This window comes from Erwinia typographi, from assembly GCF_000773975.1.
Classification (GTDB): domain Bacteria; phylum Pseudomonadota; class Gammaproteobacteria; order Enterobacterales; family Enterobacteriaceae; genus Erwinia; species Erwinia typographi.
The window spans coordinates 1-57,671 of the sequence record NZ_JRUQ01000030.1 but is presented as its reverse complement, the minus strand read 5'-3'; the positions used below and the strand labels follow the sequence as shown (position 1 = coordinate 57,671).

Annotated in this window: 49 protein-coding genes and 4 pseudogenes (1 of these 53 running past the window's edge); 17 read left to right on the top strand and 36 right to left on the bottom strand. The window is 56.0% G+C overall.

Annotated elements, in window-relative coordinates; genetic code table 11:
* On the bottom strand, positions 1-709 hold the 5' portion of the coding sequence (locus NG99_RS10795) for an AraC family transcriptional regulator (RefSeq protein ID WP_034892081.1). 233 nt of this gene lie to the left of the window's left edge; only the first 709 of its 942 coding nucleotides appear in the window; the start codon lies at positions 707-709; its stop codon lies off the left edge, out of view.
* A 174-nt stretch (positions 710-883) separates the two neighbouring features.
* Here NG99_RS10795 and NG99_RS10790 point away from each other — a divergent pair, with 174 nt between their 5' ends.
* Positions 884-1,741, top strand: a complete 858-nt coding sequence (locus NG99_RS10790) for an SDR family oxidoreductase (protein WP_034892078.1) — start codon at positions 884-886, stop codon at positions 1,739-1,741.
* Positions 1,742-1,860: 119 nt separating this feature from the next.
* On the opposite strand, the gene NG99_RS10785 is transcribed toward NG99_RS10790, so the two are convergent.
* The 7 genes from NG99_RS10785 to NG99_RS10755 all read right to left on the bottom strand — a co-directional run bounded on the left by NG99_RS10785 (position 1,861) and on the right by NG99_RS10755 (position 9,209).
* Entirely contained in the window at positions 1,861-3,396 is a 1,536-nt protein-coding gene (locus NG99_RS10785; RefSeq protein WP_034892075.1) for a sodium:solute symporter family protein, read from the bottom strand.
* Positions 3,393-3,698, bottom strand: coding sequence for a hypothetical protein (locus tag NG99_RS10780; protein ID WP_232298260.1), 306 nt, complete (start codon positions 3,696-3,698; stop codon positions 3,393-3,395). Before NG99_RS10780 ends, NG99_RS10785 begins: the two co-directional genes overlap by 4 nt.
* Positions 3,699-3,834: 136 nt before the next feature.
* On the bottom strand, positions 3,835-4,773 hold the full coding sequence (locus NG99_RS10775; protein ID WP_034892073.1) for a choline kinase family protein: 939 nt from the start codon (positions 4,771-4,773) through the stop codon (positions 3,835-3,837).
* The gene (locus NG99_RS10770; protein ID WP_034892071.1) at positions 4,770-5,699 is read right to left on the bottom strand and encodes a phosphotransferase family protein; all 930 of its coding nucleotides are present in this window, start codon (positions 5,697-5,699) and stop codon (positions 4,770-4,772) included. Before NG99_RS10770 ends, NG99_RS10775 begins: the two co-directional genes overlap by 4 nt.
* Positions 5,693-6,988: a M20 family metallo-hydrolase gene (locus NG99_RS10765; RefSeq protein WP_034892068.1), complete on the bottom strand. Its 1,296-nt coding sequence runs from the start codon at positions 6,986-6,988 to the stop codon at positions 5,693-5,695. The genes NG99_RS10770 and NG99_RS10765 overlap by 7 nt, the downstream gene beginning before the upstream one ends.
* The gene (locus NG99_RS10760; RefSeq protein ID WP_034892065.1) at positions 6,927-7,724 is read right to left on the bottom strand and encodes a DeoR/GlpR family DNA-binding transcription regulator; all 798 of its coding nucleotides are present in this window, start codon (positions 7,722-7,724) and stop codon (positions 6,927-6,929) included. The genes NG99_RS10765 and NG99_RS10760 overlap by 62 nt, the downstream gene beginning before the upstream one ends.
* Before the next feature lie 51 nt (positions 7,725-7,775).
* Complete coding sequence (locus NG99_RS10755) at positions 7,776-9,209, bottom strand: amidase (RefSeq protein WP_232298258.1); 1,434 nt, start codon at positions 9,207-9,209, stop codon at positions 7,776-7,778.
* Positions 9,210-9,661: 452 nt separating this feature from the next.
* Here NG99_RS10755 and NG99_RS10750 point away from each other — a divergent pair, with 452 nt between their 5' ends.
* On the top strand, positions 9,662-10,663 hold the full coding sequence (locus NG99_RS10750; protein WP_034892062.1) for a fatty acid desaturase: 1,002 nt from the start codon (positions 9,662-9,664) through the stop codon (positions 10,661-10,663).
* Positions 10,656-11,444, top strand: a complete 789-nt coding sequence (locus NG99_RS10745; protein ID WP_052130651.1) for a phosphate/phosphite/phosphonate ABC transporter substrate-binding protein — start codon at positions 10,656-10,658, stop codon at positions 11,442-11,444. Before NG99_RS10750 ends, NG99_RS10745 begins: the two co-directional genes overlap by 8 nt.
* A gap of 22 nt (positions 11,445-11,466) precedes the next feature.
* Here the strand turns inward: NG99_RS10745 and NG99_RS10740 are convergent, their stop codons facing one another.
* On the bottom strand, positions 11,467-12,297 hold the full coding sequence (locus tag NG99_RS10740) for an SDR family NAD(P)-dependent oxidoreductase (RefSeq protein ID WP_034892060.1): 831 nt from the start codon (positions 12,295-12,297) through the stop codon (positions 11,467-11,469).
* Positions 12,298-12,380: 83 nt separating this feature from the next.
* Here NG99_RS10740 and NG99_RS10735 point away from each other — a divergent pair, with 83 nt between their 5' ends.
* Complete coding sequence (locus tag NG99_RS10735; protein ID WP_052130650.1) at positions 12,381-13,025, top strand: TetR/AcrR family transcriptional regulator; 645 nt, start codon at positions 12,381-12,383, stop codon at positions 13,023-13,025.
* A 258-nt stretch (positions 13,026-13,283) separates the two neighbouring features.
* On the top strand, positions 13,284-14,093 hold the full coding sequence (locus tag NG99_RS10730; protein ID WP_052130649.1) for a PadR family transcriptional regulator: 810 nt from the start codon (positions 13,284-13,286) through the stop codon (positions 14,091-14,093).
* A gap of 17 nt (positions 14,094-14,110) precedes the next feature.
* Here NG99_RS10730 and NG99_RS10725 read toward each other — a convergent pair whose 3' ends face one another.
* The 6 genes from NG99_RS10725 to exaC all read right to left on the bottom strand — a co-directional run bounded on the left by NG99_RS10725 (position 14,111) and on the right by exaC (position 22,318).
* Positions 14,111-14,890 (bottom strand): MipA/OmpV family protein, encoded by a 780-nt coding sequence (locus NG99_RS10725; RefSeq protein ID WP_034892058.1) that lies wholly within the window; start codon positions 14,888-14,890, stop codon positions 14,111-14,113.
* A 121-nt stretch (positions 14,891-15,011) separates the two neighbouring features.
* Complete coding sequence (locus tag NG99_RS10720; RefSeq protein WP_052130648.1) at positions 15,012-16,283, bottom strand: sensor histidine kinase; 1,272 nt, start codon at positions 16,281-16,283, stop codon at positions 15,012-15,014.
* Positions 16,280-17,005, bottom strand: coding sequence for a response regulator transcription factor (locus NG99_RS10715; protein WP_034892053.1), 726 nt, complete (start codon positions 17,003-17,005; stop codon positions 16,280-16,282). Before NG99_RS10715 ends, NG99_RS10720 begins: the two co-directional genes overlap by 4 nt.
* A 198-nt stretch (positions 17,006-17,203) precedes the next feature.
* Complete coding sequence (gene fhuE / locus NG99_RS10710) at positions 17,204-19,447, bottom strand: ferric-rhodotorulic acid/ferric-coprogen receptor FhuE (protein WP_034892052.1); 2,244 nt, start codon at positions 19,445-19,447, stop codon at positions 17,204-17,206.
* Positions 19,448-19,745: 298 nt separating this feature from the next.
* Positions 19,746-20,771 (bottom strand): alcohol dehydrogenase AdhP, encoded by a 1,026-nt coding sequence (adhP, locus tag NG99_RS10705; protein ID WP_034892051.1) that lies wholly within the window; start codon positions 20,769-20,771, stop codon positions 19,746-19,748.
* Between the two features lie 26 nt (positions 20,772-20,797).
* The gene (gene exaC / locus NG99_RS10700) at positions 20,798-22,318 is read right to left on the bottom strand and encodes an acetaldehyde dehydrogenase ExaC (protein WP_034892050.1); all 1,521 of its coding nucleotides are present in this window, start codon (positions 22,316-22,318) and stop codon (positions 20,798-20,800) included.
* Between the two features lie 277 nt (positions 22,319-22,595).
* On the opposite strand from exaC, the gene NG99_RS10695 reads away from it, so the two are divergent.
* On the top strand, positions 22,596-24,377 hold the full coding sequence (locus NG99_RS10695) for a sigma-54-dependent Fis family transcriptional regulator (RefSeq protein ID WP_034892049.1): 1,782 nt from the start codon (positions 22,596-22,598) through the stop codon (positions 24,375-24,377).
* Between the two features lie 108 nt (positions 24,378-24,485).
* Here NG99_RS10695 and NG99_RS10690 read toward each other — a convergent pair whose 3' ends face one another.
* Positions 24,486-24,773, bottom strand: coding sequence for a VF530 family protein (locus NG99_RS10690; RefSeq protein WP_034892047.1), 288 nt, complete (start codon positions 24,771-24,773; stop codon positions 24,486-24,488).
* A gap of 293 nt (positions 24,774-25,066) precedes the next feature.
* On the opposite strand from NG99_RS10690, the gene NG99_RS10685 reads away from it, so the two are divergent.
* The 3 genes from NG99_RS10685 to NG99_RS10675 are packed head-to-tail and all read left to right on the top strand — an operon-like array spanning position 25,067 to position 31,862.
* Complete coding sequence (locus NG99_RS10685; RefSeq protein WP_034892045.1) at positions 25,067-26,491, top strand: SrfA family protein; 1,425 nt, start codon at positions 25,067-25,069, stop codon at positions 26,489-26,491.
* Positions 26,491-29,475 carry a virulence factor SrfB gene (locus tag NG99_RS10680; RefSeq protein ID WP_034892115.1) on the top strand — a complete coding sequence of 995 codons (2,985 nt, stop codon included), beginning with the start codon at positions 26,491-26,493 and terminating at the stop codon, positions 29,473-29,475. Before NG99_RS10685 ends, NG99_RS10680 begins: the two co-directional genes overlap by 1 nt.
* Positions 29,472-31,862, top strand: coding sequence for a virulence factor SrfC family protein (locus NG99_RS10675; protein WP_034892043.1), 2,391 nt, complete (start codon positions 29,472-29,474; stop codon positions 31,860-31,862). Before NG99_RS10680 ends, NG99_RS10675 begins: the two co-directional genes overlap by 4 nt.
* A 67-nt stretch (positions 31,863-31,929) precedes the next feature.
* On the opposite strand, the gene NG99_RS10670 is transcribed toward NG99_RS10675, so the two are convergent.
* From NG99_RS10670 to NG99_RS10625, 11 genes and pseudogenes are all read right to left on the bottom strand, one after another.
* Positions 31,930-32,445 (bottom strand): hypothetical protein, encoded by a 516-nt coding sequence (locus NG99_RS10670; protein ID WP_034892040.1) that lies wholly within the window; start codon positions 32,443-32,445, stop codon positions 31,930-31,932.
* A pseudogene (locus tag NG99_RS28200) lies at positions 32,442-32,802 on the bottom strand (tlde1 domain-containing protein). The gene NG99_RS10670 and the pseudogene NG99_RS28200 overlap by 4 nt, the downstream one beginning before the upstream one ends.
* A gap of 30 nt (positions 32,803-32,832) precedes the next feature.
* Positions 32,833-33,312: a type VI secretion system tube protein TssD gene (gene tssD, locus NG99_RS10665; protein ID WP_034892036.1), complete on the bottom strand. Its 480-nt coding sequence runs from the start codon at positions 33,310-33,312 to the stop codon at positions 32,833-32,835.
* Positions 33,313-33,525: 213 nt separating this feature from the next.
* The gene (locus NG99_RS10660) at positions 33,526-34,458 is read right to left on the bottom strand and encodes an ABC transporter substrate-binding protein (RefSeq protein WP_052130647.1); all 933 of its coding nucleotides are present in this window, start codon (positions 34,456-34,458) and stop codon (positions 33,526-33,528) included.
* A gap of 11 nt (positions 34,459-34,469) precedes the next feature.
* A complete protein-coding gene (locus tag NG99_RS10655) occupies positions 34,470-35,264 on the bottom strand; it encodes an amino acid ABC transporter ATP-binding protein (protein ID WP_034892033.1) in 795 nt (264 codons plus the stop codon).
* The gene (locus NG99_RS10650) at positions 35,248-36,174 is read right to left on the bottom strand and encodes an amino acid ABC transporter permease (RefSeq protein WP_034892030.1); all 927 of its coding nucleotides are present in this window, start codon (positions 36,172-36,174) and stop codon (positions 35,248-35,250) included. Before NG99_RS10650 ends, NG99_RS10655 begins: the two co-directional genes overlap by 17 nt.
* Before the next feature lie 9 nt (positions 36,175-36,183).
* Entirely contained in the window at positions 36,184-36,696 is a 513-nt protein-coding gene (locus NG99_RS10645) for a GNAT family N-acetyltransferase (protein ID WP_034892028.1), read from the bottom strand.
* A gap of 12 nt (positions 36,697-36,708) precedes the next feature.
* The gene (locus NG99_RS10640) at positions 36,709-37,650 is read right to left on the bottom strand and encodes an ABC transporter substrate-binding protein (protein ID WP_034892025.1); all 942 of its coding nucleotides are present in this window, start codon (positions 37,648-37,650) and stop codon (positions 36,709-36,711) included.
* 14 nt (positions 37,651-37,664) lie between these two features.
* Entirely contained in the window at positions 37,665-38,975 is a 1,311-nt protein-coding gene (locus NG99_RS10635) for an LLM class flavin-dependent oxidoreductase (protein WP_034892023.1), read from the bottom strand.
* Between the two features lie 77 nt (positions 38,976-39,052).
* Positions 39,053-40,216, bottom strand: a complete 1,164-nt coding sequence (locus NG99_RS10630) for an amidohydrolase (RefSeq protein ID WP_034892021.1) — start codon at positions 40,214-40,216, stop codon at positions 39,053-39,055.
* Between the two features lie 25 nt (positions 40,217-40,241).
* Positions 40,242-41,237, bottom strand: coding sequence for an MsnO8 family LLM class oxidoreductase (locus NG99_RS10625; RefSeq protein ID WP_034892018.1), 996 nt, complete (start codon positions 41,235-41,237; stop codon positions 40,242-40,244).
* Between the two features lie 285 nt (positions 41,238-41,522).
* Here NG99_RS10625 and NG99_RS10620 point away from each other — a divergent pair, with 285 nt between their 5' ends.
* From NG99_RS10620 to NG99_RS10585, 8 genes are read left to right on the top strand one after another with little or no spacing between them, the layout of a single operon-like run.
* Positions 41,523-43,157 (top strand): TIGR04028 family ABC transporter substrate-binding protein, encoded by a 1,635-nt coding sequence (locus NG99_RS10620; RefSeq protein ID WP_052130646.1) that lies wholly within the window; start codon positions 41,523-41,525, stop codon positions 43,155-43,157.
* A 10-nt stretch (positions 43,158-43,167) separates the two neighbouring features.
* The gene (locus NG99_RS10615) at positions 43,168-44,112 is read left to right on the top strand and encodes an ABC transporter permease (protein ID WP_034892016.1); all 945 of its coding nucleotides are present in this window, start codon (positions 43,168-43,170) and stop codon (positions 44,110-44,112) included.
* Entirely contained in the window at positions 44,109-44,963 is an 855-nt protein-coding gene (locus tag NG99_RS10610) for an ABC transporter permease (protein ID WP_034892014.1), read from the top strand. The genes NG99_RS10615 and NG99_RS10610 overlap by 4 nt, the downstream gene beginning before the upstream one ends.
* Positions 44,960-46,582, top strand: coding sequence for a dipeptide ABC transporter ATP-binding protein (locus tag NG99_RS10605; RefSeq protein WP_034892013.1), 1,623 nt, complete (start codon positions 44,960-44,962; stop codon positions 46,580-46,582). The genes NG99_RS10610 and NG99_RS10605 overlap by 4 nt, the downstream gene beginning before the upstream one ends.
* A complete protein-coding gene (locus NG99_RS10600; protein ID WP_034892011.1) occupies positions 46,582-47,574 on the top strand; it encodes a putative FMN-dependent luciferase-like monooxygenase in 993 nt (330 codons plus the stop codon). Before NG99_RS10605 ends, NG99_RS10600 begins: the two co-directional genes overlap by 1 nt.
* 24 nt (positions 47,575-47,598) lie before the next feature.
* Positions 47,599-48,705 carry an alkylhydroperoxidase domain protein gene (locus NG99_RS10595; RefSeq protein ID WP_034892009.1) on the top strand — a complete coding sequence of 369 codons (1,107 nt, stop codon included), beginning with the start codon at positions 47,599-47,601 and terminating at the stop codon, positions 48,703-48,705.
* A 2-nt stretch (positions 48,706-48,707) separates the two neighbouring features.
* Complete coding sequence (locus tag NG99_RS10590; RefSeq protein ID WP_034892007.1) at positions 48,708-49,883, top strand: amidohydrolase; 1,176 nt, start codon at positions 48,708-48,710, stop codon at positions 49,881-49,883.
* On the top strand, positions 49,864-50,712 hold the full coding sequence (locus NG99_RS10585) for a VOC family protein (RefSeq protein ID WP_034892006.1): 849 nt from the start codon (positions 49,864-49,866) through the stop codon (positions 50,710-50,712). Before NG99_RS10590 ends, NG99_RS10585 begins: the two co-directional genes overlap by 20 nt.
* A 155-nt stretch (positions 50,713-50,867) precedes the next feature.
* Here the strand turns inward: NG99_RS10585 and NG99_RS10580 are convergent, their stop codons facing one another.
* The 9 genes and pseudogenes from NG99_RS10580 to NG99_RS29680 form a co-directional block, all read right to left on the bottom strand.
* Positions 50,868-51,746 carry a formylglycine-generating enzyme family protein gene (locus tag NG99_RS10580; RefSeq protein WP_034892005.1) on the bottom strand — a complete coding sequence of 293 codons (879 nt, stop codon included), beginning with the start codon at positions 51,744-51,746 and terminating at the stop codon, positions 50,868-50,870.
* A gap of 48 nt (positions 51,747-51,794) precedes the next feature.
* Positions 51,795-51,959 (bottom strand): annotated as a pseudogene (locus NG99_RS28195) (type VI secretion system tube protein Hcp); the annotation flags it as partial.
* Between the two features lie 237 nt (positions 51,960-52,196).
* The gene (locus tag NG99_RS10570; protein WP_034892001.1) at positions 52,197-52,886 is read right to left on the bottom strand and encodes a hypothetical protein; all 690 of its coding nucleotides are present in this window, start codon (positions 52,884-52,886) and stop codon (positions 52,197-52,199) included.
* Between the two features lie 32 nt (positions 52,887-52,918).
* Positions 52,919-53,803, bottom strand: coding sequence for a formylglycine-generating enzyme family protein (locus NG99_RS10565; RefSeq protein ID WP_034891999.1), 885 nt, complete (start codon positions 53,801-53,803; stop codon positions 52,919-52,921).
* A gap of 133 nt (positions 53,804-53,936) precedes the next feature.
* Positions 53,937-54,416: an Hcp family type VI secretion system effector gene (locus NG99_RS10560; protein WP_034891997.1), complete on the bottom strand. Its 480-nt coding sequence runs from the start codon at positions 54,414-54,416 to the stop codon at positions 53,937-53,939.
* A gap of 235 nt (positions 54,417-54,651) precedes the next feature.
* Positions 54,652-55,343, bottom strand: a pseudogene (locus NG99_RS10550) (hypothetical protein).
* Between the two features lie 32 nt (positions 55,344-55,375).
* Complete coding sequence (locus NG99_RS10545) at positions 55,376-56,263, bottom strand: formylglycine-generating enzyme family protein (protein WP_034891991.1); 888 nt, start codon at positions 56,261-56,263, stop codon at positions 55,376-55,378.
* 46 nt (positions 56,264-56,309) lie between these two features.
* Complete coding sequence (locus NG99_RS10540) at positions 56,310-57,191, bottom strand: formylglycine-generating enzyme family protein (protein WP_034891988.1); 882 nt, start codon at positions 57,189-57,191, stop codon at positions 56,310-56,312.
* Positions 57,188-57,671: pseudogene (locus NG99_RS29680) on the bottom strand (hypothetical protein); the annotation flags it as partial. The gene NG99_RS10540 and the pseudogene NG99_RS29680, both read right to left, overlap by 4 nt.

Genomic DNA, 57,671 nt, shown 5'->3' with positions numbered 1-57,671 from the left:
GAGAGGTCCCGGTGACGGTTTTAAAGTGAGCATGAAACGTAGGGATGGCCATTCCCGTTTCCCGGGCCAGCAGGCTCACGTCCAGAGGCTGTGAGTAATCGTCGTGAATGTGCTTCAGCGCGCGTGCTATCCGGCCAAAGCTGCCGTGGCTGGCTAATGCCGCCCGTATCGCCCCACCTTGTTCTCCTCTCAATACGCGAAAGCAAAGTTCTCTGATCGTGCCAGGCCCCAGAATCTTTGCCTCAAGAGGATTGGTTAGCACTCTCAGGAGGCGTAAGGCCGTATCAGCAAGAGCGCTATCGAGTGGCGTTGAGATAATTCCAGCGGGTTCCGCTACTGAACCACTGACTTTCCGGTCAATTTCCAGCACCAGATCGGCGATAACCGGCATATCCAGTCGTACCGACATAGCCAGCAATGGCTCTTCCTTGCTGGCATGGGTTTCAGTGGTAAAGGGCAAGGGAACCGAGAGCACCAGATAATGCCGGGCGTCATAATGGTAAATCTTGTCGGCCAGATAACCGCGTTTACTCCCCTGAAAAACGATCACAATGCCTGGCTCATACAGCACCGGGGTGCGCCCAAGGGGGCCGTCGGCTCGCATCAGGCGAACGCCCTCCAGCAGCGTGCGCGTATAGCCTTCATGGGGCGCCAGTCTTTCGATCAGACTTATTATTTCTGTTTGCTGGGCTACGGCCGGAACGGTCATGGTTAACGGGGTCCATTATCCAGATAAACAAGCAATCATTATGGCATATTGCGCTTTATAAATAACTATTTTGATAGAAACAGGCAATAATGCGATAGGTCTCGGCCTGTTGCATTTAGTCCCACCAGCCTAAGCTGTTCCTCCGTTCAATCCGTTATAAAAGAGTCTTACTCCATGGCACAACGAGCAAAAACTGAAAACGTCTGGTTTATCACCGGAGCCGCACGCGGGATTGGCCTGTCTCTGGCTCGCCAGGCACTGGCCCAGGGCGACAGGGTCGCCGCTACCTCTCGCACGCTCGCCAGCCTCGATCGGGCGTTTGGTGGCGACAATCCCAAACTGCTGAAGCTGGAAGTTGATTTAACTGCGGAGACCAGCGTGCAGACTGCGATCGAAAAGACCATCACGGTATATGGTCGTATCGACCGGGTGGTAAATAATGCGGGTTATGGTCAGCAGGGAACGGTTGAAGCATTAACCGATGCCGAGTTGCGGCGTAACTTCGAGGTCAATGTGTTCGCGCCACTGCATGTGTTGCGCTATGCCCTGCCACACCTGCGCCAGCAGCGCAGTGGACATATTTTCAACGTGGCTTCCATCGTTGGTTTCCAGGGAGGCTATGCCGGTTGGGGAAGTTACGTCAGCAGTAAGTTCGCTCTGGCAGGATTAACTGAAAGCCTGGCCGCCGAAGTGGCTGAACTGGGCATTAACGCCACGGTAGTCTACCCAGGACCGGTACGTACGGGGTTTCTGTCCAAAGACAGCCTGGTGGTTGCCCAGCATTCCATTGCGGATTATACCGAAGCACAAGCCTCTCTGGAGCTTCATCTCAATGGGCTGGATGGCAAACAGGCGGGAGATCCTGAAAAGGTGGCTATCCTGATCCTGCAAGCCGCGGCCGCATCGGCACCCCCGCTGCATTTATTTGCCGGAAAAATAGCCAATGAGCTTGCCGGACAGAAGATGCAGGCCGTGGGCAAGGATCTGGAGCTTTGGCGTGACGCTTCCGAAGCAACTGACTTTAGCAACTGATAGCTGAGCTCTACGGACTGTCAACGAGTTATCGCCTGGCGCGCGCAATGGCCGGGAAAAGAACGGGTTTAGAATGTTCGCGGGGGGATAGCAAGGGCGGCTTTCGCCGCCCTTCAGGATTAACTCATTACCGGTTTGCCTGCCGTTACCGGCTGCGGCGGACGGTCGGCCAGCGCGAACAGCGCTTCCACCCTCGCCTTCTCCTGTGCATCGGCTTTGATCAGCGCGCCGCAAAGGATGAACACCAGCACGTTACCAGCCAGCCCGACAATGCCGCTGGTCAGCGAACCAAGCGCCGGAATGTCGTCTGGATAGAAAACGGTCAGCACGATGGCGATCACGATGCCGGTCAGCATTCCGGCCAGCGCGCCCTGCTTGTTGCCAAAGCGGCTGAAAATGCCGAAGAACAGCGGGACGGCGAGCTGGATAATGCCCTGATAGGAAATCTGCGCCAGCAGCTGCAGGCGTGAGTAGTTAAACGTCAGGTAGGCCAGTACCGCCGCCGCTACGATAAATATCACCATGCCCGATTTCGCCAGCACCGTCAGTTGGCGGTCGCTGCGGGGTTTGCCCCAGGTCGCCAGGTCGTTGGCAAACTGCGTGCCGCAGACCTGTACGCAGCCATCCACATGACCAATGCTCGCGGCGAGGACGATCACCAGCGCCAGACCAAGCAGCCATGGGCCGCCGTGGTCAAAGAGCGCGGTAAAGAAGCCCTGTTGAGGATTTGCCTGCACGCCCGCGTCCTGGCTGATTGCGGTGGCGAATAGCATCAAAATGGCATAGAACCCGCCCACCAGAAGAATGGTCAGCAACGTGCCCTTCTTCACCGCCCGGATGCCGCTGGCGGTATAAATACGCTGGAAGCTCATCGGCCAGCACATTGACCCCACCACGCCGGTGAAAATCAGGCTGAACATATACCAACTGCCGTAATGGCTGCCTTCCGCGCCAGGAATTTGCAGCATAGCTGGCGGCAGGCTGGCCAACTGGCTGAAGCCGTGCTCGCCGCCGCTGAACAGCAGGATAATGCAGACCAGTGACCCCAGCCCGTAAGCCACGATCCCCTGATACATGTCGGTCATAATCAGCCCGCGCATCCCCATGCTGACGGTCCAGTACTGACGGATCAGGATCAGCGCAACGCCGGCGAACAGACAGAGGGTAACGCCCCAGCGCCCAAAGCTGGCAAACTCAACCAGCAGCGCCAGCGCCTGGATCCCCATCACCACCCACGGGAAGACGCAGATGATGCCGATGATTGAAGCCACCCGCTTTACCGCCGGACTGTTAAAGCGCATTCCCAACAGGTCTGGCTGCGTGGTCAGGTTGAAATGCTGCCCCCATTTCCAGGCCCGTCGCGCCATCAGATACATCGCGGTGACGCCGAGTGTGGAGTAAACCGCGCCGTAGAAACCGATCGCGCCGCTAACCGACAGCGCAAAGAACGCAGTGAAGGTGGCGCCCGGCCACCACGAATTGGTGTAGCTCATCGCAATGTACCACGGTCCATAGGAGCGCCCGCCAACGGCATAGTCGGAGAACGAGGTGCTTTTCTGGTTAGTGGCGTACAGCACGGCAATCATGATCGCCAGAAACAGGCCAATCATGCCAAAGGTAATAAAATAGTGTGGTTCAACGGCGGACATATTCATGATACTTCCTCATCTTCAGGAATTTCCCCGAATGCACATTCAGCCAGATACGTTACCCATAGCCCAAGGCCAAGAAAAAGTGCGATGGCAAGGTAGTAGATAATGGGTAACGGGATGCCGAGAAATAGGATGCTGCTGCCGCTGACGCTTAAATAAAGCGGTGGGAAAAGCGCCAGCAACGCTAACACCAGCAGGTAAACGGCTAATATTTTATTTTTTAAGCTAATTAACGAGCGCTTTTGATGCGCTACAATAATGGAACTCATCACCACTTCCTGAAATGGATAGTTAGGGTTTTGCATTCCCTTACCTGCTGATTAACAGCGATTCCCCTGGGGTTGACGGATATAAGCGTTCTGCCACAACGAGGCCTCAGCCGCCGCCGGGAGTGCTAAATCCGTCTTTCTGATGAATGACCAACCTTGCCCGAAGGGGCAATTAAACTGCGCGCAACCAGTTTTCCCAGTCGGGATGATTAAGCACGCTTCGGGCGCGCAGCGTTTTCCACGCGCCGTATTTCGAGAAATCAAAATCAATATCCGCCACCTGATGCTGAATAATCGCCCAGGTTGACCACTTCATATCGGCAAGAAACTTATGCATTTGCACGCGGGCATAACAGGCGTTATCCAGCTTGCCGAAATAATCCTCCAGCAGCTCGCGTTCTGTTTCCGGCGAAAAAAACATTTCGCCAAACCACAGGGCCAGTTCATAACAGCGATCGTTATTTGAGGCGTATTCGAAATCAACCAGTCGAATATCGCCCCGATCGTTCAGCATAAAATTACCCGCCAGCGTGTCGTTCATGCAGGGAACCTTGTCGAGGCCCGCAGCCAGTATCGCGGCCTGCGCCCGCCGGGACTGTTTATGCAGCCAGGCAGCATCAGGAGAAAACGCGGCGCCGAGCGAATTAACCTGACCAATGTGTTCGTCCAGCATATCAAACACGGTTTTACACTCCGCGAGCAGCGGCTGGTCGTTAAAGCTTTTCAGCGCGTGCAGCGCTTTATGCCGTACGTCGCGCTGCTGGAAGTCCTGATTTGACGAGGTGCGCCAGCCTTCCATAAATTCGAAGATCTCCACGCCCTGCTCGCGCAGATAGGCCACAACCTGCGCGCCGTAGCCGGTTTCGGCCGCTTTGAGACTCGCTTCATGGGCGGTATCGCGGTTGATGAAACGCTCGGTGCCTTCTCCTGGAATTTTGACGAAGTAAGCGCCTGGGGCACCCTCCACGTCGACACGCCAGTTGGCGTTGGAGATCCCTCCACTAACCGGGCGGTAGCGAACGTCGCAAGTCTGCCATTCCGGCACTGCCGCGACCGCCTTCTCCACCCGCTGTTCCTGCCAGCTTTCTGCTTCTCCAGGACGCTTACTCATGCTGCACTCCCCGCCACAAGGGCTAACCATCTTTCAAGACGCGGATCGCGGGCGCTCTGCCGGCAGCGCAGCAGCGCCCACTGCCCCACTTTGGTGAACTCCAGTCCGCGTGGGCTGGTGTGTCCACTCCACAGGCCCCACAGCGTCCAGTAGTAGTCGTCCACCAGCGCATACAGGCGGCAGCGGGCGTAATCCGCTTCGCTACAGCTTCCGCGCCAGCGGCTGATAACTTCCCGCCACTGATCGTCAAAGGGCATCTGTTCATTAAGCAGCACCGCGATGTCGTACCAGGCGTCGCCCTTCGCCGCGCAGTCAAAATCCAGCAGCTGCCACTCGCCCTTGCTGTTCACCAGCCAGTTGCTGGCTATTGGATCGCCGTGAAGCAGCACCGGTTCGAACGGCTGAGCCGTCAATGCCTGCCAGGCCAGATCGACGCATTCGCCCAGCCACTGCAATTCTGCCGGGAGCGCTACGCCATCCTGTTGGCAGCGCTTGCGCAGGATCCGCATGGCATCCTGGCGCGAGGGCAGCGGCAGCGTGATCTGGTGCAGCCGATCGAGGATCTTCGCTAATGACTTAAAATTCTGCGGCTGCGTGAGCTGATCGAGCGTCGCCCAGTGCCAGCTTTCGTCCAGCGCGGCGAAAATCAGCACGCCCTGCTCGCTATCCGCATGAATCAGCGGCGGCGTCAATCCCAGCCCGGCGGCGGCACGGCTCGCGGAAGCGCTGCGCCCGACGTCAATCAGCGGCCGCTGATCGTCATACAGCACTTTGGCATAGAGCCGCTGGCCGTCCTTTTGCAGCCGGAATCCTGCCCATTCGGTAGCTACGCGGTGTGGCGAGGCGACGCCAGCCGTGCCGGGCTGAATTTCCCATTCGGCATCAGGCTGCCAGCTGCGCAGGCTCTGCTCCAGACGACTTAACATCGCGTCACCTCCGAAGCTGCGTCGGGTGAAAGGCAAAGATCGGCCAGCAGTGCCAGCAGCAGATCGATTCCCCGATGTAAATCTTCCTGCGCGGTGAATTCGCGCTCGTTGTGCGACAGCCCGTCATGGCTGGGAACAAACAGCAGGCAGCTTGGACAGTGATAGCTAAGGCTGATGGCATCGTGGCCCGCAACCGTTTGCATCGGCATCGCGCTAAGGCCGGATTCTTCTGCCAGCTTCAGCGCCCGCTGAGCCAGTGCGGCATCCAGCTTCTGACGCGGCCTGAACAGCGAGGAAACCAGGCTGACGTCGGTGGCCGTCTGCTGGGCGATTTGCTGGAGCGTGCGGGAAAACTGTTCTCCTGTGGTTTTCAGCAGAGCTTCGTCAGCGGAGCGGAACTCGATATACAGCGTGGCTTCCGAGGTAACCACGTTGGGCGAGTTCGGCGACGTTTCCACTCGCCCTACCGAGGTATGCATCGCCAGGCCGTGTTTATCGGCCTCGTCGCGCACCGCCACAATGGTTTTAGCGGCTGCCAGCAGCGCGTCACGGCGGCTCGCCATCAGCGAAGGACCGGTATGATTCTGCTCGCCGCGAAAGAGCACCTGCCACTTCAGCGCGGCCCAGGTTTCCGTCACCACGCCAATCTGCTGCCGCTGCTGCTCAAGGTGCGGGCCCTGTTCAACGTGGATTTCGAGATAGGCGGCGAGCGGCATTTCAGGCCGCGATGTGCCGCGATAGCCAATGCTTTCCAGTGCCTCGCCGAGCGTGACGCCCTGCGCATCCCGACAGGCCAGCGCCGCGTCCAGCGTGCTGGAACCGGTAAAGACCGCACTGCCGATCAGGCTCGGCTGAAAGCGAGCGCCTTCTTCATTAGTCCAGCTAACCACCGCCAGGTTGTAGCGCGCCTGGTCAGGGCGTTCTTTCAGCTGCCTCGCCAGGCTGGCAAGCGCCACGGCCGCTGCCGTCACGCCAAACGCGCCGTCAAAACGCCCTCCGGCGGGCTGGCTGTCCAGATGTGAACCACAAAGCAGCCAGGGGGCGCCAGCACGGAGCGTCAGCAGGCCGAACAGGTTGCCGATCTCATCAACGTGAACGCGAAAGCCATGCTGGCGTAGCCAGTGGCAAAACGCGTCGCGCATCGCGCCGTCTTCGGCACTCGCCGTCAGGCGGTTTAATCCGCCTGCCGGGGTCGCGCCAATGGCGCTACTCTGGGCAAAGAGCGCATCAAAGGCCTGATAATCGCCTGGCATCATCCGCGGCAGTGCCGGGATGGAGGATGTTGACATGGGCATTCTCCAGACTTGCGATAAAACTTGCCGGTGGCGGCGCATTAGTCACCAGCGTATCCACGGCTCTAAACGGCAGCGTATTAACAAAGGTACGCAGGCCAAATTTCCCCTCATCGGCCAGAATCACGCTTTGTCGGCTGTGCCGGGTCAGTACCCTTCGCAGCAGCGCTTCCGGCTCTTCGTAATCCATAAATCCATGCTCTAAATCCACCGCCCCTATTCCCATAAACGCGATGTCATAATGAAACTGTTGGGCAAACGCCAGGGCGTGAGGACCGATTAGCGCGTTATCGTTACGCCGCACGCGGCCCGGCACCATCGTCACCGCGCAGTCGCTCTGCTGGGTCATCAACGTGCCAATGTCCAGCGAATTAGTGAAAATCTTCAGCCGGGAGAACCGGGTCAGCTGGTGGGCCAGCGCCAGCGTTGAGGTGCCGGTATCCAGGAACAGCGCCATTCCCTCTTCAACCAGCTCGCTGCCCAGTTGCCCGATGCGCACCTTCGCCCGGGGCTTAATGCGGCTGCGTATTTGCAGCGGCTGCTCCTCATTAGGGACTGGCAGAATCGCTCCGCCGTGAACGCGGCGCAGCAGACCCTGCTCTTCCAGATATTTCAGATCGCGGCGGATGGTTTCTTCCGAGACCACAAACCGCTGTGCCAGTTCGGTGACGCGCACGCGCTTATCGCTGCTCAGCACCCGTTTAATTTCATCCAGCCTCGGCTGATTAATCATAAAGCCCCTTCCGTTGCGTTAAATTCCTGCCAGTAAGCAGTATACCAGGGGCTATAAAGCCTGGGGCGGCAGGTGCTGCGCCCAGGGCATAAGGGCTTCCAGCGCCGCGCAAAATTGCAGAACGTCTCCTTCCGCATAGCGACGGCCCACTACCTGCAGCCCCACCGGTAACCCTTCTGGCGTAAAGCCGCAGGGGATGGTCGCTGCCGGGTTGCCGCTAAGGTTGAATGGCCAGGTAAAGGGCGTCCAGCGCGCCCACTCCACGCCGCTGTCGCCCTCAGGCTGTTCGGGCGGAGTATGGCGATCGGCGGCGAAAGGCTGCACCGGCAGCGTCGGCATGACCAGCAGATCCACCCGATCAAACAGAGCGTGAACCTGAGCGGCAAACGCCGCCCGCTGTTTCTGCGCGCTAAGGTAGTCCGCAAGGTCAATCTCGCCCGAGCGGGCAATCAGCGTGGCAAAGCCGGGGTCGAGCCGATCAAGCTGGTCATGCAACGCGGAGCCGTAGGCCACGCCGCGTCCGCCAGTCCACAGCGTGTTAAACGCCGCAAACGGGCTTTCCCAATCGGGCTGGAGCGAAATAACCTCGACCGGCAGCTGCTGAGCAATGCGTTCCACCGCCTGCTCTACCGCGATGGCGATCGCCGGATCGACAGGCGTGTTGAACAGCGTGGCGGCAGAGGCCACCCGAAATCGCGGCAGCGGCAGGTCGCAGCGCGCCAGCCAGGACTCATTTTTCTCCGGCAAGGCCTGATGATCGCGGGAGTCCGGGCCAGAAAGCAGATCGAACAGCAAGGCGCTGTCGCGGACGGTACGCGTCAGTGGTCCGGCGTGGCTCAGCATTTCTGTCGCCGACCATGGCCAGGTAGGAATGCGCCCCAGCGAGGCTTTGAGAGCAAAAATGCCGCAGAACGCGCCGGGGATCCGCACCGACCCGCCGCCGTCCGAGCCCAGCGCTCCCGGCACCAGATGGGCGGCAACGCTTATCGCCGACCCTGAGCTTGAGCCGCCGCTGGTCAAGCTGGTGTTCCAGGGATTACGGCCGTGGCCGAAGACGCGCGAATAGCTTGATCCGGTCCAGCCAAACTCGGTGGTCGCGGTTTTCCCCAGTAAAATTGCGCCTGCGCCCTTCAGACGGGCAATAATCGGCGCATCGCTGTCCGGCACGTTTTCCAGCGAGGTCAGCGAGCCTTTGGTGGTGCGTAACCCAGCGGTTGAAAAAAGATCCTTAATACCAAAGGGAACGCCGTGAAGCGGTCCCCGCCATTTACCTGCCGCCGCTTCCCTGTCACAGGCTTCGGCCTCGCGCAGCGCATCTTCAGCAAACACGTCGCCAAAGGCATTCAATGTGGGATTGTGGGTTTTTATGCGTTGCAGGCAGAGCGCTACCAGCGAAACGCTACTGCGTTTTCCCTGACGAATCTGATTCGCCGCCGTGAGGATGTCCGGCATTAAATCTTCTGTTGTCTCATGCTGCTGCCGCATTGTTTCACTCCGTATCGCCCTGGCTTCTTGACACCGATAGTGGCAAGTGCCCGCGCTGAGCGCAAGACCGATTTTTGTTGTCAATGTGGGATATGTGGGGTTTTGGGTGGCCAGGCGATAGGAAAAAATGATAGGCGCTAACCGGACAAACCACTGCTATTTTGCAGATGACTGGCTGAATCGTTCAGCTCTCAGACCTGAGGGGTAACTTGCCCGCGGCAGTAAGGTATTTTGCAGTCGGAACGCCAGCAGGATGGAAAATCGGGAGGCGGTGAAAATAGCGCCAGCGTAATAATAAAGTCATATGCGTGTGATTTCGCCCGGCCGTGCTGACTTTATGGCTGGCTAAGCTATTTATGTTCTAAATACAGGAGATTATCGACTTTGTAACCGATCACGCTCGCGCTACTCTCGCACGAAGCACTAACGTTGATTTGTTGCAGGTTGGCTTAATGAGTGGGAAATCATCAGTTTATTTGAGTGAGCAGCAGCGGGAATCCGTTCATCAGCTGGCTGCATCATGGCTATGGCGCTCGGAACTGCCGACCTGGCTACTTATTATCACGATTTACGGCGGTTGGTTCGCCACGGTTGCCTGGTGGCAAACGTTGGGGCTGGTGCCGTCAACGCTGTTGCTGATTTGGCTAACCACCTGGTACATGTCGCTGCAACACGAGCTTATTCACGGCCATCCGACGCGCTACCCCCGGATAAATAAGCTGTTTGGGCTGCTCCCTTTCTCCATCTGGTATCCATATGACGTTTATCGGGACCTTCATCTTCAGCACCATATCGATGAAGATTTAACCGTGCCGGAAACAGATCCTGAAAGTTACTACTTCACCCGTAGCCGCTGGACGCATTTCAATGGCTTTCAGCGGCTGCTGGTCCGCGTGCGCAATACCTTCCCTGGGCGTCTGCTGCTTGCTCCGTTACTGACGATGTGCTGGGCCGTGCTGAATATCTGGGAATCATTTCGGCAGCTTAATCGTGCGGCGACAGGCATGTGGCTGCTGCATTTTCTGTTGATGCTGCCGCTGATCGGCTGGCTGGTACAGCATAATTTTTCGATCGTTTACTATCTCTTGCTGGTAACCGGGCCAATGCTGTCGCTGGTTTCAGTGCGTTCATTTTTAGAACATCGCGCGGAGGAAGCGCCAGAGGCACGGACGGTGATCAATGAAGCCGGTCTGTTCTGGCGTCTGCTGTTCCTGAATCTGAACTACCATTCAGTACACCACGATCTGCCGGGTATCCCCTGGTACGGACTGCCGCAGGTCTACCGCAGCCATAAAAAAGAGTATCTTGAGCGTAATCAGGGTTTCTTTGTTAAAGGCTATGGCGAGCTGATGCGCAGGCATCTGATTAAAGCGGTTGAGGTTGAGGTTAACCCTTATTTCCCTGATGGACGGCCAGAGCAACGCGACCTGGGCCGGGAGAAGGAGCATGAGTAATATGATTTCGCTGCCGATGTACGACATCCATCATCCTGATACTCTCGCGCTTTTACAGGCGCTGGACCAGCTGCTGAAGGAAGAAGGATTCGCAAGATATGAGCTGCTTGTCAGCGCCCCGCAAGACTATCTGACGCACTGGCGCGATCCTCAACTGCTGCTCAGCCAGACCTGCGGCTATCCGCTGCGCACGCAGTTGCCCGAGGTACAGGTGGTCGGAACATTCCATTACCAGGCCGCTGGCTGTCAGGATTTTCGCTACAGTAGCCAGCTAGTGGTCAGAGAAGCGGATGCCGGTAAAGCACTGAGCGATTTTCGCCATCAGCGGGTGGTCTGCAACAGCGAGGATTCACAGTCGGGCTACCATAGCCTGCGGGAGCTGGTGGCATTGGCGCACAGCGGCGAACAATTCTTTTCTGAGGTGGTGTTCAGCGGCAGTCACCTTCAGTCGCTGGCGGCTTTGAAGGCTGGTGAGGCAGATATTGCGGCAATCGATGCGGTCAGCTGGGCGCTGGCAGAACGTCACCGACCCGAATTGACCTCCGGGCTGGTCTCTGTTGGCACTACCCCACTGCGTCCTGGCCTGCCGATGATCACCTCATCACGAACCTCGCCCCAGGAATTAGATCGGTTGCGCCATGTCCTGACTCGCCTGGTCCGCGAACCGGCCTGGCGGCCGGTCTGCGCAGCGCTACTGATCAACGACTTCACCGCCACTGCGCGTGAAGATTATCGGGCTGAGCACTTCAGTCCATCAGTTGACGGCGCTCAGGGCGATTAGCACCACAGCTAAGATTACCTTTTCAATTTGGCACATTGCCGTGAGCAGCGATCGACACTTCCTTCCATGCATTCCACTCAGCCAGTCTGGACTCGTAGGCGGCCGTGAATTTGGGTAACGTCGTCGCGCCTAAGATGAGACGCAGCGGAGGCGCATTTGCATCCACCAGACTCATAATGGCCGCGGTCGTAGCTGATGGCTCACCAATATCCGATGGCTTAAAGCTTCCTCTAATTGCATTGCGCACGGGATCATAGATTTCCATCCCGGGAGCAGACTTTGTCGAGGCTCCGAATCCGGTTGCAAAGCTTCCGGGTTCAATAATCGTCACTTTGATACCCAGGCCTGCCACTTCACCCGCCAGAGCTTCCGTTAGGGCTTCCACTGCAAACTTCGTGGCCGTATAAATCCCACCGGTTGGAAAGCTGAGAACACCACCGATGCTTGACACCGTTAAGATATGCCCGCTTTTTTGCTTGCGCATTAGGGGGATAGCCGCCTGAATGACGGAAAGTCCGCCGAAAAAATTGGTTTCAAAATTCGCTTTTGCCTCTTCGAATTCAATTTCTTCGACGGCTCCCATATACCCATAGCCTGCCGCATTCAAAACCACGTCAATCCGATCAAAGTGGGCGTGGGCCTGATTCATGGTATCCAGTACAGCCTGGCGGTCGGTAACATCGAGTTGCAGCGGAAGGACCAAATTGCCATAGCTCTTTACCAGAACATTAAGCGTCGCGATATCGCGAGCTGTCGCTACAACTTTGTCTCCCCGCTGAAGTGCGGCTTCACACCAGAGGCGGCCGAATCCCCTTGATGCACCTGTAATGAACCAAATTTTTTTCTCTCGCATGACTTACACTTCCTGGCTATATTTATTGCACTGAGTGCAATAATATTTGCACGGAGTGCAAAATTGTCAAGGAGAGATACGTTGTGAGCCTGACCAAGAAAATGAAAGAGAGCGGAGTTCGGCAGAAAAAACGAAAGGAGCTTGCCGCTCGAATAGCGCGGGCAGGCCTGACGCTATTTCTTGAACGCGGATACGAACAAACGACGCTGGATGACATCGCAGCAGCAGCAAACATATCGCGGCGAACCTTTTTCTCCTACTTTAAGTCCAAAGAAGATGTACTGTTCGGATATGCGGGTAGCGGGTTTGCTGATGCACTAATTCCGGCAATTATGGAAGACACGTCAACCGATGAACCACTAAGTCTTGCTCGCATGTGCTTTATAAAACTTGCTACCAGGTTTGAAACCAGAGAATCCGTCCTCGCAGACAAACTGCTTCGGTCTACCGAAGCACTGCGCATCCGTAAAGACGGTTTGTCACTTCAACTCGAGCAGTCTTTAACGGAAGCGTTCTGGGCCCGCTGGCCTGATGTGGAGCGACGGGAGGAGCTACGGTTAACATCGATGATTGCAAACGGCCTGCTGCGCATCGCACTTGAGAAGTGGCGTAGCGGTTCAGGCAAATTTTCGCTCGCCTCTTGCATCGGGGAGACTTTCGACTCTCTGGAAAAAATGCGTTGCGCTAAAGCACCTCTGCTTCTAAGCCCTAAACTTACGTGTCAGTGACAGCTTTGCTCCAGAGGCGGACGTTGAAGCAGACATATCATCTCCGGTGACGCCTCCTATGTTACCAGCAGCCAGTACAACGCAAACAGCGGGCTGGTAAATAACTGAACTTTGACAAAAAACCTATCATTCCCAAAAGAAGAGACTCAAAAAGTGCTCTTTTTTTCCTCGCATCTCTTGCAATTTATTATCGTAAGATATAAAACTAGCGCTATCTTACGATACAGTCGTAAGACATACTTAAATCAGGAGAGCACTATGTTTAGAGATATGTTTAACCCACGTCGCGGTGGACACCCGGATGCGCACGACCGTGATAGCGACGGCTTTCAGCAGGCGGAAAGCCGTGAAGAAGCGATGGAAATGATGTTTGACCACTGGCGTCAGGCCATGCGTCATGAGCGTATGCGTCGCCGTGAGGAAGACCCGCGCAGTGAACACCACCATTGTCGTCATGACGATCCGCGCAGAGAACGTCATCACCGCTGGTTTGCCGATCGCTGGGGCGATCGTGGCGAGGGGCGTCGCGGACCGCGTGGCGGCCGGGACGATGCCGGACATCGCGACCGCCCTTCCTTCCTTCGCGGCCGTAAGTTTGGCGCTGATGAGCTACAGCTGCTGCTGCTGTCGCTGCTAAAAGATCAGGCCAGCTATGGCTATGAGCTGATTAAAATTCTGACGGACAAGAGCGGCGGTTTCTATACGCCAAGCCCCGGCGTGATTTACCCGGCGCTGACTTATCTGGAAGATGTCGGATACGTCACCGTACAGCAGGAAGGTAACCGTAAGCGCTATGCGATTAACGAGCAGGGAGAAGCCCATCTTGCGCAGAATCAGTCGGTTGCCGACGCGCTGATGGCTAAGCTGGCGCTGTTCGCCAGCCATAGCGATTCGGTGAATCAGGCGATGTTTGAGCACCGCCAGCCGTTTTCTCCGCTGCTGACCCAGGCGATCCACGATCTGCGCAGCCAGCTACATCAGTACCACAGCAGCGATGAAGCCACTCAGCGTGAAATTGCTGAAATCCTGAATCAGGCGCTGAAGAAAATGCGCGGGACCACGCGCTGACCAGAACGGGCTTCGCTTCAGAATTTCCAGGCCAGAAACAGAGCGTATCTGAGCTGGTCTGCATCTTCCACTACCGGACTGTCGGAGGCGTGATCTTCAAGATGCGAAGCAAAGGTGCGGAACCCTACCATCCACGAGCGAGTGATCTGATAATCCGCACCCAGCTCCAGCCCTACCTGTTCAAGGCCGCTGCCAGCATCGTAACGCTGAAGGCCGCTGCGGGAGGACTGAGCGGAAGACACCCCGTACTGCGTCTGCATATAATCGCTGTCTGCCCAGCTAACGCTGGGCCCGGCGAACAGGCGCAGATCGTCCGTCGCCTGCCACTGAGCATGAGCATAGGTCGTGAATCTGAATCCCTGATCGTTGCCGCCAATGTCCTGAGTCAGGATCGCCCCGCCGGTGAAGAATCCGTTTTTGTAAGTGCCGGAGACAAAGGCGCGCGGCGTGACGGAAATGTCACCCATCCCCTTCAGGTGATCGTCATCTGACTCCTCGCGCGGGAAGAGATCGGAGCCCACTCCCAGCGAAAGCTGCCAGCGGTCGGTATCATAAAATTTCCAGCCCGCCGCCGTGAGCGTATCCACCCCGCCGATAAAGAACGATCCGTACTCAACTTTTAGCGCTGGCACAAACGACAGCTTATTGTCTTTCGCTCCGCTGTAAGCAGGCTTCACACCAAGGCCACCGCCGATAAAACCGTGCAGAGTATCGGCATTGTCATCGGCACTGGCCGATAGCGGAACTAAAGCGGCGAGCAGCGTAGCGGATAAAGCGGCGGGAATAATGGCGCGCATCAACAATGACCCTTTGTTTACATAACGAAAATTAACCAGAGAAAGCTGATTTAATCAGCCTGCTGTAAACCGGCTTTTTAGCGCAGGTAAAGTTATGTAACAGAAGTAAGACAGAATATGTTCAGGCGCCCAGCGGAATACTTACGGTGAAACACGCTCCGCCGGAGGGAATATTGGCTAGCGTCACCGTGCCGCCGTGGTATTCGCAGACGGCTTTCACCAGCGCTAATCCCAATCCGGTGCCACCCGCCCCATTCTGCTGCGGCAACCGGTAAAAGGGGGCAAAAATCCGGCTGATTTCTCCATCCGGAATTCCTTTACCCCGGTCGCTGACGGTAAATATAAAATGCCCCGTCTCGTCAGGATGTAAACTAACGCTAACCGGTTGAGCGCCGTGCTTTAGCGCGTTTTCAATCAGGTTCCGCATCATCCGGCGGATCAGGGTGGGATCGGTAAAGGCGATGACGTGGGCGGTGTCCAGCTCTACCTCACTCCTTGCGCACTCTTCCGCCGCAATGGCGGTCACGTCGGTACGTTGAACATCCCGGTTTTTAAGCGCTTCCGCCCCTTCCAGCCTGCTCATGGTCAGGATCTCTTCCACCAGCTCGTCCAGTTCCGCAACGCTGTGGCGCAGTTCGTCAGCGGCCGGTGACGTCTCTGACGCCAGCAGCGCCGAGGCCATCTGAATGCGCGCCAGCGGTGAACGCAGCTCGTGCGAGGCCCTGGCGAGCATGTTTTTTTGCGCGCTGACCAGTTTTTCCAGCTGGCTGGCGGAGCGATTATAGCTCAGCGCCAGGCGAGCCACCTCATCATTGCCGGAAACGATCACTCTGGAGGAAAGCTGCCCGTTGCCCAGAGACTCAACGCTTTGCTGGAGAGTTTCCAGCCTGGCGGTCAGCCGCCGGACTATCGGCCAGGAAACCAGCGCTACGGCGAAGGCCATCGCCAGCACCATGCAGATAAAGATCCAGGGACGGTTGGCACGATCGATGCTCAGCTGAACCACCAGCACCCGGCCGTCGGCGAACTGCCAGACAAATCGGGTACCGGCCCAGTCGTCAAAATAGCCGCCCGGCCTGATGCGTTCTGGATAAGGCATCGGCGGGTTAAGTGGATGGCTTATCAGCTTGCCGCCGGGCGTAAATAACGCAAACCGCGTATGCGTTCTGGCGATCCATTGATCGACAGCCTTAGCCTGCCGCGCCGTGGAAGCGCTGGCAGGAGGAAGGCTTTCTTCGACGATGTCGGTGAAGGTCGCGAAGGCGTTAAGATGGCGATTGTTATCATCCAGCCACAGCCAAAGGGCGATAGTGCAGAAGACCACCGCCAGGATTGCGCTGGTGACGGCAAAAAAGATCTGCTGATACATTGGATAATCGGTCAGCTTTTTCACGATGCGACCTGCGGCAGGCGCGAAAAAACGTAGCCAACGCCCCTGACCGTGATAATGCGTGTCGGCGTACGGGGATCGTCTTCGATTATCTGGCGAATGCGGCCAATATGCACGTCAATCGCCCGGTCAAAGCTCTCGTAGGACTCGCCGCGAACGGCCTGCCAGAGCTGTTCACGGTTCATCACCCTGCCAGGATTTCGCGCAAGGGCCAGCAATAAATCAAACTGCATCGAAGTCAGAAGGCACAGACGCTGGCCGACGGTGACCGTTCTGGCGGCAGTGTTAATTTCCAGCTGACCAGCGCGAATAAGATCTACCGTATCAAGCAGGTTTTTGCTAACCCGACGCAGAATTGCCCTAATCCGCGCCAGCAGTTCTCTTGGCTCAAAGGGTTTGGTCAGATAGTCGTCGGCACCCAGTTCCAGGCCAATAATTCTGTCGGTGGGCTCGCCGCGTCCGGTCACCATAATAATTGCCGGATCCCAGCTACAGGTCGCGCGAATATAGCGACACACGTCCAGCCCGTCGGCATCACTAAGCATCAAATCCAGCAGGATCAAATCGAACGAGCGGGCGTTGAGCGCCGTATAGGCGCCCTGGGCACTGAGGGTATGCACCACTTTTAGCCCGTTCTGCTCAAGATACGGCACGATCATTTGGGCCAGGCGCTCATCGTCCTCTATCAGCAACAGGGAGGAACCGCCAGCGAGAGGTTGAAGCATTAACAGGCTGCCTTATCAGGGGATTGAATCAGTTGAGACAACAGTTTTCGCACTATGATAAATCGGCATGACATTTTTTCACACTGGCAGGCTGGCCCTGTCATTGGTTAACTTCCCGGAGCCCACTTATGACATCTCTGACAATCGACTCCAAAAAAAATGGCTCCGCGAGGGAGCCATTCTGGCCGTTACTGAGGATCAGAATTTATAGCTGGCGGTCAGCGAGAAATTCCGTGGCTCGCCGTACACGGCGTAATCTGAATCGACGGTGGTGTCGTACTTTTTATCGAACAGGTTATTCAGGTTAGCCTGAACGGACAGCTGCTTAGTCAGCTGATAGCGGCTGAACAGGTTAACCAGCGCATAGCTGCCCTGCTCCGCGTACAGCGTGCCGCTGCCTTCCGGGCCGTTGACGTTATCCCAGACGTGCGTCTGCCAGTTCACTCCGCCACCGACGGTCATCTCCTGTAGCATCGGCAGGCGGTAGCTGGTGAACAGCTTCAGCTGGGTGCGCGGAAGCTGAGGGTTCACCGCTTCGCCATTGCGATCCTCCGCAATGTAGCGGGTGCCGCCAAAGGTCATCTGCCAGTTATCGGTAATTGCGCCGTTGATTTCAAACTCTACGCCGCGGCTTACCGTGCCGCTTTTTCCTTCGTAGGCGGTATCGGTACTGCCCTCGATCAGCTGACCGGTGCTTTGCGCCACGTTATCCAGTTCGGCGCGGAACACTGACACCGAGGTGGTCAGACGGCTGTTAAACCAGTCTGATTTCACCCCTGCCTCGTAGTTTTTGCCGATAACCGGCGCCAGGTAAGCACCGCTGCTGTCGCGGTACTGCTGAGGCTGAAACACTGAGGTGTAGCTGGCATAGGTTGACCAGTTTTCGTTGATATCGAAGACCAGCCCGCCGTATGGGGTAATGTTATTTTTTTCCATATCCTGCGTCAGGGTATGGGTGCTCCAGCGGGTATAGCGTGCGCCAAGGATCAGGTGCAGCGGATCGGCGAGAGAAATGCGGGTAGCCATATAGGCTGATTTCTGTCGCGTTGTATCATCCTGCGCCAGGCTGCGCGGGCCCCAGTCCGTTTCAGGATACTGTCCGTCGTAATCGTTAAAATCACCCAGCTCTTCGGAAGAAATATTAGAGAAGGCGCTGTAATAGGTATTCCGCTGTTTGGTATAGCTGACGCCCGCCATCAGTTCGTGCTGACGCCCAAACATCTCGTAAGGGCCGCTGACAAAGCTGTCCACCCCATCGACTTTACGCTTGCCGGTGTTGTAGCCCGTACCGGCGACAACCGGATAGCCCGCATACTGCGAGACGCCCGCGCCGGTATTTTTATCAAAGTAGCCATCGACATACATCAGCTTGCTGTCGATGAACGTCTCGTTATGGGTGCCGTTGAGGGTCAGCTGCCAGCCGTTATCGAAGTTTTGCTTAAGGGTAACAAAGGTTTTTTTACTCTCTTTGTCGTTATAGGCCCAGTCCGGCGCGGTGTTAAAGCCGCGACGGTAATCCGTTTTGCTGCCGTCCAGATACCAGCGCGGCGCACCGCCCCAGGTAGGACGATTGGCGTTGGTCTGCTGAAACTCATAGCCAACGGAGAGCGTGGTAGAGTCAGTCAGATCCGCATCAATGGTGCCATAGAAAAATTTCTTTTCAGCGCTGTAACGCTCGATATAGCTGTCGTTATCCTGATACCCCGCCACCAGACGCCCGCGAACGTTGCCGGATTCGCTGAGCGGCGTAGAGAGATCGGCTACGTAGCGCTGTTTATTCCAGCTGCCGTAGGTGGCGGAGACGTCGCCGGTAAACTCTTTGCTGTCCGCATGTTTGCGGATCATATTTACCGACGCGGAAGGGTTGCCGGTTCCGGTCAGCAGGCCGCTGGCGCCGCGCACCACTTCAACCCGTTCAAAAAGCGCCGCGTCGGACTGCGCGTCACCAAGGTTCCAGATGGTATCAAATACGGTTGGGATGCCGTCGACCATATAGTTATCAATCAGGAAGCCGCGGGAATAGTAAGTCCGGCGGTCCAAATCACCGACGTCTTCCTGAATGGCAGTGGTGTTGTCTAACACCTGGCCAAGCGTCTGCAACTGCTGATCTTCCATCCGCTGCTTGCTGATAATGCTGACGGACTGCGGAATATCGCGGGCGATCAGCGACATTTTTGTTCCGGCGCTGGTCACCGGCACGCTGTAATCGGTGGCTGCCGAATCGGCCGAGCCGCTCGCGGAAGCGTCGACGGTCATCGTCTGCTGTTCGGCAGAGTCACTCTTTGCGGCCTGAGTCGACGCTGTCGCTGCTGCTGCAAAAGCGCCCGACACCGGAAGTGAGGTGGCGATCAGAACGGCAAGAATGGAATAACGTGAAGTGATTTTGAACGTGGCCTCGTGGCTGGCGCGGTTTTCACTGACAGGACCTGGAACAAAAAACATCAATACTTCCCCGGATTTTTTAATTTTATGCCGCTACATTGCTGGCACCCCAAATGCGAATGAGAACTATAATTTTTTTTATTTCTTATGTAAAAGAATATTAAGGAACTTTTCAGAAATTAGTAAGTCGAGGAATAAATGCGCGGAAGAACGGTTAAGAAATAATAATTAATGCCGTTAAGTGAAGGTTATCACTGGCGATGTAGTACAGCGTAATGATGTGGTCCAGCGAGCGGCGGCGGGACTGTCTGAAGGCGTTCAGCCTCAGGCCCAGCCGGCCGCTCGTTACATTTTAAGATTACAGCGCCAGATCGACCACCACTCGCCCTTCTATCTTGCCTTTATGCATTCGCTCAAAAATAGCATTAATATTACTGAGCGGTTCGACGGCAATATTGGCCTTCACTTTGTGCTGTCCGGCAAAGTCTAAAGCCTCCTGCAAATCTTTGCGCGTACCGACTATCGAGCCGCGAACGGTGATGCCGTCCAGCACCATATTGAAGATCGACAGGTCGAATGTTCCCGGCGGCAGACCGTTTAGCACCATAGTACCGCCGCGTCGCAGCGTCCCCAGCGCCTGCTGGAAGGCCTTAGGCGAAACGGCGGTAACCAGCACGCCGTGCGCGCCCCCGAAACTCTGCTGGAAAAATTCCCCCGGATCGACGTTTTTCGCATTAGCCACTACGCTGGCGCCGAGGCGTTTCGCAAATGCCAGCTTGTCATCGTCAATGTCAACCGCCGCTACGTTCAGCCCCATTGCCACCGCATACTGAATAGCCATGTGACCCAGTCCGCCAATCCCGGAAACCACTACCCAGTCGCCCGGCTTGGTGTCGGTCATCTTCAGGCCTTTATAAACCGTCACGCCAGCACACAGGATCGGCGCTATCTCATTGTACTCAAGGTTATCCGGCAGGCGGCCCACGAAGTTAGCGTCGGCCAGGCAATACTCCGCGAAGCTACCGTTGACCGAATACCCGGCGTTTTGCTGCGAGTGGCAAAGGGTTTCCCAACTGTCCAGACAGTGCTCGCAGTGGCCACAGGCGGAGTACAGCCAGGGCACTCCCACGCGGTCGCCCTCTTTGAGGTGCTTTACCCCCTCGCCAACCGCCACCACGTAACCGACGCCCTCATGACCAGGAATAAAAGGAGGCTGCGGTTTCACCGGCCAGTCGCCTTCGGCGGCGTGCAGATCCGTATGGCAGACGCCCGTCGCCACCACTTTCACCAGCAGCTGACCTGGTCCCACTTCCGGGATTGGCACTTGCTCAATGACTAATGGCTCGCCAAACGCTTTCACTACTGCGGCTTTCATCGTTTTCATCTTTCAGTCCTCAAGGGAAAAGGGGCTCAGAACAGCCCTAAAGGTGCCGTGTCATAACTGACCAGCAGATTTTTCGTTTGTTGATACTGGCTAAGCGCCATTTTGTGGGTTTCACGCCCGACGCCGGACTGCTTGTAGCCGCCGAAGGCGGCATGAGCCGGATAAATGTGATAGCAGTTGGTCCAGACTCGTCCCGCCTTAATGCTGCGCCCCATGCGCCAGGCGAGATTGCTGTCACGCGTCCAGACGCCAGCGCCCAGCCCAAACTGGGTCTGATTGGCGATCTCCAGCGCCTCTGCTTCATCTTTGAAGGTGGTCACCCCGATTACCGGACCAAAAATTTCCTCCTGGAAGCAGCGCATCTGGTTATCGCCCTTGATCAGCGTTGGCTGAATATAGAAGCCGCTATCCAACGCGGGAGAAATAACGGCACGGTCGCCACCAGTGAGAACCTGTCCGCCTTCCTGACGGGCGATGTCGATATAAGAGAGGATTTTGTCAAATTGCTGACGGGAGGCCTGCGCGCCGATCATGGTATCGGTATCCAGCGGATCGCCCCGGCGGATGGTGGCGACTTTTGCCATCACCCGCTCCATAAATGCGCTGTAGATGGACTCATGAATCAGCGCGCGCGAAGGACAGGTACAGACCTCGCCCTGGTTAAAGAAGCCCAGCACCAGCCCTTCAACGGCCTTATCGATAAACTCCGGCTCCGCCTGCATCACGTCAGCGAAATAGATATTTGGCGACTTGCCGCCCAGTTCTACGGTGCACGGAATGATATTTTCTGCCGCGCAGGCCATGATATGGCGGCCAACCGGCGTCGATCCGGTAAAGGCAATTTTCGCGATACGCTTGCTGGTTGCCAGCGCTTCTCCGGCTTCCCGGCCAAAGCCCTGCACCACGTTCAGCACCCCTGCCGGGAAAATATCACCCGCCAGCTCAAGCAACAGGGTGATGGCGAGCGGAGTTTGTTCTGCCGGTTTTAGCACCACACAATTACCTGCCGCCAGCGCGGGCGCCAGTTTCCATGCGGCCATCAACAGCGGGAAGTTCCACGGAATAATTTGCCCCACCACGCCAAGCGGCTCATGGAAGTGATAGGCGGCGGTATTTTCATCAATCTCAGCCGCGCTGCCTTCCTGCGCGCGCAGACAGCCAGCAAAGTAGCGAAAGTGGTCAACGGCCAGAGGAAGGTCGGCATTCAGGGTTTCTCGGATCGGCTTACCGTTATCCCAGCTTTCCGCCACGGCAAGGTATTCAAGGTTAGCCTCGATCCTGTCGGCAAGCTGTAACAGCAGGTTGGCGCGCTGCTGAACGCTGGTTTTACCCCACGCCTCGGCGGCCCGGTGCGCTGCGTCGAGCGCAGCATTAATGTCCCTTGCGTCCGAGCGGGGGAACTGCGCAATATCACTGCCATTGACCGGCGACGTATTCATAAAATACTGGCCGCTGAGCGGCTCTTTGAACTGGCCGTCAATGAAATTACCGTAGGTCGTTTTGAAAGAGACCAGCGATCCCTCAGTACCTGGATGTGCATAACGCATCGCAAACTCCTTTGTAGGATTAGATTTATCAGAGGCTGAACGCCGCCATCTTGATTTAGTGCAGCGTTTCTCTGCGCTGACAGAGTTGTTTTGCAGGGGTTATGCCAACTCGGCGAAAAAATATAACTTGTTGTTTATAAAGTAATTAAAATCAGTCGCATTTTCTCAGTGTGACTGAGCGCATGAAAAATTCGGCTTCTGTGTTGCAAATCGCAACGTCTTAAAACCCGAGAGGCTACAATGTCGCAACACTTTGGTTACATTGACGAGGTTATCCATGCAGGGAAAAATGTCAGCGGCCCGCCCTTCCCCGATCGCCACCACGCCACTGCTCAGTGACTCCTGGTTTCGCAGCCAGCTTTATGGTCTGGACCGGCAGGCTGATGACTTCCCTCGTGTGCGTCAGGGCGAGCTGGCCGACCTGCTGGCCAGCAACGCCGGGCTGCAACAGTTTGCCCAACCGGCGATGAAGGGACTGGCGGAAAAAATTGCCAATAAGCAGTCGGTCGTGGTCCTCTCTGACGCCAGCGGTCTGGTGCTGCATACAACCGGCGACATGCAGTCGATGCAGAAAGCTCAGCGATTCGCCCTTGCGCCGGGTAACCTGTGGAGTGAATGTGGCCGGGGAACCAACGCCATCGGCACCGCGCTCGCCATTGATGATGGCTGCGAAATTTTCGGTCACCAGCACTATCTTGCCAGCAACCAGGGGCTGTACTGCGCGGCGATGACTCTGCAAACGCCAAACGGGCAAATCGCAGGCGTATTGGATATCTCTGGCCCTTCGAACTACCCCCATCCCTCGACGCTGGCCTGGGTCAAAGACGCGGCTAAGCAAATTGAGTACCTGTGGGTTAAGCAGAGCCTGCATCCCGATCAATGGCTGATGAGCCTGCACCCTCAGGTTGAAGGTATTGACCGGGTTGAGGAGCTGCTGCTGATTTTTTCCGATAATGTGCTGATGGCGGCGAACCGGCTGGCGATGCGCGAGCTGAATCTGGATGCCGGGCAGTTCGGATCTCTGCTCTTTCAGCAGCTCTTTCCGCAGACGGAGCAGCTGGCTAATACCGTGCCGCAGCCGCTGGTTCACCTCAGCCAGCAGCGCTATTTTTATCGCCTGCGAGCGCCAGCCCGTCGCTACTACCCTGCTGCGCCAGCGGTGGTCAGGCCGCAGCCTTTCGCCCTGCGCGGCGAAGGCGACAAAATGGTCAGGTTGCTCAACGCTGGCGTTTCGCTCTGCATTTATGGTGAAACTGGCAGCGGCAAAGAATTCGTCAGCCGCACGCTGTACCAGCAGAGCCGCTGGCAGCAGGGAAAATTCGTCGCCATTAACTGCGCGGCGATCCCTGAGTCGCTGATTGAGTCAGAACTGTTTGGCTATCAGCCGGGGGCGTTTACCGGCGCCAGTAAAAATGGTTACATCGGCAAAATTCGCGAAGCTGACGGCGGCGTGCTGTTTCTGGATGAGATCGGCGATATGCCGCTCTCCCTGCAAACCCGGCTGCTGCGGGTGTTGCAGGAAAAAGAGGTGGCGCCGCTTGGCTCCAGCCGGAGCTGGCCGGTGAACTTCGCCGTGATTTGCGCGACCCACCGGGACCTGGCGCAGCGCGTAGCGGCTGGCGAATTCCGTGAGGACCTGCTGTATCGCCTGCAGGAATTTTCTTTGACGCTGCCAGCCCTGCGCGACTGGCCCGAACTGCCCGCGTTTATCGGGCAACTGTGGCAGGAGCTTGGCGGTACTGAGCGTAACGTCACTCTTTCAAACGAGCTGATCGACAGACTGTCCAGCCATCCGTGGCCCGGAAACGTCCGGCAACTGCGCAGCCTGCTAAAAGTCCTGTTGGCCCTTGCCGAGGACAATGAACGTCTCGATTGCGACAGCCTGCCCGCTGAATTCCGCGACGACAGCCGTCATGCTCTGCCCGCCCTTCATCAGCATCACGAGCAACTGATAACCGAAACCCTGCAACGTTTTAATGGTAACGTCAGCAAAACCGCGAAGGCGCTTGGCGTCGCCCGTAGCACGCTTTACCGGCGTGGCGCGCGGGGAAAACAATGACCGGTTAAAACCGTTGGTGATCTGGGCTGCGGAAGTTTTGGCGGTTCGGCTTTAACCCCTGATAAATGCAGTAGTGGACTTTGCACTGAGCTGTGTTAGTGCCTGGGCTCAGATTCGGTCTTTTTTCTTCCAGTTGGCCCAGGGGCTATCGGTCGGCGTTTCTGGCGACGAGGCGCGGGAATCTTTCAGCGACGCGATATAGAGATCCTCCACTTCCTTTCTGGCCCAGGGCGTCCGGCGCAGAAACTTCAGGCTGGACTTGATGCTGGGATCGTTTTTAAAGCAGTTGATCGAGATGCGTTGACCCAGTTCGTTCCAGCCATAGCGTGCGACCAGCGCAGTGACTATTGCCTCCAGAGTCATGCCGTGCAGAGGGTCCTTCGAAGTGTGAGTCATAGTGTGCTCTGTCAGCCGGGAGAAATTGCGCACACCATACTGAATGCCGCTGCTATGTGCAATCTTCGTCCGCCACAGGTGACAATGTCACATAAAGCGCCTTAACGCGCGCTGGCCGCGCCTGTTCAGACTTCAGGCCGCGCCGACAAGCCGGGAAGAAAGTCATTCTATTGCCAAATTAATCCCCTGTTTACCCTCTTATTTCCGCCTTAGCGTTAAGTCAAATTCCACTACAATAGCGACACGCTGGAGAGTACTTTGCTTTCCACTTCTGACTAGAAGGTCTTTATTGCGTGGCAAAATCATTTTTACGCAGCGGAAGTCTGGATGCCGTTCTGCCTCTTGGTGAGAACGGCCAGCCAGTGTACCTGTCGGCCCTGCAACTGCGGGAAACGCTGCGGCTGAGAAAGCAGCCGCAGATTGCCGACTGCCTGGCTATTCCCCAACCTAATGATGCTGGCGATCGCCTGGACTGGTACTCACCGGTTTCCGGTAAGGTCATTTCCTGGGCCGCCGCCAGCGAAAACGCGCGCGGTCACGCGTTGAACCAGCTGACGGCGTGCCAGCAGGCCGTTGCTGAAATGTGCCGCAAGGCGCAGCAGTCGGAGAAAAACAGTCAGAAGCTGTTTGGCGCCCTGCTCGCTAAGGCGCTGCAATTCCCCGACCAGAATTTTGTTTATCTGGTCGGCGGCAAGCCGGTGATCACCTTCTGGGGCTTTGTCAGCCTGGAGAAAAAATCTCGTCAGGATGCGCTGGACTGCCTGCGTCCGCAGGAGCACGATGAGCCGCCGCTTAACTTGTCAAAGCTTGCCGCCGTGGTCGCTCCGGTGGCGCCCCCTGCCGTTTCGGTTGCCGTACCGGCCCCCGTCGTCGCTGAACCTCAGCCAGAACCCGCCGCGCCCGCGCCAGATGCGCCGGTGATCACTGCTCCAGCTGTGCCTGTAACCAAGGCACCCGCGACGAAAAGTAATCTGATCCGCTACGGCTGGATGCTGCCTGCCGCCGCCCTGCTAATCGCCTTTGGCGTACAGCTCAAAGGCTACATTTCCCAGCCTGAAGCCGTTATGCAAACTCCGCCGGAAGTGAAAGAAACAGAGCCAGCGGCGGCAGAAACGGCACAAACCGAGGCGCCAGCGGCCAAAACGGAGGCTCCGACGAATGCGGCGCCTGCACCTGAGGTCAGCACGTCGCCGGCATCCACAGCTACGCTGCCGGTCGCCACAGCCAGCGTCAGTCCGGCCCCGTCTCAGGTTGAAACGGTTCCAGCCGCCGTCGAAAATGCCCCAGAGGCTCCGGCTCAGCCGCCAGCGGCAGACGTGCCCCCTGCCGCCAAAGACGATTTAGTCCTGCCTGCGGACCAGGTGAAACTCGGTTCAACCAAATTCCTCAACGGCAGCTGGCGAGTCATGGTCGGCGGAAAATACCCCATTACCGGGAAGCCACCCAGCCTGCGCTATCAGCTGAAGAACGGCAAAGGCAGCGCCAAAATCACTCACGGTGACGGCGTCAGCTGCCGCGTGGATGTCTATGCGGGCCTGATGAAGTCCGGCAACCTGGTGATCAATACCCGCACAAAAGCCAAATGCAGCGACGGCTCCCGCTATCAGATGCCAGAGCTGGTATGTAGCCAGGGAACCGCTGGCGCCGCAGTCTGTAGCGGTCAGTACGACGCCAGTACGGTGTTACCGATGACGATAAAGCGCGAGAGTAAATCATGATGCTGGCGACGATCGCTGATTTTAAACCGAACATGACGCTGATCCAGAACAGCGGAATTCAGTTCCTTGACTTTGCCCTGACGCCGGAGCCTGATGACGATCTGCCGGGAAGCTTTGTCCGCCAGACCGCTAACGGTCCTCTGCTGCGCCTGAACTTTAACGCGCAAAATGGCAAGTATTTGCTGCCGGTCAACGCTGGCACCACGCCGGAAGTGGTTAAGCCAGAGTTCAGCTTCCCCCTCTCGCAGTCGCTCAGGCTGCTGAATGGCATCTGGCTGCCGCTGCCCTTTTTCCGCTTCAACCCGCCCCGCACCTTTATCGGTGGTCCGGATAACTGGGCGCGTTTGCAGATTATCGCGCTGGATAAGCCCGACGCCAATGGCAACACGCATCGCGTATGCCTGGCCTTTGAAACCCGCGTCTGGGCCGAAGGGGAAGATGAGTCGCTGGCGCTGAATGAAAGCGACGTGAAAAACGGCGTCAGCTTCGCTTTAGCCCACCGCAGCAACGAACTGGGCGAATTCCTCGACCATACCTGGATTGACGGCTGGCTGCGCGAAGTGTTTACCCAACAAGCGACAAACGTTGAGCAGCGTCCCCAGGTAAATATTCGTACCGCCCTGCGCGAATTTGAATATCAGGCGCACTACCTGAATATTTTGCATATGCTTGGGCATCAGCTCTCTCTGCCAGAGCTGAAAATCAGCGCGGCCACCTTGCAGGAGCCAGCCGTGCCGGTCGACCTGATCCTTGACGTCGGCAACTCCCATACCTGCGGGATCATGGTAGAGGATCACGTCGACGATCATCATGGCCTTAAGCACACCTATGAGCTGCATCTGCGCAATCTCAGCGCGCCGCACCAGCTATATAACGAGCTGTTTGAAAGTCGCGTGGAGTTCGCTCAGGCCTCCTTCGGCAAGCAGAACTTCTCGGTGGAGAGCGGCCGCGATGACGCCTTTATCTGGCCCTCGATCACCCGCGTAGGCCGTGAGGCCAGCCACCTGGCGCTTCAGCGTCTGGGAACCGAAGGCGCAACCGGCATCTCCAGCCCGCGCCGCTATCTGTGGGATGAAGAGAGCTATACGCCGGGCTGGCGCTTCAGCCGCACGCCAGGCAATGCCACCCTGGAACCGCTGGCTACCGCCGCGCCAATGACAAACCTGGTGAATGACGACGGTCAGCCGCTTTACAACCAGCCGCTGGATGAGCGGCTGCCGGTGTTCTCGCCGCAGTACAGCCGCAGCTCGGTCATGAGCTTCATGCTCTCCGAGCTGCTTGCCCAGGCGCTGATGCAGATGAACAGCGCGGCGCAGCGCCAGAAAATGCTGCACAGCAGCGCCCCGCGCCAGCTTCGTCACATTATCCTGACGCTGCCTTCCGCCATGCCGAAGCCGGAGCGGGAAATTTTCCGCCGCCGGATGAACGAAGCCATCGCGCTGGTGTGGAAAGCGATGGGTTGGCATCCGGCAGACGAGGACTTTACCAGCGCCAAAGACAAGGCAAAAAGCACGGTGCCGGTGCCGGAGGTACAGATGGAGTGGGATGAAGCGACCTGCGGCCAGATGGTTTACCTGTATAACGAAACCCAGGTTAACTTCGGCGGCCGCGCCGAGGCGTTCTTTGTCAGCATGGCTCGCCCGGATCGCGCCCGCGCGGTGGACGAACCGCCGGGCAAAACGCTGCGCATTGCCTCGATCGATATTGGCGGCGGCACCACCGACCTCGCAATTACGCAATATCGCCTCGATGACGGTGTCGGCAACAACGTAAAAATAATGCCTCGTCTGCTGTTCCGTGAAGGGTTTAAACAGGCTGGCGACGATATCCTGCTGGACGTGATCCAGCTCTATGTGCTGCCCGCCCTTCAGGCCGCGTTTAAGCAGGCCGGAATGGTTAACCCGGAAGGCGTGATGACCCGACTGTTTGGTCATGAAGGCCGGCTCGATGGGCATTCCACGCTGCGCCAGCAGGTGACGCTGCAACTCTTTATCCCGGTTGGACAGGCGATCCTTGAAGCCTACGAAAGGTTCGATCCGCTGGAGCTGAACGCTGAGGTGGATGCCCGCTTCGAAGAGTTGCTGGCGCTGCCGCCAACCAGCAAGCTGCTGGACTACATCAACCGCGAAATCCAGCGTGAGCTGCCGGGCGAAGCCGAAGAGTTCAACATTTTGCGCGTGCCGCTGGTGGTCAAGCTGAGCAAACTGCACGCCGAGTTCCTGTCACCGCGCATGAACATTACCCACAGTCTGCGTTCAATGGCCGAAGTGGTGGCCGTCTATGATTGCGACGTCCTGCTGCTGACGGGGCGCCCCTCTCGCTTCCCTGGCGTTCAGGCCCTGTTCCGCCATTTGCAGCCGCTGCCGGTAAGCCGCATCCTGTCGCTCGACGGCTATCACACTAACGACTGGTATCCGTTTAATAAACAGGGGCGTATTGAGAACCCGAAATCTACCGCTGCGGTCGGCGCAATGCTTTGCCTGCTGTCGCTTGACCTGCGCCTCGCGAACTTCTGGTTTAAGGCCGGGGATTTCCAGCCCTATTCCACCATCCGCTATCTGGGAATGCTGGACAGCAACGGTGCGCTGAGCAGCGATAATGTCTGGTACGGTGATATCGATCTGGACGAGGAGACATTCAGCCTCGATGCCCGCCAGCGATTCCAGGTGCGCGGCGCGCTGACGCTCGGCTTTCGCCAGTTGGATAATGACCGCTGGCCCGCTTCTCCGCTCTACACGCTGTCGATTGCCGACCCGCAGCTGGCACGCCGCGTGGCGGGCGATAAGGTGTTGAAAATCAGGCTGGCTGTAGCCAAAGACAGCGGTGAGTATGGCCCGGAACGGTTTGAAATTACCGACGCCACCCTGGATGACGGTAGCCGCGTACCGCTGGAACATTTGCGGCTAAAGCTGAATACCTTAGCCAGCAGCGGTTCGGGATTAACCCATTACTGGATTGACAGTGGGAGCGTATACAAGAAATGAAACCCTTGACGCCTAAACAGTTGTCGGGTGCCTTCGGCAGAAAACTCGAAGCCCTGACCAAAGGTATCGAACGGTCGGTCGCCTGGCTGGACAGCGCCCGCGAGACCGCGCCGCGCCTCAATATGGAAGCCGATCGTCTGAGCGTCAGGCTGCAACGACAGCGCAACAAAGCAGGCAACCTGCTGGAAGCCGTCGGCAAAGAGTGCGCGATTGGCTTCTTTGGCCTGGCGCAGGCGGGAAAGTCTTATCTGATTACCGCGCTGGCCGCCAGTGAGAAAGGCAAAATGGAGCTGGCGCTTGGCAGTTCGGTGCTGGAGTATCGCCAGTTGAATCCTCAGCAGCAGACCGGCACCATGGTGGTTCGCTACAGCGGTCAACAGGCGCGGGTGGATAACGAGTGGCCGGTTCAGCTGTCGCTGCTAAGCGAAGAGGAGCTGGTCGCGATTCTGGCGGACCTCTGGGCGCGCCGCAGCGGCCACCAGTCGGCCTCGCTGGATGAGCAGCAGATCGCCGAGCGGCTGAAAACGCTGGCGATGTACCGTCAGCCGCAGGCGATCGACGGCATGAACGCCTGTGATGTGGTGGCGCTATGGGATCGGCTCAGCAGCGCCCAACTCTGCGTCAGCAAAGCGCTGGATGCCCATTTCTGGCCGCTGGCCGTAGAGCTGGCGCCGCTGCTTGGCGTGGACGACCGCGCCAGGCTGTTCTCGCTGTTGTGGAATGAGGATCGTGAACTGACCGCCCTCTATCGCCAACTGGCGCACGTTCTACACCATGTCTCCTGCGTACCGGGCGTGCTGGCTCCGCTCTCCGTACTGGACGACGCCACGCAGAGCGTATTGAACTGCAACGGCCTGCGCGACTTCAACGCCTCATCCGATCGGGTGATCCAGGTGGTGCCGCAGCATAATGGGCGTAGCCTTCAGCCCGTCAACCTCGCGCTGGCTGAGCTGGCGCTGCTGGGCCGTGAAGTACTGATGCCGCTGTACAGCAGCCCACGCGAAACGCTGTTTGAACAGGTGGATCTGCTGGACTATCCAGGCTTTGATGAGCCGGACGTGCTGCCCGATGACCCACACCACCAGCTGGCGCTGGCTTTTATCAGCGCCAAGCGCCCTTTCCTGTTAACCCGCGCGGCAGAGCGTCAGGATGTTAGTCTGCTGATGGTGTGCAGCGCCGTCGGTCACCGGTCGGAAACGCGTGCCGTCGGTCGCGTGCTGGATAACTGGGTGAAGCAAACACAGGGTGAAAATGCTCAGGTTCGCAGCGGCCGCAAGCCGGGACTGATCTGGGCGTTGACGCCGTTCGATCAGCGTATTACTCGCGGACAGAGTTTCGACGCCGCCGTACAGCGCTACGTCGGCAATCCGGGCGATGCCTGGGGTTCGATGCTGGCAATGGATGAAAAAGGCGTCAGGCGTATGGCGGGCTGGCTGATGACCGAGGTTCATCGTGAGGCTAAACTGGCCAGATTGCAGGAGCAGAGTGCCGAGATCCGCCGTGAACTTAGCGACAACCTGCTGGGCCGTTGGTATCTGGCATCGGAGAAAGAGGAGCCGCAGGCGCGGCTGAGGATTGCCGGAACGCTGCTGAAAGCCTTGCAGGCGCGTACCGGCGTTCACGGTGAACTGCTGGAGCGGCTGCTCCCTTCCCGCGAAACGCTGCGCCATCTGTTCCTTCAGCGCCAGAATCCGGGGGAACGTCCGCTGGTGGAAGAATTCACCCTTAGCGAAGAGGATCCTTTCGGCATTGGCATGAGTATCGATTTGCTGAGCGACGATCCGCTGGCGGATCGGAGCAGCACCCCGGAAAACGGCGCGTCGGATGAGCCTGAAGCGGCGTTTGCGCAGCAGGTTTATCGTCACTGGATCAACTCACTCCGTCAGTTGCCCGATCAGGGCGCGCTGCTTGAGCTGCTTGGCGTCAGTAAGCCTACGCTGGAAATGCTGACTGAAGAGCTGGTCACCGCCAGCATCCGTCTTGAAATTGAGGCCTCGCTGGTAAAAATGCTCACCGATCCTGAAGCGCCCGGCACGCCGCCGGAGATGATGGCCGATTGCCAGGTTTCCAGAGCGCTCAGCGTAATGGGCGATTTTGTCGCCTGGCTTGGTTTCCTGCACCTGCCGGAGGCCGAACGGCCGGACAGTAAAATTAACCGGGGCAAAAAGATCTTCGCCAAGCCGGAAACCCAGACCGCCAGCCTTGGCCCAGGTCAGAGGCTGACCAGGCTCGACCTGAAGCCGAATAATTATGCGGCCTGGTATATTTATGACTGGCTGGTGGGGCTGAACGAAATGATTTTGCAAAATGCGGGCTACTCCGCCGCCCGTGAAATTGACGGCGAACACCGCGAACAGCTGGCCGCCATTCTTAAGGCGATTGACTGACTGGCTATGCCCGATAGTCCCGATAACAGAGGTGTACCTGAAGGTGCATCTCTTTCATTTAACAATCTCAGAAGGGATATTTTTCTTTTCCCCACTTCATTTCCCCCCTCTTTTCTTCATAGACTGTTTCTTCTACTGAAGATTTCATAATGTCCAGACAGGTTTTTCCCTTACCACCCGTTTTTTCAAGTTTATTTTTGACTATTGAATAGTATTTAAAAAAAGACTCCCTGTCATATTTGTTACTGTTGATCATATAAGCACAGACTATATCCGTGCCATAATTATCTCTGATAAATGAATGGCCCGTTCTGGCAGTCTCTTTATCAATACTATTTAGAACATCAATTGTTGCAGAGGGTGATTTGATGAGTGAATGTACCAGGGCATTTCTTAATATAATGCTTTGTTCAAAATTTAGCCTCTTAGTATTGTGAGGGATTTTTTCCAGACAGGAATTATTGCCATTATTCACACATTGTACAAGTTTTTTTAAATCAATTTCACTGGATATATCTGCTGAAGCGTGGCATACCCCAATGTAAATTAACGGGATGAAAAAGTATTTATTGATCTGTATCATCTTATAACTTCCAGAACTTTATCGTTCGAGTCAATTATACGTCTGCGCGTTGCCGGACCAATAATAATACATCCTTCTGAAGCCCAACCCGGTACTCCTTCAATTTTTTCACCATGGATACGGAAAGCTGTTCTGCCGAAGCTTACTCCCGAACTTTGAACGAGAACAATCGTCATTGGGCCTTTAGAATTTGTTTTTCCTGTAATACGGTAACTCCCTCTTGGTAATGGCCCTAACCCTTTAACTTGCTGGCGGTCAGGGTTGTTTTTATTTGTCATTCGGCCAGAATATCCCCTTGTCAATGAATTTTCCGTTATGAAAAAGTTCACCTGCGCTTTGTTTGTAAGTCCATGTCATAATAAATAGTCCATTAAGTTAAATTGCTGTTCATCCATTCCGGATGTCAGAGTGAAAAATGTTACCATCAACATAATTCCACGTTATTTTTTCATAGTCAAAGTCAATAAATTCAAGGTGATTTTTACCTTCGCTATATATATCCTTGATATCATACATAGCTGAGATAATTGATTCGACTTTTACGCATTTAAGAATAACTGAATAATAGTGCGCCTCCTGACCAGCATCATTTATACGATAAAACTTAAATTCAGCAGATTTAAGGTTTTTACCTGTGGTTAGCGCTTTATATAAATGCGTGGAAGTTGAATCTGTTTCTTTATCGAAACTAAAAGGTTGATGTCTGCGTGCACCGGTGATCTTACCGGTATTGTCATCAGTGGGGATATCGATCATATGGCGTAATGCTATAACTTCGATACTATGTTCACGACCGGCCACCTCAACGGGCCCTTTTATCAGATTCCCAGCTTCATCGTAAAGCCAAAGATAAACAGGAATTGCCATAGGAACGCTCCATGTAAGTAAAAATTCCATTAAACAATACAAGGTAATTTAGTCAGGTTACTTACAGCAAATCAATCGTAAATGCTCAGTTATGTAGACAAGCACGCATATTCTCATGCTAACCACTTTCCAGCCGAAAACGGGTAGCGCGGAAAGTGCCTGTCTTCTCAACCTGGCGACAGATAAAAGATCGCCTCTTAATACAATAAACCGCTAATAAACAATCCCCGGTGGATTCACCTGCGACTGGCTGATGGCTTCCTCCTGCTCGCCCCAGCGTTGCAGAACCTGCTGATACTGCCCGCCCGCAATGACGCCATCCAGCGCCGCTTGCAGCGCTGGCGCCAGTCCGTTCCCTTTCTTCGTGGTGACCGCTACCCAGGCACGAAATGGCCCGGTGCCAACCAGTTTGGTTTGCCCACGCGAGGCCGCTTTCCAGGCCGCGACGGAATGCGGACCAAACAGCGCATCGGCCCGACCGGAGAGCAAATAAAGCGTGGCCGAGGCGTCATCCGCCAGGTAGATCGGCTGAACCGGCGGCAACCCCTTCTCGCGATTCTGCTGGTCCCAGCCGAGTAAAATTCGCTCCTGATTGGTTCCTGACGCCACGATAATGCGTTTACCCGCCACCTCTTCCGCCGTGTGAATCGAGGTAATCGCACTCTCCTTTTTCACCGAGAAAGCGTGGTTATCGGCCCGGTAGGTGGCGAAATCAAATTTCTTTTTGCGCTCCTCCGTTACGGCAATATTAAACATCGCCACATCGTAGCGCCCGGCTACAATCCCCAGCGGCCAGTCTTCCCAGGAGGCCGGCACCAGCTTCAGCTTCAGTCCGAGACTGTCGGCTAACAGTTGCGCAATGTCAGGATCGCTGCCAATGCGGGTTTTATTGTCCGATGCCAGCAGAGCCAGCGGCGGGGAATTGGTGGCCGACGTCGCTACGGTTAAGGTTCCCGGCTCAATAAAATGGAAATTTGCCGGGATTTTGCTTTGCGCCTCGGGATTGACCGGCGCATGGAGTGGCGTTTCATTGTTAGTGGACGCTAACTTTTCATCCGCCAGCGCGTTAACGCCACCAAGCAGCAGGCTGGCGGTCAGCAAGACCCCGCCCCATATGCGCGGCGGCGAGGTTTTTAGATGGCTCATTTGTCGGCTCCTCACAGCACGCGCGCCAGGAAACGGCGCGTTCGTTCATGGCGCGCGTTGTTCAGGACCTGGCTGCTGCTGCCCTGCTCAACGATTTTTCCCTCGTCCATAAAAACCACGCTGTCAGCGACTTCCCGCGCGAAACCGATCTCATGGGTGACAATGACCAGCGTGGTGCCGGAGCGGGCCAGCTTCTTAATGACGTCGAGAACTTCACTGACCAGCTCAGGATCGAGCGCGGAGGTGGGTTCATCGAACAACATTACCCGTGGGTTGAGCATCAGCGCGCGGGCAATCGCGACGCGCTGTTGCTGACCGCCAGAGAGGTGACGCGGCCAGGCCTGTGCTTTATGGCGCAGGCCGACAATGTCCAGCAGCTCCCCTGCACGCGCAATCGCCGCCGATTTGGAGAGCTGCCGGTGGGCGATGGGCGCTTCGATCAGGTTGTTCAGTACGGTCATGTGCGGGAATAAATTAAAGTTCTGGAAGACATAGCCGACGTTGATGCGCTGACGCAGGATCGCCTTCTCCTTCAGTTCATAAAGCTTGTCGCCGCGCAGCTGGTAGCCGATGTACTCGCCGTCAATACGGATAAACCCCTCGTCCACGCGTTCGAGATGGTTAATCGTGCGCAGTAAGGTGGATTTTCCCGAGCCTGAAGGCCCGAGGATCACCGTCACCGAGCCGGGTTCCAGCGTCAGCGAGACGTTATCCAGCGCTTTATGTCTGCCGAAACTTTTGCTGACGCCGGTGATGCTGATCGCGCCGGTCGCGTTCTGCCTGCGATAATCAATGGCTTCTGACATGGACGATCTCCTCTGAAGGGGGAACTGCGGTGACGCGAGTCCGCCACTGACGCCAACCCGAAGGTTTTGGCTCACGGCTGACGCTGCGCGCCAGCCAGCGTTCAACGTTGTGTTGAATCACTGACAGCACGGTAGTGATAATCAAATACCAGGCCGCTCCGACCATCAGCAAAGGGATCACTTCCTGATTGCGGTTGTAGATCATCTGAATGGTGTAGAACAGTTCCGGCATTGCCAGCACATAAACCATGGCGGTGCCTTTGGCGAGGCTGATGATTTCGTTGAACGCCGTCGGAATAATGGCGCGTAAAGCCTGAGGGAGAATAATCCTCACCGTCCGGCGAAAGGCAGACAGGCCCAGCGCCGAGGCCGCCTCGAACTGCCCTTCATCCACGCCAAGGAAACCCCCGCGAATAATTTCCGCGCTGTAGGCTGCCTGCACCAGCGTCAGACCGATCACCGCGGCCGGAAACTGACCGAGCACGTTAATGGTCTGGAAGTGCCCCCAGGACAGCCCGGTAAAGGGAACGCCAATCGACAGGGTTTCGTAGAGATAGGAAAAGTTATAAAGAATGATCAGCACCACAATCAGCGGTAGCGAGCGAAAGAGCCAGATATATCCCCAGGCCAGGCTGCTTAACAGCCAGGAGGATGAGAGCCGCGCCAGCGCCAGCAGCCCGCCGAAAATCAGACTGAAAACGGTGCCGCAAAGCGTCAGCAGCAGCGTCTGCCCCAGCCCCTGCAAGATCACCGGGTCAAAAAACCAGCGGGCAAACACGCCCCATTCCCAGCGAGGATTCAGCGCTACCGATTGAACGACGCCTGCCAGAATAAACAGGGCGACAACCGCCCCGACGGTGCGAGCTGGATAGCGCGCAGGTACTACCTGTAGTTTCGGTACCCTGTCCATCTTTGCTCCTTAGCTGGCCTGAGCGACGTTGTACACGCCAATCACTTTGGTAAAACGCAGGCGACCGTCATAAGGCGGCTGGCCGTAACGCTCCAGATCGCCGCTCAGATCGAACAGCGGCAAATAGCCATGGCCGCTATACAGGCGCACGGCCTCAGGCTGGCGGAAACCGGTGGTGAGATAAAGCCGCTGATATCCCGCCCGCCGCGCCCGCCGCTCAAGTTCTTTCACTATCACCAGCGCCAGCCCCTGACGGCGCAGATCGGCGCGAGTCCAGATCCGTTTCAGCTCGGCGGTCTGCTGGTCATAGGGTTTGTAAGCCCCCATAGCGATGATTTCGCCCTCCTTCTCCAGCACGATGAACAGCCCTTTAGGCGGCAGATACCATTCGGTCAACTCAACCTCCTGATGGCGGCTAAAATAGTCACCGTAGCGGGCAGAATATTCAGCAAACAGGCCGGTAAGAATCGGTTGCAGCTCGGGCGCTTCCGGTGATACTTCGCGAAATTGCGTGTGGCTCATCTTTTTTCCCTCTTAGTCGCCCAACCCCGGCGGGTTGATTTCGGAACGATCGATGTGCTCGATCCCTTCTCCCCAGCGGTCCAGCACCTTCTGGTAATCCCCGTTTTTCATCACGCCGTTGAGTGCGATGCTAACCGGCTCGACCAGCCCGCTGCCTTTTTTCAGCGTAACGGCGATGTGCGCCGCTTTTGGCCAGCCGCCGTCCACGCTGCCAACCAGCCGCGTTTTGCCGGTCAGCGCCGATTTCCATGCGCCAATCACGTTGGGGCCAAACCAGGCGTCGGCGCGGCCTGACTGCAACGCCAGCGTTTGCGCCGCGTCATCTTTGCTGTAGACCGGCGTAAAGGGCTTCAGCCCTTTGCTCTGGTTCTCTTTGTCCCAGGCCAGCAGGATCGCTTCCTGGTTAGTGCCGGACCCGACGATGATGCGCAGCCCGGCAATATCCGCCGCTTTGGTCAGCGAATGAATGCCGCTGGAGGATTTAACGTAAAAGCCCAGCGAATCTTTGCGGTAGGTGGCGAAGTCAAACCGCTCTTTACGCTCTTTGGTGACGGTGATGTTGGTGATAGCCGCGTCATACTTGCCGGAGGCCACGCCCAGCGGCCAGTCCTCCCACGAGGTTGGCACTACGTTAAGCTTCAGCCCCAGGCTGTCGGCCACCAGTCGCGCAATGTCCACCTCGCTGCCGAGTAACGTTTTGTTGTCATCAGAAAATACCGTCAGCGGCGGCGAGTTCAGCGCCGCTACGGCTACGGTGAATGAGCCGGGAACGGCCAGATGGAGGTTCGCAGGCAGTTGCGAAACGGCCTGCGGGTTTTTGGCGGTATTGACCGGCGTTTTATTGGCTTCAAGGCTGACGCGCTGGCCGTTAAAGGCCACATCGGCTGCCGCAGCAAAGCTGCTGGTCCCTGCGGCAATAAGCAGCAAGGCGACGATCATTTTATTTTTCTGCATAGCGAAGACTCTTATTATTGTGCGAACTGATTGACGGGATTTTGCAGGCCGAAGCTGTCGCGCAGGGTGTTGCCCGGATACTCAAGGCGCGATAAGCCCCTTGCTTGCAGGAGCGGCACCACGCGATCGACAAAGCGTTCGAAGGTATCCGGCGTGCCGCCGTTGATAATGAAGCCATCGGCGGCTTCGCTTTCGAACCACAGCTGTAGGCCGTCGGCCACCTGTTCAGGCGTGCCGTGAAACAGCGGTCGGGGCGTCGCCGCTTCCAGAGCGGCCTGGCGCAGCGTATGGCCAAACTGGCTGGCTTTGCGTTTGATCTCATCGGTAGTGCTGCGGAAGCTGTTTTGGCCGATGTCGCCAATGTCCGGGAAGGGTTCATCCAGCGGATACTGAGAAAAATCGTGGTGATCGAAGAAGCGTCCGAGATAATTGAGCGCCTCTTTAACCGATACCAGCGCGGCGGTGGTCTGATATTGCTGCTCGACGTCCTGCGCATCGTCGCCGACGATCACGATGACGCCCTGGAAGATGTGCAAATCTTGCGGCTGGCGTCCGTTTGCGACCAGCTGTTGCTTAACATCGCGATAAAACGCCTGCGCCTCTTCCCGCGTTGGCTGATGGGTAAAAATAGCGTCGGCATGACGCGCGGCCAGCTTCCTGCCGTCTTCGGAAGCGCCAGCCTGGAAGATCACCGGACGCCCCTGGGGCGTGCGTTCAATGTTTAGCGGTCCCTGCACCTGGAAGAAATCACCGTGGTGATCCAGCGTGTGGAGTTTCTCTGGATTAAAGAACCGGCCGCTCTCTTTATCACGGACAAACGCCCCTTCCTCCCAGGAATCCCACAGGCCTTTCACTACCGTCAGGTATTCGTCAGCAATTCGATAACGCAGCGCATGTTCAGGATGCTGTGGGCGTGAGAAGTTCTTTGCCGATCCTTCCAGCGGCGAGGTCACCACGTTCCAGCCAGCGCGACCACCGCTCAGGTGATCGAGGCTGGCAAACTGGCGGGCGACGGTAAACGGCTCGCTGTATGAGGTGGACACGGTGCCGACCAGGCCAAGATGTTCCGTAGCGCCCGCCAGCGCAGAAAGCAGCGTCAGGGGTTCGAAGCGGTTGAGGAAATGCGGAATCGATTTCTCGTTAATGAATAAACCGTCGGCAACAAACAGGAAATCAAGCTTGCCCTGCTCCGCTTTGCGGGCGATCTTTTTGGCATAGTCGAAGCTGATGCTGGCATCTGCCTGAGCAACCGGGTGCCGCCACGCGGACATATTTCCCGAGGCGCCGTGCAGGATGGTGCCCAGTCGGAGCTGTCTTGTTGTCATGGGTATTCTCTCTTTTTTGGCTACGGCAGAGCCTGACGAGGGAGGTCAGCTCCCTCGTTCAGACGTCATGGAAGGAACTAGTGCGTTTCGGTAGGCGTTGAAGCACAACATCGTGCGCTGAGGTGTTGAAGGGCCCGCTGCGACAGCTGGGCAAAGTAGTGTGCCGCCGGGGAAATCAGCGCTTCATCAGGCGTGAAGCTGCCGTGATGCAGGCCATAGTCGCTGGCGCTGCCAATGCTGACAAAGGCGCCGGGGATGTGTTGCAGATAGAAAGCGAAATCCTCGCCGCCCAGATGCAGATCGGCCGTTCGTACGCGATATCCAAGCAGCTGCGCAACGTCGGAGCTGAACTGCGCCCATTCAGGATCATTGATCAGCACTGGCGGTCCGGGGTGCCAGCTCAGCGTGGCTTCTGCGCCATGAGCCAGGGCAAACTGCCCGACCAGCTGTCGGACCTTCTCTTCCAGTCCGGCCCGGACCAGCATATCGTGAGTGCGTGCCGTGCCGCCAAATTCAACGCCGGAAGGCAGAACATTCCAGGTTTTTCCGCCGTCGATGCGGGTGACGCTCAGCACCAGGCTATCGAGGGTATTAAAGCCCCTGCTGGTGAGGCTTTGCAGTCCCTGAATAATCTGGCTGGCGACCACAATAGCGTCCACGCCCTGTTCAGGATGCGCGGCGTGCGCGCCCTTACCCGTGACGCGAATAATAAATTTGTCCGCGTTGGCGTAGAACGCGCCGTTGCGGGTGGCAAAAGTGCCGACCGGCAGGCCCGGTTCGTTATGCATCCCGAAGATCGCCTGCACGTTTTTCAACATGCCTGCGGCAATCAGCTGTTTCGCGCCGAGCGCGATCTCTTCAGCGGGTTGGAACAGAATGCGAACGCGGCCAGGCAGCTGCGCTTCCAGCGCTTTCAACTCCAGCGCGGCGCCAAGCATAACGGCGCTGTGAACGTCATGACCGCAGGCGTGCATAATGCCGGGATGACGTGAATGAAAGCGGACGCCGCTGGTTTCATTAATGGGCAGCGCGTCAATATCGGCCCTCAGGGCTATCAGCGTTTCGCCCGAGCCTATTTCGGCTACCACGCCGGTCTCCAGCGGAATATCCAGCAGCCGGATACCGGCATTCTGCAACCATTCGCGCAATCGTTTAGTGGTCGCAAACTCCTTACCAGACAACTCCGGCCAGGTATGCAGCTCGCGACGCCATGCAATCAGCTGCGATTCGTCAGGCCTCATGATAAACCTCCACTCAGTTCAATACTCATGCCGCAACCAGATGATGGGTCGCCAGCAGTTCCAGCGACCTGCGGCGCGCGACAGTATCAGCAACCGGCGTATCAATAATGAATTCATCAATGCCGAAGTTATGATGCAGCGCCTCAAACTGCGCATGAACCTGCGACGCGGTGCCTTTCAGCAGCGATGGCGTACGCGGCTCGATCCGGTAGTCGCTGAAGCCTCCCTGACGCACATAGCGCTCGGCCTGTTCCAGACTGGCGACGTTGACGCCGGGCCCGTCTTTAATCTGTACGTGGAAGTGCTGAAGTCCGGAGACCAGCTGATCGGCCTGCGCCGGTGAATCCGCCGCCACCACCTGAACCGCAACCAGCGCGCGCTGCCCCTGACTGAGCCGTGAATAAGTCTCCAGCGACGCCTCAAGCAGCTGCCGGTCGCCGTTGAGGTGCGCGGCGAAGACAAACTGCCAGTTCAGCTCGGCCGCCAGACGGGCGCTTTCCCGACTCGCCCCCAGCAGGAAACGGCTGGCGGGATGGGAAGGCAACGGCGTGGCGCGCAAGCTCTCTTCATCCCCGCTGTCGGGTTGCTGTAACCAGTTGTCCAGCAGGCGCAGCTGTTCAGCAAAACTGCCCTTTTTATCCGCATCGATCCCCAGTTGCAGAGCGTGAGTGGACAGCGGCAAGCCACCGGGCGCTTTGCCCACGCCAAGGTCGATTCGCCCCGGCGCCAGCGAGGCCAGCAGGTTGAAGTTTTCCGCGACTTTATAGGGGCTGTAATGCTGTAACATCACGCCACCCGAGCCGACGCGAATATGCCGGGTTTGCGCAACGATCCAGGCGATAAGGAGTTCCGGAGAGGGGCTGGCGAGGCTTTCCGTATTGTGATGCTCAGCCAGCCAGAAACGGTGATAGCCCCAGGCTTCTGCCTGCTGGGCCAGTTGCAGCGTGCGCTGTAAGGCGGCGCCGGGTGTTTCTCCTGATGCAACCGGAGATTTATCTAACAGACTCAGTCGATATGGCATCCACCCTTTCCTCTTTCATTCAATTTCCAGATAAGTGTGGAGCGACCTGTATAATTCGTAAAACAACAAATAGTGAAATATGAAGTTATAAAATGGCAATAAGACTTATTAATTCCCTCTTTCACCCGCCAGGGTAATTCCACTCTGTGCCTGAGGTCTGAGGATGAAACTTCGCTATTTGTTTTTTCCAGATAAGCTTTAACCAATTCATTATTTCACCTGATTGCATGACCATTCGATGATGATTTACGCCTGCTGAGGAATTTTAATATCAAGGATCTCATCATGAAAATAGCTTTACCCCGCTCACCCGTTTCACTCGCTCTGGCCGCTGTTATCCTGACCGGCAGCGCTGCGGCCTGCGCCGCCGACGCGCCGGTTACTGGCGGTACGCTGATCTATCTTGAGCAGCAGGCGCACACCAATCTTTATCCTCCCGCCGGAGGCTTTTATCCCAATGGCGGCATCCTTAATCAAATAACCGATAAGCTGACCTGGCAAAACCCGGAAACGTTAAAAGTTGAACCCTGGATTGCCGAAAGCTGGAGTACCAATGCCGATAAAACCGAATACACCTTTAAATTACGGCCCGGCGTCACGTTTTCTGACGGCACGCCGCTAGATGCGAATGCCGTAGCGAAGAATTTTGATACCTATGGATTGGGAAATAAGGCCCAGCGCCTGCCGGTTTCAGAAGTCATTAATAATTATCAGCGTAGTGAAGTTATCGACCCGCTGACGGTGAAGTTCTATTTCAGCAAGCCTTCTCCCGGCTTCCTGCAAGGAACCGCGACCATTGGCTCCGGGCTGGTTTCGCTGAGTACGCTGGCGCGGAATTTTGACCAGTTGGGCGATGCCCGCCACATCATTGGTTCAGGGCCGTTTGTGGTCAGTAACGAAAAGCTGGGGCGTGAGGTCGATCTGGTCAGGCGTAAAGAGTATCAGTGGGGCCCCAAAAACAGTAGGCAACAGGGGCCTGCTAATCTCGACGGCATCAAAATTCTCGTCACCCCGGAAGACAGCGTGCGCATCGGCGCGCTGCTGGCCGGCCAGGCTGATTTTATCCGTCAGGTTCAGGCTTACGATGAAAAACAGGCTCAGGAGCGGCACTTCCCTGTTTATGCCGCCCCGACGCGCGGCGTGAATGACAGCCTTAGCTTCCGCCCGGACAATCCGCTGGTGAGTGATATTCGCGTGCGTCAGGCGCTGCTCCATGCCACCAATACCAAACAGGTAGTGGAGACCTTGTTTTCACCTAACTACCCGCAGGCGACCTCCGTTGTTGCCGCGACCGCCGCCGGTTACGTTAACCTGGCCGACCAGCTGACCTTCGATCAGGCCAGAGCGAAAAAATTACTGGATGAGGCGGGCTGGGTGCCGGACGCCAGCGGCATTCGCCAGAAAGAGGGACAGCGTCTGTCGCTCGCCGTTTATGAGTCGTTGCCGCAGCCGCAGAACAAAGAGGTGTTGCAGCTGGTTGCCCAACAGTGGCGTCAGGTCGGCGTGGAGCTTAAGGTCAAAGCTGGCGATGCGGGCAGTAAAACGCTGGACAACCTCGACCCGCTTCAAACCCCGCTGAATGTCACTGAGGTTGGCCGCGCCGATCCGGACGTGATTAAAAGCAGCTTTTATCCCGCCAACCGTGACGCCCTGCTGCAAAAAGGGGGATTGAGCGATAAGGTCAAAAGCTTCCGCGACGACAAGCTGAATCAGCTGTTAGTCAACATTTCAGCCGAAATTGACCCGGCCAAACGCCTGAATCTGACCGGCGATGTTCAGCGTTATCTGCTGGAACAGGCTTATGTCATCCCGATCTTCGAAGAGCCTCAGGTTTTTGCCGGCGCGCCCTGGTTAAAAGGCGTCAAGTTTGAAGCCGTGGGCCGCCCCTCTCTCTACGGCGCCTGGCTTGAAAAGCATTAAGGAGTCAGCCATGCACTACTCACTGCTGTATCGGGTTGGGCACGGCCTGCTGGTTCTGTGGGCCGCTTTTACGCTGTCGTTCATTCTGCTACAGGTGCTGCCCGGCGACGCGGTGCTGATTAAGTTCCAGAATCCCGATCTGGGCCTCAGCCCACAGCAAATTGCCGAGATGCGCCAGGCTTACGGGGCTGACAGCCCGCTATGGCAGCAGTATTTGCATACGCTGTTCGCTATGTTACGCGGGGATTTTGGCTATTCAGTGCAGGCTGGCGTCGCCGTCAGCGAGCAGCTAAAGAGTAATCTGCCGGGGACGCTACGCCTGGCGGTCTGCGGCTTTGCTCTGGCCGTGGCGCTGGCTTTTCTGCTGGCTGCCCTGTCGCGCCTTCCGGCACTGCGCATCCTGCGCAATCTGCTCCAGTCGGTGCCGGTCCTGTTTGTCTCGCTCCCCACCTTCTGGCTTGGCATCGCGCTGATCCAGCTGTTCTCCTTCCAGCTGGGCTGGATCCCGGTGATCAATCCCTCTCCGTGGCAGGGCATGATTTTGCCCATTGTCACCGTTGCCATCCCCATCTCCGCCCCGCTCGCGCAAATACTGCTGCGTAGCATCGACGACGTGGCGACCAGACCTTTTGTTGCCGTCGTGCGCGCCAAAGGCGCCAGCGAAACCTCGATTCTCTGGCGGCATATTCTGCGTAATGCCATGCTGCCGGTCCTGACGATTGCGGGGCTGCTGCTGGGAGAGCTGATTGCGGGGGCGTTGATCACCGAAACGGTGTTTGGACTGGGAGGATTAGGCGAGCTGACGCAGCAGGCGGTGAATAATCAGGATGTCGCGGTGCTTCAGGCGGTAGTGATGATCTCCGCGCTGGGCTTTGTGCTGATCAATATGCTTGTCGACCTGCTGATGCCTCTGCTCGACCCGCGCTTACAAACAGCCAGTCGGGGTGCCGCATGAGCCTGGTTGATTTTGCCTCGACCAGGCAGAAAAATGTGCCGTCCCGTCGCCAGCGATTTACCTTTCAGCCCGGATTATGCCTGGCATGGCTGGTGATGCTGCTGGCGGTGAGTGCCGCGCTCTTCCCGCAATGGCTGACCAGCTACAGCGCCGTTGAAGGGATTGCCGGTGCTCAGCGGCTTCCTCCGCAGGCAGGTCACTGGCTGGGCACAGATCAGCTGGGGCGGGATCTGTTTGCGCGGATTATCTATGGCGCCTCACACTCGCTTTCGGCAGCGCTGATTGCCGTAGCGATGGGGCTGATGGTGGGAACCGCGCTGGGCGTGCTGGCCGGTGCTTTCGGCGGCAAAACGGAGTCGCTGGTTATGCGGGCCGTTGATGTGCTGCTTTCCATCCCCTCCCTGCTGCTGTCGCTGAGCGTGCTGATCCTGCTTGGCTTCGGCACGCTTCATGCGGCCGTGGCCGTCGGCATCGCCTCAGTAGCCAGCTTTGCCCGCTTATCTCGGGGTGAGGTGGTGCGCATTCGCCATAGCGAATATGTTGAAGCGGCGTTTGGCAGCGGCGGGCGCTTCTTCGCGGTTCTGTGGCGTCATATTCTCCCCAATGCGGTGACGCCGGTTATTGCCTATGCCGCTCTTCAGTTCGGCCAGTCTATTCTGGCGCTTTCAACCCTCAGCTTTCTTGGCTATGGCACCCCGCCACCGGAACCGGAGTGGGGTTTACTGATTGCCGAGGGTCGCAATTATCTTGCCACCGCCTGGTGGCTGACAACTTTCCCGGGCCTGGTGGTGGTCGTTGTTGTGCTTTCCGCTAACCGCATCAGCCAGCAGCTGGCAGGAGCGCCTGAATGAGTTCACAACCTTCGTTGTTATTAGACGTGCAAAATCTTAGCCTGAGCTATCGCAGCGCTAACCGCTGGCAACAGGTGGTGCATCAGGTCAGCTTTCAGCTTAATCAGGGGGAAATGGTGGCGCTGGTCGGGGAGTCCGGTTCGGGTAAAACTACCACGGCTCAGGCTATTATCGGGCTACTGGCTGAAAATGGCCGACGCGACAGCGGGCGGATTTTGCTGAATGGCGAGGATATCAGCCGGTGGTCGCGCCGACGCTTTGACACCCTGCGCGGCGCGCGTATCAGTCTGGTGCCGCAGGACCCCGGCAATTCGCTTAACCCGGTCAAAACCATTGGCGATCAGGTCGGGGAAATCCTGCGTATCCACCGGGCGACTCGCCCTGCAAACCACCGGCAAACGGTGTTGGATTTGCTCACCCGCGTTGGTCTCAGCCATCCGCAGCAGCGGTATAACCAGTACCCCCATCAGCTATCCGGCGGGATGAAACAGCGGGTACTCATCGCCATCGCGCTGGCCCTGAAGCCCGATATTATCATTGCCGATGAGCCGACCAGCGCGCTGGATGTGACGGTGCAAAAGCGCATTGTCGATCTGCTCGACCATCTTCGCCGCGAGTCCGGCACGGCAGTGCTGTTTGTCACTCACGATTTAGCGCTGGCGGCTGAGCGAGCGGATCGGATCATCATCTTCCGCAACGGAGAAATTCAGGAAGCTGGTCGGACTCAGGAGGTCATCAATGCACCGAAGCAGCCCTATACTCGCCAGCTGTTAGCAGATGCCCTTCCACGCCCGCGCTCCCGAGCCAGCATCAGTGACAATCGCTTTTCCGCTACGGTGATCCAGGCCGCCGCCATCAGTAAAGGCTTCGCTCTCAGTAAGACTCAGCGGCTGAAGGCGCTGAACGAGGTCAGTTTTCAGGTAAAGCGCGGCGCCACCCACGCGATTGTTGGTGAGTCAGGTTCTGGCAAAACCACGCTGGCGAGGATATTGCTGGGGTTTGAGCAACCTGACAGCGGAACGGTGACGCTGGATGGCATTGTGGTTAACGGCCTGCGTGGAGAGGCATTGCGCCAGTTGCGTCGCAGAATTCAGTTCGTCTACCAAAATCCGTTCGCTTCGCTCGACCCACGGCAGACGCTGTTTAAGATTATTGAAGAGCCATTGCTTAATTATGCGCCGCTGAACCGCGACCAGCGTCGCCAGCGTGTTGAAGCGGTAACTGAACGAGTCGCGCTGCCGCTGGAGATTCTGTGGCGAAGCGCCAGAGAACTCTCCGGTGGGCAGCGACAGCGCGTGGCGCTGGCCCGCGCGCTAATTTTACAGCCTGCAATCCTGGTGCTGGATGAAGCCACCTCTGCGCTTGACGTCACCGTTCAGGCGCAGATTCTCAGCCTTCTGCAACAGTTGCAGGCTGAGCAGCAGTTGACCTATCTGTTTATCACTCACGATCTGGCGACGGTCAGGCAGATCGCCGACAGCGTAACCGTGCTGAAAGCTGGTGAAGTGGTCGAGTCTGGTGACGTTGTCACGGTATTTGCCGCGCCGCAGCATCCCTACACCCGTGAACTGATCGCCGCCATTCCCGGACATTTATCACCGATTAAGGAGCCTGCCTGATGAGCAAACGCATCGGCTTTTTTACTCGCCTGCTGGATAAAGCCCCGGCAAAAGAGCGCTACCGTCTGGCAACGGAGCAGATCCAGCATGCCGAACGGCTGGGTTTTGACAGCGCCTGGATTGCTCAGCATCACTTTCACGAAGATGAAGGCGGCCTGCCGTCGCCGCTGCTGTTCCTTGCTCACGTTGCCGCCCATACTCAGCGTATCCGCCTGGGCACGGCGATTATCACGCTGCCGATGGAAAACGCCCTGCGGGTTGCTGAAGACGCCGCCGTGCTGGATCTGCTGGCTGACGGGCGACTCGAAGTAGGATTGGGGTCAGGCGGCACGCCGGACTCGTTCCTGCCGTTTGGCCTGACGTTTGCCGAGCGTGGCCACGCGTTCGCCGACAATCTGCATACGCTGGTCAGCGCCTGGCGCGGCGACTCGCTCGGCCACCCGGACAATCATCTTTATCCTGCGGCTCCCCGGCTTGCCGACCGCCTGTGGATTGCCACCTTCTCGGTGGAAGGTGCGGTACGGGCAGCAAAAAGCGGGCACGGTTTAATGCTTTCGCGCACTCAGCCCCGCCCGACGGGCAGGCCAGAACTGCCGCTGGATGTACTGCAAAATCCGCTGATTGATGCCTATCTGGAGGCGCTCCCATCCGGTATCGCGCCAAGAATTCTCGCTTCTCGTACCGCCTTTGTGGCGGATTCCCATCACTATGCCCGCGATGTCGCCGGGCCGGGTATTCGCGCCCAGGCCAGCCAGTATCAGGCGCTGGGACACCTGCTGCGCGGCGACAGTTTTGATGCCTTACTGGCTCAGTTTGATGCCCACGTTGGTGACGTCGCGCACGTACAGGCGTCGCTATTGCAGGACAGTACGCTGCAACGGGTGACCGATATTTCTTTTCAGGTGCATTCGGTCACCCCTTCCCACGCCGATACGCTGCGTTCCATTGAGCTGATTGCTCAGCATATTGCGCCGCAGCTCAGAACCTTATAACGGACTTATAAACAGGAGAATTCTATGTCCAGTGCTGATGATTTACTGGCTTTGCTGGCCGATATCGTGCCAGAGTCTGAACTCGACCAGCTTCGGAACGTACGGGAAGCCGCCACGCGCCACGCTCAGGGAAGTTATGAGGTTATTTTTAGCCAGCAACAGCCTGAGTTTCCGCTGCACGAGCGCTTTGCGCTGGCGGCGCTGGTGGCAGAGTGGAATGCGCAGCCCGCTTTGCAGGCGCATTATCACCAGCAGGCGCAGCCATTTTCTGACTCTTCGCGCCATCAGGTGCTGAAAGATTTTGCTCATCGCCTGACTTTTTCACCGGTTAGCGCCACGCCAGCGCATCTGACTGAATTGCAGAGAGCGGGCTGGAGCACCGACGCCATTGTGACGGTGGCTCAACTGGTGGCTTTTCTCAATTTTCAGAGCCGCCTGCTGGCGGGATTGAACCTGCTGCAAGGTAAAGCCTCTGGCAGCGAAGCGCCCCCTGCCGTGGCGGGACGGTGGCACGATGCTCCCTATACCGCCAGTGGTAAAACGGCGCCGACCGCCTTCACCCAGCAGGAGCTGGGCTGGGAGCCCTGGCTGGCGGCGAAACCCCTTGCCGAATTCACCGGGCAGGAAAAGGTGGTGCTGGCGAAATTTGGCCATACGGACTCAGACTATTTCCGCCTGCTGGCGCGTAATTTACCGGTGCTTGAACAGCGTACGCTCACCGACAAAGGTATTTTCTATACGGCTGGCGGCCTGCCCAGAGCCGAACGCGAGCTGGCGGCAACGGTGACGAGCAAGGTAAACGGCTGCATTTACTGCGCCTCCGTTCACGCTCGCAAAGCCAGCCAGCTGTCAAAGGAGAATGCATCCGTTGAAAAACTGATCCACGTAGCGCCAGGCGACGCTCTGGCGGAAGGACAATCCGCACGCTGGACCGCGCTGATCGATCTGGCCTCTGCCCTGTCGGTGACGCCTGCGCAGGCTACTTTGCAGCAGATTTCCGCGCTTCGCGATGTGGGACTGGATACCCTTTCTTTGCTCGATCTGATTCAGTCCAGCGCCTTTTTCGCCTGGGCTAACCGCCTGATGCTGACGCTCGGCGAACCCTATCTCCCGTCAACTACGCAAGGATGACTATGACCTCACCACTCTCTCGTCAACTGGTGCAATGGCGGCGCGAGCTCCATCAAAACCCGGAGCTGTCAAATCAGGAATTCGCGACCACTGCACGGATTACCGACTGGCTACAGCAGGGAAATGTACGGATTTTGCCCTTCGACCTGACCACGGGCGTCGTTGCTGAAATCGGTCAGGGTGAACCGCTGATCGCCCTGAGGGCCGATATTGATGCGCTGCCGATTGAAGAACAGGTTACTCATCCGTGGGCATCTACCCGTCCCGGCGTGATGCACGCCTGCGGGCACGATCTGCACAGCTCGGTGATGCTGGGCGTGGCGTATCGGCTTAAGCAGCAGGAGGCGCAGCTAAAGGGACGCGTGCGCATTCTGTTTCAACCGGCAGAGGAGACGTTTAACGGCGCGCAGCAGCTGATTGATGCCGGCGTGCTCGATGGCGTGCAGGCCATTTTTGGCATGCACAATGCCCCGGACCTGCCGCTGAATTCGTTTAAAACGCGCGGCGGCGCATTCTATGCCAACGTCGATCGCTTTCTCATCCGCATCCGTGGTAAAGGCGCCCATGCTGCCAGACCGCACGAAGGCATCGATTCGATTGTGATCGCCAGCCAGATTGTCACGGCGCTGCAAACTCTGCCCAGCCGCACCTTCAGCTCGCTTGAGTCGGTGGTTGTTAGCGTGACCCGTTTCTCGGCCGGGAATACCTGGAATGTGCTGCCAGAAAGCGTTGAGCTTGAGGGCACGGTACGCACGCACAATGCAGAGATACGGACGCAAATCCCAGAGAAAATCACTGCGCTGATAAAGGGAATCGCGGGCGGGTTCGGCGCTGAGGCCGAACTGGAATGGATCAAAGGTCCACCCGCCGTCGTCAATACGCCTGCCTGGGCTGATTTTGCCCTCCGGCTGGCTGAGGAGTGCGGTTACCAGGCTGAATCTGCCGCTACGCCACAAATGGGCGGGGAAGATTTTGCTTTTTATTTGCATCATGTTCCGGGCGTTTTTGTCAGCATCGGCAGCGCCAGTGAGTTTGGCCTGCACCATCCTGGCTTTGATCCAAGCGAAAGCGTTATCGATCCAGCGGTCGATTACTTCACGCAGTTGGCCCCCAGGGCGTTAAAAATCGTCGCGAATGAAAACCACCAGGAGTTCACTGATGCCTCTTCCTGTAGCTAAGCCTGAACTTGATCATGTGGTCATTAACGTTGCAGAGCAGTTAGACAGCGCCCTTGCTCTTTACCGTCGGCTTGGTTTTCAGCTGTCGGAGCGTGGGCACCACTCGCTGGGCTCAAGCAATCATCTGGCCATATTTGGCGAAAACTATCTTGAACTGCTGGGTTTTGAAGAGGGAAAAAGAGATCGGCGAGCCGATTTGTGGCAGGCGTCGCACGGCCTGAGCGGTCTGGTGTGGAAAACCGACGAGGCCGATCGCGACTACCAATATTTGCTGCGCCAGGATTTAGACGGAGACGAACCCGCGTCCTTTCATCGTCCCGTCACCTTGCCAGACGGTAGCCTGAGCGAGGCGAAGTTTCGCACCGTCAGGATCAGACCAGATCTGATCCCCGCCGGGCGCAGCTTTTTCTGCCAGCATTTAACGCCGGAAGCGGTCTGGCAGCCTGAATGGCAGATCCACCCCAACGGCGTAACAAATATCAGCGAATTTGTCATTGTCGCGCAGGACCCGGCCGCCGCTACCCAGCTGTACAGCCGACTGTTTGGCAGCTCAAGCATTAAAGCCAGTCAGGAAGGCGCATTTGTGTTAGCCGCTGGCGCGGCCAGCGTGCGTTTTGCCACAGAAGCTTATTTCCAGCACCGCTTCCATGCGCTACCGGAGCATTACACCGGTGCCGCGCTGATGGCGGCGTTGAGTTTCCAGACTGACGATTTGCAGAAGGTAAAAACCGCCCTGCGCCAGGGCGATCTGCACTTCAGCGAAGCCAATGAGGCGGTGGTGGTTTCCGCCCAGCAGGGCTTTGATGTTGCCCTGCGCTTTCATCAATAGCGGCAAGTGCGCTCAGGGATACAGTCCTTGCGCAATCAATGGGAAGCGTCATAACTTTTAGAAAGAAGGCCCGATAATTCGGGCCTTTGCTGACGTAAAAACGACACTGCTGTCTTTTAGAATTTTACGACGAGAACGAGTCTCGTATTGTTTATTTATTTTATTAGAAGGTTGTTTTCCACGCAGCGAAAACCACTTGATGTGGATGGTGGTCCCGAGACTTCGTCAGGCTTCATGCTCTCACGGGTCATAGTGAGTGAATCTGAGGGGGCCCCCTGTCCCCCACGAATAACTTTTTTCTCTCCTGTTTCTGGCCCCTGAGGATCTTTCCCGGCTGAGCGGCTGTAATAATCTGCTGCATACCAGTCTTTAACCCAGTCTATTCCGTTCCCCAGCATGTCATACAACCCCAGCGGATTCGGCGCATAGGAGCCAACCGGACGGTTTTCAGTGGACGGGGCGATATTGCGGGCTTTGTTATCCTCGAAGTACCAGTAATTATCACTGTTAGCCAGAATCAGGAACTGTCCCCGGCTGCGCGCCGCGTACTCCCACTGAGCTTCGGTTGGTAAATCTATATGGCGATGGCTGACCTGTCCCAGCCACAGACAGTAACTTCGGGCATCATTCCAGCTGGCGGAGGCCGGATAACTGTCGCCAAGTGCTTCCCGCCCGCTTTTCCATGTATATTTACTGTCACGGGCATCCTTATAGAAATCGCTCAGATCCCGTCGCTGAATATCCAGCCAGCGGTTAAACTCACCCCATGTCACCCGGTATTTACCGATACGAAAGTCAGACAGTTCGATCGGGTGCAGCGGCTTATTGTCCCTATCCGCGCTGAACGGCAGCTTTTCACCAATAAGGGGGCCAAAGTCTCCCATTTGAAAATGCCCGCCTTTCACTGTCAGCATATTGTTCAGCGAGCTATTAACCAGCCTATCCTGCTCCGCTTTAACTTTCTGAGCGTCCCGGCAGCCACCCAACGCCATTATTATCAGCACTGCCGTCAGGCAATTCTGCTTTCGTGTCATGACTTACCTCCGTGCATGGCATCAATGAGTCACGTACAGCTGTAAAGATATATGGGTAGTCGTAAGTTTCCTCCTGCTCGGATCCACAGGAATAGTTACTCCGTGGGAGAATGATTTTAACTCAACAGAACCCAGGCGCAGCGGCATTAAACCACTGCCAACAATCGGAGAGCCATTTTCATCTTCAAGCCATAAATGTACGGGTGTAGACATAAAATTTCCTTATCGATAAATATTAGATTTTGGGATGACCAGCGCTTCACCATTTCACATAACGACCAAAAATAATCATTACGGCTATGAAGAAAACACCGATTGGCCAGACTGGACTACCAGGAAAAAAATGAGCCTGAAGCAAGGCAAAAATAATGGTTAGCATGGTAGGGCCATAGATCGAGAAGAAGAACCGCCCCTGCCACCGTAAAAAACGTTTTATATATCCCAGCATGGCTATTGAATCATCTTGCTGATAATGTTCGAAATATCATGATCTGATGTCCAATGTGCTTCGATAGCACCTGCTTTTTTGAACACAGGTTCAATGAGAAAGTAAAGCATCTCCAGCCCTTGCTCATAGAGCGCAGCGTAATAAGCAGGGTATTGAATATACAGACTATGAGCGCTGTCGGCAGCCTTCTGCACAACACCATAAATCCCGACCGCCGCAATACCACGGGAGGCCCGCTTACCTGCAAGAGCGCTAATGTCGAGACTGAGATTTAACCCAATTCGCACAGCACTGGCGACAGCTAACACAAATCCGGTACTGGTGAGAGAACTGGCAGCAATATGGACATTCACAGCCATAAGAGACTGCTTGATGTGTTCTAATTGATCTGATGTTTTGTATTTGAATATTTCTTCAAAGTAGATTTTTAGCATGTCATAAACCACATCACCGTGGCGTATAAGCTTGTAAACAGCGTCCCTAAAGCGGATATCTTCCGTCTTTTGTTGTTGGCAAACATCGTTATATTCATCGGTGAAGCAGGACGTGTAATACAGCAGGCGGGTCGCTCCCTTCCCTAATGCTTCGATCTGATTTGATACGGCGTTTGCTACGCCAGTTAATGCATGCTCGAGCTTTAATGCAAGAATTTTATTGGCCTGCAAATAACTTATGACTTCATTGTTGTACATAACCGCTCCTTGTTTATATTCATTAAATCCAGTTATTCATTCTTTGTTGGCAGGTTATTTTCCGCGCAGCGAAAGCCACTTGATGTGGATGGTGGCCCCAGTACTTTGTCTGGAGCCATACTTCCTCTGGTTATGGTATAACCGCCACCCGCATCATGGTGTGTCCCCCTGATAACCCGCTTATTTCCTTCTGCAGGCCCTACAGGGTCTTTAGCTAAAGAATGATGGTAATAATCCGCTGCATACCAGTCTTTAATCCAGTCCGTGCCGTTTCCCTGCATGTCGTACAGCCCCAGCGGATTAGGCGTATAGGAACCCACCGGGCGGTTTTCCGCTGACGGGGCCGTATTACGGGCTTCATCATTCTCATAGTGAAACCAGTTATCGCTGTTACCAAAAATCAGGAACTGTCCCCGGCTGCGCGCCGCATACTCCCACTGCGCTTCGGTTGGTAAATCTATATGGCGATGGCTGACCTGTCCCAGCCACAGACAGTAACTTCGGGCATCATTCCAGCTGGCGGAGGCCGGATAACTGTCGCCAAGTGCTTCCCGCCCGCTTTTCCATGTATATTTACTGTCACGGGCATCCTCATAGAAATCGCTCAGATTCCGTCGCTGAATATCCAGCCAGCGGTTAAACTCACCCCATGTCACCCGGTATTTACCGATACGAAAGTCAGACAGTTCGATCGGGTGCAGCGGCTTGTTGTCCCTATCCGCGCTGAACGGCAGCTTTTCACCAATAAGGGGGCCAAAGTCTCCCATTTGAAAATGCCCGCCTTTCACTGTCAGCATATTGTCCAGCGAGCTGTTAACCAGCGTATCCTGTTCCGCTTTAACTTTCTGCTCGTCCCGGCAGCCACCCAGCGCCAGCATTATCAGCATTCCCGTCAGGCAATTCTGCATTCGTGTCATGACTTACCTCCGTGCATGGCATCAATGAGTCGCGTAAAGCTGTAAAGATATATGGGTAGTACCTTCCTTAAAGGAAGGGTCGACATATATTAGTGTCAGAGGAGGCAAATGCCTCTTCTGATTCCCTTCGTTGTCAGGCACAACAACGCTCATTCAATGAATCACGATAGATAATATTTCCTTCCGTATACTTCCAGGTTATCGCCTCATAACGCAATTCGAGCGTTTCAAGGTGAGTATTACTCATACCGTTAGGGGACAGATATGGCGCAACCGTTGTGAACTTGACGTTTTCAAGAATGATATTGAAATACTCGGCCTCGATGCCTGATTCCAGAATACGGTACATCTTGATTGTCGCCTTCTTCATGGTTCGGCCTTCGCAAACAGCTCGGTACAGAAGTGGTGTTGTCTGATCAAATTCCTTCACTATAGTGATAGGGCGGTGAACGCGCGTACCCGTAAGTTTCCCCCAGTTTGGATCCACAGGAATAGTTACTCCGTGGGAAAATGATTTTAACTCAACAGAGCCCAGGCGCAGCGGCATTAAACAACAGCCAACAATCGGAGAGCCATTTTCATCTTCAAGCCATAAATGTGCGGGTGTAGACATACAATTTCCTTATAAATAAATTTACGATAATGCTAACGTTTTAACTTTACATGCTCATATATCGATAAAATAACCATTACAAACACAAAGAATAAGGGGGTAGGCCAGATCGGGCCATCCGGATATAATAAGCCCTGAACCAAAGAGAATATTATTGTCAGTACTGCCGGGCCATAATATGAAATCAACGACCTGAATATCCGACTGAAAAACCTTTTAATAATATTCATCATGATTATCGAATCATCCTTGTGATAATGTCTGCAATTTCGCCATCCGATACCCATTGTGCTTTAAACGCCTCAGCTCGCTCAAACAATGGTTCTATCAGGAAGTACATCATTTCCAGCTCTTGAGCGTATAGCGCTGAGTAGTAAGCTGGATAAGTAATATGAAGACGATATGCGCTATCTGCTGCTTTCTGGACAATGCCGTATATGCCAATAACCCCAATGACCTGCCCCGCTCTTCGCCCTGCCAGTTCACTGAGTTCGAGGCTTAAATTCATGCCTGCAGCGACAAATGATGCTGTTGCTAAAGCAAATCCAGCATTTGTCAGCGAACTGGCGGCAATATGTATATTAACAACCATTAGCCTTTGTTTGATGTGTTCCAGCTGTTCGGAAGTCTTATATTTTAATATTTCTTCAAAATATATTTTTAGCATATTATACGCAACATCGCCATGTCGCAGAAGATAAATAACACCTTTTTTGAAGCGAATATCTTATTTTTTTGTTGCTGGCATACATCCTGATATTCATCACTAAAGCAGGATGTGTAATACAATGCACGCGTTGCGCCTGCGCCTATCGATTCAATCTGATTTGATACGGCGTTTGCTACGCCAGTTAATGCATGCTCGAGCTTTAATGCAAGAATTTTATTAGTCTGCAAATGACTTATGACTTCATTGTTGTTGTACATAACCGCTCCTTGTTTATTTTCATTAAATCCAGTTATTCATTCTTTGTTGGCAGGTCGTTTTCCGCGCAGCGAAAGCCACTTGATGTGGAAGGTGGTCCCAGTACTTTGTCTTGAGCCATACTTCCTCTGGTTATGGTATAACCGCCACCCGCATCATGGTGTGTCCCCCTGATAACCCGCTTATTTCCTTTTGCAGGCCCTACAGGGTCTTTAGCTGAAGAATGATGGTAATAATCCACTGCATACCAGTCTTTAATCCAGTCCGTGCCGTTTCCCTGCATGTCGTACAGCCCCAGCGGATTAGGCGCATAGGAACCCACCGGGCGGTTTTCCGCTGACGGGGCCGTATTACGGGCTTCATCATTCTCATAGTGAAACCAGTTATCGCTGTTACCAAAAATCAGGAACTGTCCCCGGCTGCGCGCCGCATACTCCCACTGCGCTTCGGTTGGTAAATCTATATGGCGATGGCTCATCTGTCCCAGCCACAGGCAGTAACTACGGGCATCATTCCAGCTGGCGGAGGCAGGATAACTGTCGCCAAGCGCAATCTTCAGGGGGGCGTAGTCAGGATCTTTATCATTCATAATCTCCTGATAGTAGTCGTTCTGCCCCTGCCCCTGGATAACCAGCCAGCGGTTAAACTCTCCCCATGTCACCCGGTATTTACCGATACGAAAGTCAGACAGTTCAATCGGGTGCAGCGGCTTGTTGTCCCTATCCGCGCTGAACGGCAGCTTTTCACCAATAAGGGGGCCAAAGTCTCCCATTTGAAAATGCCCGCCTTTCACTGCCACTATATTGTCCAGCGAGCTGTTAACCAGCGTATCCTGTTCCGCTTTAACTTTCTGTTCGTCCCGGCAGCCACCCAGCGCCAGCATTATCAGCACTGCCGTCAGGCAATTCTGCTTCCGTGTCATGACTTATCTCTCCGTGCATGGGATCATCTGGTCTCTATTGTTTTACTTACTTTATGGACAGGTCATTCTCCACACAGCGAAAACCACTGGATCTCGATGGTGGTCCCGAGACTTCATCAGGCTTCATGCTCTCACGGGTCATAGTGAGTGAATCTGAGGGGGCCCCCTGTCGCCCACGAATAACTTTTTTCTCTCCTGTTTCTGGCCCCTGAGGATCTTTCCCGGCTGAGCGGCTGTAATAATCTGCTGCATACCAGTCTTTAACCCAGTCTGTTCCGTTCCCCAGCATGTCATACAACCCCAGCGGATTCGGCGCATAGGAGCCAACCGGACGGTTTTCAGTGGACGGGGCGATATTGCGGGCTTTGTTATCCTCGAAGTACCAGTAATTATCACTGTTAGCCAGAATCAGGAACTGTCCCCGGCTGCGCGCCGCATACTCCCACTGCGCTTCGGTTGGTAAATCTATATGGCGATGGCTGACCTGTCCCAGCCACTGGCAGTAACTACGGGCATCATTCCAGCTGGCGGAGGCAGGATAACTGTCGCCAAGAGCAATCTTCAGGGGGGCGTAGTCAGGATCTTTATCATTCATAATCTCCTGATAGTAGTCGTTCTGCCCCTGCCCCTGGATAACCAGCCAGCGGTTAAACTCTCCCCATGTCACCCGGTATTTACCGATACGAAAGTCAGACAGTTCGATCGGATGCAGCGGCTTATTGTCCCTATCCGCGCTGAACGGCAGCTTTTCACCAATAAGGGGGCCAAAGTCACCCATTTGAAAATGCCCGCCTTTCACTGCCACCATATTGTCCAGCGAGCTGTTAACCAGCGTATCCTGTTCCGCTTTAACTTTCTGCTCGTCCCGGCAGCCACCCAGCGCCATCATTATCAGCACTGCCGTCAGGCAATTCTGCATCCGTGTCATGACTTACCTCCGTGCATGGAATCAATGAGTCGCGTACAGCTGTAAAGATACATCGGGAGTACCTCCCTTAAAGGAAGGGTCGACATATGGACGTGACCGGGCGGGATGGCAGGGGTTTTCGGTAGGTGCAGGTAAAGATTTTTCAGGTTTTCAGCGTAGTGGCTGGGTTCAATGGTGACATTTTTTGCACTGGGGATCAGTGAACCTGCATAACCATACGTTCGCGGTTCCTCACCTCGAGCCAGAAATGCCGTTACTCGCCGTTCATTGGCCTGCCAGTCTCTTTTTCCTTCCCCCGGCATTATTGAGAGATGCTGCATAACATTTTCATATTCACGCTGCGACTGTACCCAGCGCAGGGCGTAAATTATGGCGCGTTTGCGGGCGCTGAAGGTGGTCCCTCCTTCACAAGATATTTCTGCATGACTCGCTGGACTGGCAACGTCATCCCAGAAATCGGTTTGTAGTGGTTGAATAATC

What these genes read in the sequence shown, in the direction of transcription:
- NG99_RS10595 (WP_034892009.1), top strand. Translation starts at nt 47,599, where the DNA reads ATGTCCAGTGCTGATGATTTACTGGCTTTGCTGGCCGATATCGTGCCA.
- NG99_RS10730 (WP_052130649.1), top strand. Translation starts at nt 13,284, where the DNA reads ATGTTTAGAGATATGTTTAACCCACGTCGCGGTGGACACCCGGATGCG.
- NG99_RS10610 (WP_034892014.1), top strand. Translation starts at nt 44,109, where the DNA reads ATGAGCCTGGTTGATTTTGCCTCGACCAGGCAGAAAAATGTGCCGTCC.
- NG99_RS10650 (WP_034892030.1), bottom strand. Translation starts at nt 36,174, where the DNA reads ATGGACAGGGTACCGAAACTACAGGTAGTACCTGCGCGCTATCCAGCT.
- NG99_RS10680 (WP_034892115.1), top strand. Translation starts at nt 26,491, where the DNA reads ATGCTGGCGACGATCGCTGATTTTAAACCGAACATGACGCTGATCCAG.
- NG99_RS10765 (WP_034892068.1), bottom strand. Translation starts at nt 6,988, where the DNA reads ATGTCAACATCCTCCATCCCGGCACTGCCGCGGATGATGCCAGGCGAT.
- NG99_RS10675 (WP_034892043.1), top strand. Translation starts at nt 29,472, where the DNA reads ATGAAACCCTTGACGCCTAAACAGTTGTCGGGTGCCTTCGGCAGAAAA.
- NG99_RS10585 (WP_034892006.1), top strand. Translation starts at nt 49,864, where the DNA reads ATGCCTCTTCCTGTAGCTAAGCCTGAACTTGATCATGTGGTCATTAAC.
- tssD (WP_034892036.1), bottom strand. Translation starts at nt 33,312, where the DNA reads ATGGCAATTCCTGTTTATCTTTGGCTTTACGATGAAGCTGGGAATCTG.
- adhP (WP_034892051.1), bottom strand. Translation starts at nt 20,771, where the DNA reads ATGAAAACGATGAAAGCCGCAGTAGTGAAAGCGTTTGGCGAGCCATTA.
- NG99_RS10770 (WP_034892071.1), bottom strand. Translation starts at nt 5,699, where the DNA reads ATGTTAAGTCGTCTGGAGCAGAGCCTGCGCAGCTGGCAGCCTGATGCC.
- NG99_RS10750 (WP_034892062.1), top strand. Translation starts at nt 9,662, where the DNA reads ATGAGTGGGAAATCATCAGTTTATTTGAGTGAGCAGCAGCGGGAATCC.
- NG99_RS10565 (WP_034891999.1), bottom strand. Translation starts at nt 53,803, where the DNA reads ATGACACGAATGCAGAATTGCCTGACGGGAATGCTGATAATGCTGGCG.
- NG99_RS10640 (WP_034892025.1), bottom strand. Translation starts at nt 37,650, where the DNA reads ATGCAGAAAAATAAAATGATCGTCGCCTTGCTGCTTATTGCCGCAGGG.
- NG99_RS10740 (WP_034892060.1), bottom strand. Translation starts at nt 12,297, where the DNA reads ATGCGAGAGAAAAAAATTTGGTTCATTACAGGTGCATCAAGGGGATTC.
- NG99_RS10625 (WP_034892018.1), bottom strand. Translation starts at nt 41,237, where the DNA reads ATGCCATATCGACTGAGTCTGTTAGATAAATCTCCGGTTGCATCAGGA.
- fhuE (WP_034892052.1), bottom strand. Translation starts at nt 19,447, where the DNA reads ATGTTTTTTGTTCCAGGTCCTGTCAGTGAAAACCGCGCCAGCCACGAG.
- NG99_RS10570 (WP_034892001.1), bottom strand. Translation starts at nt 52,886, where the DNA reads ATGTACAACAATGAAGTCATAAGTTATTTGCAGGCCAATAAAATTCTT.
- NG99_RS10590 (WP_034892007.1), top strand. Translation starts at nt 48,708, where the DNA reads ATGACCTCACCACTCTCTCGTCAACTGGTGCAATGGCGGCGCGAGCTC.
- NG99_RS10540 (WP_034891988.1), bottom strand. Translation starts at nt 57,191, where the DNA reads ATGACACGGATGCAGAATTGCCTGACGGCAGTGCTGATAATGATGGCG.
- exaC (WP_034892050.1), bottom strand. Translation starts at nt 22,318, where the DNA reads ATGCGTTATGCACATCCAGGTACTGAGGGATCGCTGGTCTCTTTCAAA.
- NG99_RS10755 (WP_232298258.1), bottom strand. Translation starts at nt 9,209, where the DNA reads ATGCGGCAGCAGCATGAGACAACAGAAGATTTAATGCCGGACATCCTC.
- NG99_RS10620 (WP_052130646.1), top strand. Translation starts at nt 41,523, where the DNA reads ATGAAAATAGCTTTACCCCGCTCACCCGTTTCACTCGCTCTGGCCGCT.
- NG99_RS10630 (WP_034892021.1), bottom strand. Translation starts at nt 40,216, where the DNA reads ATGAGGCCTGACGAATCGCAGCTGATTGCATGGCGTCGCGAGCTGCAT.
- NG99_RS10635 (WP_034892023.1), bottom strand. Translation starts at nt 38,975, where the DNA reads ATGACAACAAGACAGCTCCGACTGGGCACCATCCTGCACGGCGCCTCG.
- NG99_RS10725 (WP_034892058.1), bottom strand. Translation starts at nt 14,890, where the DNA reads ATGCGCGCCATTATTCCCGCCGCTTTATCCGCTACGCTGCTCGCCGCT.
- NG99_RS10545 (WP_034891991.1), bottom strand. Translation starts at nt 56,263, where the DNA reads ATGACACGGAAGCAGAATTGCCTGACGGCAGTGCTGATAATGCTGGCG.
- NG99_RS10670 (WP_034892040.1), bottom strand. Translation starts at nt 32,445, where the DNA reads ATGATACAGATCAATAAATACTTTTTCATCCCGTTAATTTACATTGGG.
- NG99_RS10600 (WP_034892011.1), top strand. Translation starts at nt 46,582, where the DNA reads ATGAGCAAACGCATCGGCTTTTTTACTCGCCTGCTGGATAAAGCCCCG.
- NG99_RS10660 (WP_052130647.1), bottom strand. Translation starts at nt 34,458, where the DNA reads ATGAGCCATCTAAAAACCTCGCCGCCGCGCATATGGGGCGGGGTCTTG.
- NG99_RS10715 (WP_034892053.1), bottom strand. Translation starts at nt 17,005, where the DNA reads ATGCTTCAACCTCTCGCTGGCGGTTCCTCCCTGTTGCTGATAGAGGAC.
- NG99_RS10780 (WP_232298260.1), bottom strand. Translation starts at nt 3,698, where the DNA reads ATGCAAAACCCTAACTATCCATTTCAGGAAGTGGTGATGAGTTCCATT.
- NG99_RS10790 (WP_034892078.1), top strand. Translation starts at nt 884, where the DNA reads ATGGCACAACGAGCAAAAACTGAAAACGTCTGGTTTATCACCGGAGCC.
- NG99_RS10775 (WP_034892073.1), bottom strand. Translation starts at nt 4,773, where the DNA reads ATGAGTAAGCGTCCTGGAGAAGCAGAAAGCTGGCAGGAACAGCGGGTG.
- NG99_RS10645 (WP_034892028.1), bottom strand. Translation starts at nt 36,696, where the DNA reads ATGAGCCACACGCAATTTCGCGAAGTATCACCGGAAGCGCCCGAGCTG.
- NG99_RS10605 (WP_034892013.1), top strand. Translation starts at nt 44,960, where the DNA reads ATGAGTTCACAACCTTCGTTGTTATTAGACGTGCAAAATCTTAGCCTG.
- NG99_RS10785 (WP_034892075.1), bottom strand. Translation starts at nt 3,396, where the DNA reads ATGAATATGTCCGCCGTTGAACCACACTATTTTATTACCTTTGGCATG.
- NG99_RS10560 (WP_034891997.1), bottom strand. Translation starts at nt 54,416, where the DNA reads ATGTCTACACCCGCACATTTATGGCTTGAAGATGAAAATGGCTCTCCG.
- NG99_RS10615 (WP_034892016.1), top strand. Translation starts at nt 43,168, where the DNA reads ATGCACTACTCACTGCTGTATCGGGTTGGGCACGGCCTGCTGGTTCTG.
- NG99_RS10655 (WP_034892033.1), bottom strand. Translation starts at nt 35,264, where the DNA reads ATGTCAGAAGCCATTGATTATCGCAGGCAGAACGCGACCGGCGCGATC.
- NG99_RS10695 (WP_034892049.1), top strand. Translation starts at nt 22,596, where the DNA reads ATGCAGGGAAAAATGTCAGCGGCCCGCCCTTCCCCGATCGCCACCACG.
- NG99_RS10745 (WP_052130651.1), top strand. Translation starts at nt 10,656, where the DNA reads ATGAGTAATATGATTTCGCTGCCGATGTACGACATCCATCATCCTGAT.
- NG99_RS10580 (WP_034892005.1), bottom strand. Translation starts at nt 51,746, where the DNA reads ATGACACGAAAGCAGAATTGCCTGACGGCAGTGCTGATAATAATGGCG.
- NG99_RS10690 (WP_034892047.1), bottom strand. Translation starts at nt 24,773, where the DNA reads ATGACTCACACTTCGAAGGACCCTCTGCACGGCATGACTCTGGAGGCA.
- NG99_RS10760 (WP_034892065.1), bottom strand. Translation starts at nt 7,724, where the DNA reads ATGATTAATCAGCCGAGGCTGGATGAAATTAAACGGGTGCTGAGCAGC.